49 protein-coding genes and 1 pseudogene are annotated in these 52,545 nt (G+C 62.6%); 24 read left to right on the forward strand and 26 right to left on the reverse strand.

The window, feature by feature from the left end:
- The coding region (locus JT360_RS27695; protein ID WP_214475749.1) for an oligopeptide/dipeptide ABC transporter ATP-binding protein at window positions 1–381 on the forward strand (381 nt) is incomplete at its 5' end.
- Window positions 382–445: 64 nt separating this feature from the next.
- On the opposite strand, the gene JT360_RS27700 is transcribed toward JT360_RS27695, so the two are convergent.
- Window positions 446–1,279, reverse strand: coding sequence for a methyltransferase domain-containing protein (locus tag JT360_RS27700; RefSeq protein WP_250889122.1), 834 nt, complete (start codon window positions 1,277–1,279; stop codon window positions 446–448).
- A gap of 215 nt (window positions 1,280–1,494) precedes the next feature.
- Window positions 1,495–1,908: a DOPA 4,5-dioxygenase family protein gene (locus tag JT360_RS27705; protein WP_214475866.1), complete on the reverse strand. Its 414-nt coding sequence runs from the start codon at window positions 1,906–1,908 to the stop codon at window positions 1,495–1,497.
- A 388-nt stretch (window positions 1,909–2,296) separates the two neighbouring features.
- Here JT360_RS27705 and JT360_RS27710 point away from each other — a divergent pair, with 388 nt between their 5' ends.
- The 3 genes from JT360_RS27710 (at window position 2,297) to gloA2 (ending at window position 5,969) form a co-directional block, all read left to right on the forward strand.
- Entirely contained in the window at window positions 2,297–4,228 is a 1,932-nt protein-coding gene (locus JT360_RS27710; protein ID WP_352128554.1) for a putative bifunctional diguanylate cyclase/phosphodiesterase, read from the forward strand.
- Window positions 4,229–4,317: 89 nt separating this feature from the next.
- Entirely contained in the window at window positions 4,318–5,277 is a 960-nt protein-coding gene (locus tag JT360_RS27715) for an ornithine cyclodeaminase family protein (RefSeq protein WP_214475754.1), read from the forward strand.
- A gap of 287 nt (window positions 5,278–5,564) precedes the next feature.
- Window positions 5,565–5,969 carry an SMU1112c/YaeR family gloxylase I-like metalloprotein gene (gene gloA2 / locus JT360_RS27720; RefSeq protein WP_214475757.1) on the forward strand — a complete coding sequence of 135 codons (405 nt, stop codon included), beginning with the start codon at window positions 5,565–5,567 and terminating at the stop codon, window positions 5,967–5,969.
- A 112-nt stretch (window positions 5,970–6,081) separates the two neighbouring features.
- Here the strand turns inward: gloA2 and JT360_RS27725 are convergent, their stop codons facing one another.
- Genes JT360_RS27725 through JT360_RS27740 form a run of 4 tightly spaced genes read right to left on the reverse strand, consistent with a single transcriptional unit; the run spans window position 6,082 to window position 10,351 of the window.
- Window positions 6,082–6,705, reverse strand: a complete 624-nt coding sequence (locus JT360_RS27725; RefSeq protein WP_250889123.1) for a flavodoxin — start codon at window positions 6,703–6,705, stop codon at window positions 6,082–6,084.
- The gene (locus JT360_RS27730) at window positions 6,702–7,856 is read right to left on the reverse strand and encodes an aldo/keto reductase (protein WP_214475760.1); all 1,155 of its coding nucleotides are present in this window, start codon (window positions 7,854–7,856) and stop codon (window positions 6,702–6,704) included. The genes JT360_RS27725 and JT360_RS27730 overlap by 4 nt, the downstream gene beginning before the upstream one ends.
- Before the next feature lie 48 nt (window positions 7,857–7,904).
- The gene (locus JT360_RS27735; protein ID WP_214475764.1) at window positions 7,905–8,897 is read right to left on the reverse strand and encodes an aldo/keto reductase; all 993 of its coding nucleotides are present in this window, start codon (window positions 8,895–8,897) and stop codon (window positions 7,905–7,907) included.
- 17 nt (window positions 8,898–8,914) lie between these two features.
- Window positions 8,915–10,351 (reverse strand): MFS transporter, encoded by a 1,437-nt coding sequence (locus JT360_RS27740; RefSeq protein ID WP_214475767.1) that lies wholly within the window; start codon window positions 10,349–10,351, stop codon window positions 8,915–8,917.
- 117 nt (window positions 10,352–10,468) lie between these two features.
- Here JT360_RS27740 and JT360_RS27745 point away from each other — a divergent pair, with 117 nt between their 5' ends.
- The gene (locus JT360_RS27745) at window positions 10,469–11,362 is read left to right on the forward strand and encodes a LysR family transcriptional regulator (protein WP_502845495.1); all 894 of its coding nucleotides are present in this window, start codon (window positions 10,469–10,471) and stop codon (window positions 11,360–11,362) included.
- A 134-nt stretch (window positions 11,363–11,496) separates the two neighbouring features.
- Here the strand turns inward: JT360_RS27745 and JT360_RS27750 are convergent, their stop codons facing one another.
- From JT360_RS27750 to JT360_RS27765, 4 genes are read right to left on the reverse strand one after another with little or no spacing between them, the layout of a single operon-like run.
- The gene (locus JT360_RS27750; RefSeq protein ID WP_019859698.1) at window positions 11,497–11,742 is read right to left on the reverse strand and encodes a MoaD/ThiS family protein; all 246 of its coding nucleotides are present in this window, start codon (window positions 11,740–11,742) and stop codon (window positions 11,497–11,499) included.
- Window positions 11,743–11,764: 22 nt separating this feature from the next.
- A complete protein-coding gene (locus tag JT360_RS27755; protein WP_214475773.1) occupies window positions 11,765–14,029 on the reverse strand; it encodes a xanthine dehydrogenase family protein molybdopterin-binding subunit in 2,265 nt (754 codons plus the stop codon).
- The gene (locus JT360_RS27760) at window positions 14,026–14,508 is read right to left on the reverse strand and encodes a (2Fe-2S)-binding protein (protein ID WP_214475776.1); all 483 of its coding nucleotides are present in this window, start codon (window positions 14,506–14,508) and stop codon (window positions 14,026–14,028) included. Before JT360_RS27760 ends, JT360_RS27755 begins: the two co-directional genes overlap by 4 nt.
- Window positions 14,508–15,368, reverse strand: a complete 861-nt coding sequence (locus JT360_RS27765; protein WP_214475778.1) for an FAD binding domain-containing protein — start codon at window positions 15,366–15,368, stop codon at window positions 14,508–14,510. The genes JT360_RS27760 and JT360_RS27765 overlap by 1 nt, the downstream gene beginning before the upstream one ends.
- 304 nt (window positions 15,369–15,672) lie before the next feature.
- On the opposite strand from JT360_RS27765, the gene JT360_RS27770 reads away from it, so the two are divergent.
- From JT360_RS27770 to JT360_RS27780, 3 genes are all read left to right on the forward strand, one after another.
- A complete protein-coding gene (locus JT360_RS27770; protein ID WP_214475781.1) occupies window positions 15,673–16,116 on the forward strand; it encodes an SRPBCC family protein in 444 nt (147 codons plus the stop codon).
- A 133-nt stretch (window positions 16,117–16,249) separates the two neighbouring features.
- Complete coding sequence (locus JT360_RS27775) at window positions 16,250–16,705, forward strand: hypothetical protein (RefSeq protein ID WP_214475784.1); 456 nt, start codon at window positions 16,250–16,252, stop codon at window positions 16,703–16,705.
- A gap of 44 nt (window positions 16,706–16,749) precedes the next feature.
- Complete coding sequence (locus tag JT360_RS27780; RefSeq protein ID WP_214475788.1) at window positions 16,750–17,898, forward strand: amidohydrolase; 1,149 nt, start codon at window positions 16,750–16,752, stop codon at window positions 17,896–17,898.
- A 71-nt stretch (window positions 17,899–17,969) separates the two neighbouring features.
- On the opposite strand, the gene JT360_RS27785 is transcribed toward JT360_RS27780, so the two are convergent.
- A complete protein-coding gene (locus JT360_RS27785) occupies window positions 17,970–19,964 on the reverse strand; it encodes a putative bifunctional diguanylate cyclase/phosphodiesterase (RefSeq protein ID WP_214475790.1) in 1,995 nt (664 codons plus the stop codon).
- A 280-nt stretch (window positions 19,965–20,244) separates the two neighbouring features.
- On the opposite strand from JT360_RS27785, the gene JT360_RS27790 reads away from it, so the two are divergent.
- The gene (locus tag JT360_RS27790) at window positions 20,245–21,285 is read left to right on the forward strand and encodes a class I SAM-dependent methyltransferase (RefSeq protein ID WP_250889124.1); all 1,041 of its coding nucleotides are present in this window, start codon (window positions 20,245–20,247) and stop codon (window positions 21,283–21,285) included.
- 102 nt (window positions 21,286–21,387) lie between these two features.
- Here the strand turns inward: JT360_RS27790 and JT360_RS27795 are convergent, their stop codons facing one another.
- The 3 genes from JT360_RS27795 to JT360_RS27805 form a co-directional block, all read right to left on the reverse strand.
- A complete protein-coding gene (locus JT360_RS27795) occupies window positions 21,388–22,389 on the reverse strand; it encodes an NADP-dependent oxidoreductase (RefSeq protein ID WP_214475796.1) in 1,002 nt (333 codons plus the stop codon).
- Between the two features lie 68 nt (window positions 22,390–22,457).
- Window positions 22,458–23,324, reverse strand: a complete 867-nt coding sequence (locus JT360_RS27800) for an alpha/beta fold hydrolase (protein ID WP_214475798.1) — start codon at window positions 23,322–23,324, stop codon at window positions 22,458–22,460.
- 86 nt (window positions 23,325–23,410) lie between these two features.
- Window positions 23,411–24,226, reverse strand: coding sequence for an oxidoreductase (locus JT360_RS27805; protein ID WP_214475801.1), 816 nt, complete (start codon window positions 24,224–24,226; stop codon window positions 23,411–23,413).
- 102 nt (window positions 24,227–24,328) lie between these two features.
- On the opposite strand from JT360_RS27805, the gene JT360_RS27810 reads away from it, so the two are divergent.
- Complete coding sequence (locus JT360_RS27810; RefSeq protein WP_214475804.1) at window positions 24,329–24,898, forward strand: TetR/AcrR family transcriptional regulator; 570 nt, start codon at window positions 24,329–24,331, stop codon at window positions 24,896–24,898.
- A 179-nt stretch (window positions 24,899–25,077) separates the two neighbouring features.
- On the opposite strand, the gene JT360_RS27815 is transcribed toward JT360_RS27810, so the two are convergent.
- A complete protein-coding gene (locus tag JT360_RS27815; RefSeq protein WP_214475807.1) occupies window positions 25,078–26,076 on the reverse strand; it encodes a LacI family DNA-binding transcriptional regulator in 999 nt (332 codons plus the stop codon).
- A 197-nt stretch (window positions 26,077–26,273) separates the two neighbouring features.
- Between JT360_RS27815 and JT360_RS27820 the strand changes: the two genes are divergently transcribed.
- From JT360_RS27820 to JT360_RS27850, 7 genes and pseudogenes are all read left to right on the forward strand, one after another.
- On the forward strand, window positions 26,274–27,314 hold the full coding sequence (locus JT360_RS27820; RefSeq protein WP_214475810.1) for an ABC transporter substrate-binding protein: 1,041 nt from the start codon (window positions 26,274–26,276) through the stop codon (window positions 27,312–27,314).
- A 36-nt stretch (window positions 27,315–27,350) separates the two neighbouring features.
- Entirely contained in the window at window positions 27,351–28,388 is a 1,038-nt protein-coding gene (locus JT360_RS27825; RefSeq protein WP_214475812.1) for an ABC transporter ATP-binding protein, read from the forward strand.
- A complete protein-coding gene (locus JT360_RS33785) occupies window positions 28,385–29,272 on the forward strand; it encodes an ABC transporter permease (RefSeq protein WP_214475815.1) in 888 nt (295 codons plus the stop codon). Before JT360_RS27825 ends, JT360_RS33785 begins: the two co-directional genes overlap by 4 nt.
- A complete protein-coding gene (locus JT360_RS27835; protein WP_214475818.1) occupies window positions 29,265–30,056 on the forward strand; it encodes an ABC transporter permease in 792 nt (263 codons plus the stop codon). Before JT360_RS33785 ends, JT360_RS27835 begins: the two co-directional genes overlap by 8 nt.
- A 59-nt stretch (window positions 30,057–30,115) precedes the next feature.
- The gene (locus tag JT360_RS27840) at window positions 30,116–30,991 is read left to right on the forward strand and encodes a phosphorylase family protein (RefSeq protein ID WP_250889125.1); all 876 of its coding nucleotides are present in this window, start codon (window positions 30,116–30,118) and stop codon (window positions 30,989–30,991) included.
- Window positions 30,992–31,127: 136 nt separating this feature from the next.
- A pseudogene (locus JT360_RS27845) lies at window positions 31,128–31,340 on the forward strand (DNA repair exonuclease); the annotation flags it as partial.
- A 193-nt stretch (window positions 31,341–31,533) separates the two neighbouring features.
- The gene (locus JT360_RS27850; RefSeq protein WP_214475820.1) at window positions 31,534–31,842 is read left to right on the forward strand and encodes a hypothetical protein; all 309 of its coding nucleotides are present in this window, start codon (window positions 31,534–31,536) and stop codon (window positions 31,840–31,842) included.
- Window positions 31,843–32,002: 160 nt separating this feature from the next.
- Here the strand turns inward: JT360_RS27850 and JT360_RS27855 are convergent, their stop codons facing one another.
- The gene (locus JT360_RS27855; protein WP_214475823.1) at window positions 32,003–32,203 is read right to left on the reverse strand and encodes a hypothetical protein; all 201 of its coding nucleotides are present in this window, start codon (window positions 32,201–32,203) and stop codon (window positions 32,003–32,005) included.
- A 568-nt stretch (window positions 32,204–32,771) separates the two neighbouring features.
- On the opposite strand from JT360_RS27855, the gene JT360_RS27860 reads away from it, so the two are divergent.
- Window positions 32,772–34,796 carry an amidase gene (locus tag JT360_RS27860; protein ID WP_214475825.1) on the forward strand — a complete coding sequence of 675 codons (2,025 nt, stop codon included), beginning with the start codon at window positions 32,772–32,774 and terminating at the stop codon, window positions 34,794–34,796.
- A 292-nt stretch (window positions 34,797–35,088) separates the two neighbouring features.
- On the opposite strand, the gene JT360_RS27865 is transcribed toward JT360_RS27860, so the two are convergent.
- Window positions 35,089–35,736 carry a ThuA domain-containing protein gene (locus JT360_RS27865; RefSeq protein ID WP_214475828.1) on the reverse strand — a complete coding sequence of 216 codons (648 nt, stop codon included), beginning with the start codon at window positions 35,734–35,736 and terminating at the stop codon, window positions 35,089–35,091.
- 49 nt (window positions 35,737–35,785) lie between these two features.
- Window positions 35,786–36,808 carry an LLM class flavin-dependent oxidoreductase gene (locus tag JT360_RS27870; RefSeq protein ID WP_214475831.1) on the reverse strand — a complete coding sequence of 341 codons (1,023 nt, stop codon included), beginning with the start codon at window positions 36,806–36,808 and terminating at the stop codon, window positions 35,786–35,788.
- A gap of 121 nt (window positions 36,809–36,929) precedes the next feature.
- Between JT360_RS27870 and JT360_RS27875 the strand changes: the two genes are divergently transcribed.
- A complete protein-coding gene (locus JT360_RS27875) occupies window positions 36,930–38,027 on the forward strand; it encodes a CaiB/BaiF CoA transferase family protein (protein ID WP_214475834.1) in 1,098 nt (365 codons plus the stop codon).
- Between the two features lie 24 nt (window positions 38,028–38,051).
- On the opposite strand, the gene JT360_RS27880 is transcribed toward JT360_RS27875, so the two are convergent.
- The 8 genes from JT360_RS27880 to JT360_RS27915 all read right to left on the reverse strand — a co-directional run bounded on the left by JT360_RS27880 (window position 38,052) and on the right by JT360_RS27915 (window position 46,571).
- Window positions 38,052–38,324: a hypothetical protein gene (locus JT360_RS27880; RefSeq protein ID WP_214475837.1), complete on the reverse strand. Its 273-nt coding sequence runs from the start codon at window positions 38,322–38,324 to the stop codon at window positions 38,052–38,054.
- Window positions 38,325–38,441: 117 nt separating this feature from the next.
- Window positions 38,442–39,938: an aldehyde dehydrogenase family protein gene (locus JT360_RS27885; RefSeq protein ID WP_214475840.1), complete on the reverse strand. Its 1,497-nt coding sequence runs from the start codon at window positions 39,936–39,938 to the stop codon at window positions 38,442–38,444.
- 83 nt (window positions 39,939–40,021) lie between these two features.
- Complete coding sequence (gene fghA / locus JT360_RS27890; protein WP_214475843.1) at window positions 40,022–40,870, reverse strand: S-formylglutathione hydrolase; 849 nt, start codon at window positions 40,868–40,870, stop codon at window positions 40,022–40,024.
- Window positions 40,871–41,094: 224 nt separating this feature from the next.
- Window positions 41,095–42,222, reverse strand: a complete 1,128-nt coding sequence (locus tag JT360_RS27895; RefSeq protein ID WP_214475845.1) for an S-(hydroxymethyl)glutathione dehydrogenase/class III alcohol dehydrogenase — start codon at window positions 42,220–42,222, stop codon at window positions 41,095–41,097.
- A gap of 56 nt (window positions 42,223–42,278) precedes the next feature.
- A complete protein-coding gene (locus tag JT360_RS27900; RefSeq protein ID WP_214475848.1) occupies window positions 42,279–42,929 on the reverse strand; it encodes a glutathione S-transferase family protein in 651 nt (216 codons plus the stop codon).
- A gap of 72 nt (window positions 42,930–43,001) precedes the next feature.
- On the reverse strand, window positions 43,002–44,768 hold the full coding sequence (locus JT360_RS27905; RefSeq protein WP_214475850.1) for a Rieske 2Fe-2S domain-containing protein: 1,767 nt from the start codon (window positions 44,766–44,768) through the stop codon (window positions 43,002–43,004).
- 22 nt (window positions 44,769–44,790) lie between these two features.
- Window positions 44,791–45,684: an aromatic ring-hydroxylating oxygenase subunit alpha gene (locus JT360_RS27910; RefSeq protein ID WP_214475853.1), complete on the reverse strand. Its 894-nt coding sequence runs from the start codon at window positions 45,682–45,684 to the stop codon at window positions 44,791–44,793.
- Between the two features lie 29 nt (window positions 45,685–45,713).
- A complete protein-coding gene (locus JT360_RS27915) occupies window positions 45,714–46,571 on the reverse strand; it encodes an aromatic ring-hydroxylating oxygenase subunit alpha (RefSeq protein ID WP_214475854.1) in 858 nt (285 codons plus the stop codon).
- Between the two features lie 250 nt (window positions 46,572–46,821).
- Here JT360_RS27915 and JT360_RS27920 point away from each other — a divergent pair, with 250 nt between their 5' ends.
- From JT360_RS27920 to JT360_RS27940, 5 genes are all read left to right on the forward strand, one after another.
- Window positions 46,822–47,658, forward strand: a complete 837-nt coding sequence (locus tag JT360_RS27920) for a GntR family transcriptional regulator (RefSeq protein ID WP_214475856.1) — start codon at window positions 46,822–46,824, stop codon at window positions 47,656–47,658.
- Window positions 47,655–48,749: a BMP family ABC transporter substrate-binding protein gene (locus tag JT360_RS27925; RefSeq protein ID WP_214475858.1), complete on the forward strand. Its 1,095-nt coding sequence runs from the start codon at window positions 47,655–47,657 to the stop codon at window positions 48,747–48,749. The genes JT360_RS27920 and JT360_RS27925 overlap by 4 nt, the downstream gene beginning before the upstream one ends.
- A gap of 92 nt (window positions 48,750–48,841) precedes the next feature.
- Entirely contained in the window at window positions 48,842–50,389 is a 1,548-nt protein-coding gene (locus JT360_RS27930) for an ABC transporter ATP-binding protein (RefSeq protein ID WP_214475860.1), read from the forward strand.
- Entirely contained in the window at window positions 50,373–51,464 is a 1,092-nt protein-coding gene (locus JT360_RS27935; RefSeq protein ID WP_214475862.1) for an ABC transporter permease, read from the forward strand. Before JT360_RS27930 ends, JT360_RS27935 begins: the two co-directional genes overlap by 17 nt.
- Entirely contained in the window at window positions 51,464–52,384 is a 921-nt protein-coding gene (locus JT360_RS27940) for an ABC transporter permease (RefSeq protein ID WP_214475864.1), read from the forward strand. The genes JT360_RS27935 and JT360_RS27940 overlap by 1 nt, the downstream gene beginning before the upstream one ends.
- Window positions 52,385–52,545: the final 161 nt, after the last annotated feature.

Consider the following 52,545-nt stretch of genomic DNA (forward strand, 5'->3'; position numbering starts at 1 on the left):
ACCGTGCTCAACCTGCTCAACGATCTGCAGCGCGGCCGAGACACTGCGTACCTCTTCATCAGCCATGACCTCAGGGTGGTGCGCTACATGGCCGACCGCATCGGCGTGCTCTATCGCGGCCGCCTGGTCGAGACCGGCTCATCCGACCAGATCTTCGCCGGCCCCAACCATCCCTACACGCAGATGCTGCTGGCGGCGGCCTCCAATGACGGGCAGCCCGTCGCCACGTCAGAGGCGCAAGCCACCATCGAAGCCGGCCCCGGCGGCTGCGCCTTCGCCGGCCGCTGCCCTCTTGCCGACGCCGGCTGCCGCGAGGCGGAGCCCGTGTCCAGGGAGATTGAACCTGGCCATGTCATCGCCTGCTGGAAACGCGGCGGCTGAGTTCGGGCCTACCTGCCGAGACAAAGCCGGTGCACCGGCGACCTGGGCCCCTTCATGCCGAGCGCTAGGTCCGGCAGACCGCCATGACGAAGAACTCGCGGTAGCAGAAGTCAGGATCGTCGAGCAGGCGATCCGGCCGTTGCTTCAGCTCCTGCCAATAGGCCTGGTCGGCGTCAGGCAGGGCGTAGCCCGGCGCGACGCTGGCAAAATAGGCCAGCAGGTCGCGGACATAGTCACGCGTGAAGCGCGGCGCGGGCGCCCAGCGCTCGACCAGCCAGCCCTTGCGGCTGACGACCTCCAGCCCCGCCTGCCGCAGGCGCGCCGGAAGCGTCGAACCGCAATCGGTGCCGAGCACACCCCGGTCGCGAAATCCTTGCAGCCTGGCTGCCATGAAGCGCGCCAGCAGCGCCCGGTCCATGGGCAGGATCTGCAGGATGGTCGAATCGAAATCCTTGACGGCGAAGATGCCGCCCGGCTTCAGCACACGCCTGGCCTCGCCGACGGCAAGCTCGAACTCGGCCGGCGTCAGATATTGCATGACATTGCCCGACCAGACGCAATCGAACGAGGCGTCGGCGAATGGCAGCGACAGGATGCTGCCGACATGCGTGGCAATTTCCGGCGGCTCGGACAGCCTGCCCGCGAGCGCCTCGACGCGCGCGATGTTTTCGGGCGCGAGGTCGAGCGCGGCGATGAAGCCGGAGGGGCCGACGGCCCTGGCAATGAGCGGCAGGAAGCCGCCGCTGCCGCAACCGGCATCGAGCACGCGCCAGCCCGGGCGGATGCCGGCGTCGAGCAAGGCCGCTTCGTATTCAGGGCGCGACGATTCGAAATGAAGGTCGAGCCAGCCGGCCTCGCTCGCTTCGTGACCGGTGGACGTTTGGTTCCTGGCAGACAAATGATGACCCCTATGGCGGCAGGGATAGAAGCGCACCCAACGGCATCACGCAATGCCCTGCGAACCTGACTGGAACTGGCGCCGGCGATTGCCCTCGTGTTTGAAGGCTGGATGGACAGGAAGCGCCGCAGATCGGCCGTGGAGTTCCACTTTGCGGTTTGCTCGAAGCAGACGCTCCGGCGCCACGCTGGAGGTCGCGGCCGCGCTGGGAACGGCTATGCCGGCAGCGACGGCTCGGTGTTGGGCTCCAGCGCCGCTTCCGCCTCATGATCGTCCGGAAGCGGATCGGCGTTCACCGCCAGCGGCCTGCCGATCCAGATCGGATCGACCAGATGGTCGCGCCGGGGGTTGGTCGTGTTCGGGTGGATGAGAATGCTCAAGCCCCGATGGTTCAGCATCAGCCACGGAACGAGCGAAGCAAAAACCTCGTTGGCGAACGAGACCTGGAACATCGCCTGCTCATGCGGGCCGACTTTCTGGTCATGCCAGGCGCCGAGGCGCACGCGAAAGCGTTCGCCAATGCGAAGACGCAGCCATTCGGCCCGCTGCCGCTCGGCCTGCCCGTCATAGTAGATGTGGGCGTGGTAGCTGGCGATCTCCGCGAGCGGCCTTGGACTGGATTCGTTCACCTCGATGTCCTCCCTTCGATGGTTGTCGCTCCCGACGGAAGTGTAGCCGAAGCAGGGAGGCTTTGTCTGCAGACGGTGCAATGCGGTGCCGGAGAACGACCGCATGACCAGCGCTATCGGCAGGAAGCAGTCACCCTCGCCGCCCTGGCCGACAAGGATGCGGTCCTCGTCGGCCAATAAGGACGCGGGGTCACGGGTTGCTGCTTGCGATCCTCCGAAACGGCCCGTCGCCTGCCTTTACCCGTCACCTGCCCTTATTTGAGAGATATGCCGTAAACCGCTGAAATCCTTAACACGATTTTCATTCCACTATCCTAATCACGATGCCATGGCAGGGCATTTCAAGCGCTTGTTTGCTGGCCCCCCTCTTCTGGGGCAGAGCGAAGCTGTGGCAACAGGGATCCTGCGCGATCAGTTCGCTGATCTGAGGAAGGGGATCTTCATTTCCATGCCTATCGGCATGGTGCTGTCGGCGCTGATCCTGGCCGTGCAGATGCTTTCGCACGGCGGCGTTGCCGCGGTTCTCTGGTTTGCGGCGATCAGCATCATCAACGGCGCGCGCCTGACGCTTGCCGTCGCCCAGCCAAACATGTCTGACAGCGGCCCGAAACCGGTCTGCGCCCGGCTCTCCGTTTACGGCGCATTGGCCCTGGCGTCCGGAATAGCCTGGTCTTTCCTCGCCGTGCTGGCGGACGGATACACCACGGCACAGGCGCCGCTCTATCTGATCGTGCTCGCGGGCCTGTCGGCCGGCTCGGTCACCTACTCGGCCTCATACGCGCCGGCCGCTCTCAATTTCATGACGCTGCCGCTTCTGGTCGCCGCTGGATGCGTGGTGGCCAAGGGCGGTATCGAGAATTACGTCCTGGCCTTCACCATCCTGCTTTTCCTGGGCGGAATGGTCAGAAGCTCGCTGGTCGGCGAGGCCAGCTTCCGCGAGACCAGCCGCCTCAAATACGAGGCGAGGGAGTTCGCCGCCGAGATGGACCGCAATTCCAGGCGCGATCCGCTGACGAATTTGCTCAACAGGTACGGGCTCGAGCAGGCGATCCGCCTGCTGGGGCCTTCCGATGGCCCGTTCGTGACCATGCTGATCGACCTAGACGGCTTCAAGTCCGTCAACGACACCTATGGCCACAACATCGGCGACGACCTGCTGGTCAAGGTCGCGCGCAGGGTCGAAAACCATGCGCCGCAGGGCGCGACGATCGCGCGCATCGGCGGTGACGAGTTCGTGCTGCTCTTTCCCGCCGCGAGATCCGCGCATTCGGCCGGCTCGCTCGCCAGCGCGCTCATCGCGGCAATCTCGCAACCGGATCCGGAGCTGAACTCGGTGCGTGTCGGCGCCTCGATCGGCATCTACGTCTCGGACAAACCGCGACTGACGGAAATGCTGCTGCGGGCCGATTTCGCGCTTTATGCGGCCAAGCGCAAGGGCAGGAACGAATACTGTCTCTTCGATGCCGGGCTCGACCAGGCACTGGAGCGCAAGCACTGCATCGAGCGCGACCTGCGCGGCGCCAGCGAAGCCGGCGCGCTGTGCTCATGGTTCCAGCCGCTGGTGCGCCTGGACACCAACGCGGTGGTCGGTTTCGAGGCGCTGCTGCGCTGGCAACATCCGCTCCATGGGGCGATCTCCCCGCCCGAGATCGTCAACGCGGCGCGCGAGACCGGGCTGCTTCCGCTGCTGACCGAAACGGTGTTCCGCAATTGCTGCGCCATGATCGAGGCGCTTGTGAGGAACGGCCGCGGCGATGTCCGGGTCGCCATGAACCTGTCGCCGCGCGAGCTTGAGGCGGGCAATGTCGACGACATGATCCTGGACATGCTGAAGGCCAGGAACCTGCCCGCGGCGATGCTGGAGATCGAGATCACCGAGGAAGCGCCGGTCGACCGCGACCGGGTCGACGAAAAGGTCGGCCGCCTGGCCGACGCGGGCATATCGATCGTGCTCGACGATTTCGGCACCGGCTTCTCGACCCTGGTTGCGCTGAAGGACAGCCGGATCCGCAAGATCAAGATCGACAAGCATTTCGTGCGCGACCTGGCCAAATCCGTGGAGGATCAGGCGCTGGTCAAGACGGTCATCGATCTCGGCCGCACGCTCGGGATAGAGGTCATAGCCGAGGGGGTCGAGACGGACGCCGACCGCCTGATCCTGCGATCGCTCGACTGCGTGGTCGCGCAAGGCTTTCTCTTCTCGCCCGCCCTCCCCGCGCCCGAGGCGCTTGCCTACGAAGCAGCCCATTCCAGCCAGACAATCACGGCGGAAACGCTCTTCGACCCGGCCACAAGGCGTCAAAGCGGCAGCGCCGCCTGACCATGCATCCCGTCATGCCGCTCGCGGCGCGAGGCTTTCCGGCGCGGCCACCTCGTGTAGTCTGACGGTCTCTTCGGGAAAGAGACAAGATGAACACCGCCGAAACCCTGCCCTATCTGTCGTCGGCGATTCTCGATCGCCTGGCGATCTCCACCCCTGACGTGGTCGACGAGATCGAACGCCAGATCGTCGGCCTGAGACGGGGCGAAGTCTGGTGCGCGCCGAAGGCGGCGGTGTGGCCGGGCGACGACCGTTACTTCATGGCGACGCTCGGCGTCGCCTCCGTGCCGCCCGTGCTGGCCACCAAGTCGCTGGTGGTGAACCCGCGCAACGCCGCGCGCGGACTGGCCACGATCAATTCGCTGATCACCCTGCTCGACGCCGAGACGGGCCTGCCGCTGGCCCTGGTCGACGGCAATTGGGTGACGGCCAGGCGCACGGCGGGCCTCAGCGCCGTCGCCGCCCGGCGCATGGCGAACGACGATGCATCGTCCGTCGCCTTCATCGGCTGCGGCGTGCAAGCGCGCGGCCACCTCGAAGCATTCGCCGACCTCTTTCCACTGAGCGAAATCCGCGCCTTCGGTCGCGGCAAAAGCAATCGCGACGCGCTTTGCGAGATGGCCCGGTCGCGGGGCCTCAAAGCCATCCCCAGCGACACGGCAAGGGCCGCGGTCGAGGGCGCCCACATGGTGGTGACGACAGTAACCCTGGTGCCCGAACCCGAACCGTTCCTCGACGCGAACTGGCTGAAGCCGGGAAGCTTCACCGCCATCACCGATCTCGCTCTGCCCTGGCTGCCCGCAACCATGCGCCGCTTCGACCGCATCGTCGTCGACGATTTGGATCAGGAGAAGACGATGCCCAAACCCATGGTCGACCCCACGCTGGTCGCCGGCGACCTGACGGGCCTCGTCTGCGGCGATTTCGTGGGGCGACTGAGCCCAGGCGAGGCCACGGCATTCGTGTTCCGGGGCATGGCCGTGGGCGACCTCGCGGTGGCCGGGCTGGCGTATATGCGCGCGCAGGCGGCGGGGATGCTTGGGGCGTAGGGAACGCGGGAACGGGCGTGAGGTCGGCGCGCTGAAAGGCGATCACGGCTGCGTTGCGCGAGAGGTAGGCCTTTTTGTAGCGAGGTTGGGGACCGACAACCAAGATGCGGAAGCGTAGGAATGGCTGCTTCGCGCCTCACAGCGGTCGTACAAACTAACTTCATCGTTTCTCGAAAGCCGACACTACTTGGGCGACGTTTAAGAGGTTGGCTCATGTCGGCGGCAAGAAGCCAACTCAGAACTTGGCGACCTTGGCCTCAAATCACAGGTTGGCTAGAGTCGGTACCATGCTAAATGCTATTCACCACGTTGCGCTCATCTGCACCGACTACGACCGGTCGCGACGCTTCTACGTCGAACTCCTCGGCCTTGAGCTGATCCGGGAGGTCTATCGGGAAGAGCGGCAGTCATGGAAGGCGGATCTGCGGATCGGCTCCGTCCAGCTGGAATTGTTCTCCTTCCTTGCACCAGTGATGCGGCCGTCCCATCCAGAGGCGACAGGCCTGAGACATCTGGCATTTGCCGTGGAGAATCTTGATCCCGTAATCATGCGCCTGGAAGCCGCCGGCGTTGCCGTTGAGCCAATCCGGATCGACCCATATACAGACCAACGGTTTACCTTTTTCAGAGACCCGGATGGATTGCCGCTGGAACTGTACGAAGTCCCTGCAAGGAACAGGTCGCTTTCGTGACGACGTCATCGACGCGGGAATGGCGGTGACGTGGGAACGGCAGTCGAGCCAACCGTTCGCGACGCTATTGAAAGCCGTGAGGCGGGGCCGTTTTCGCGCCGTCTGCCTGGTCTTACCGAGCCAGGTCCGACTTGGTCAGCCAGTCGCGCACCTGCTCGGTGGTCCGCCGCTCCTGAAGGCCCTCCATGACGAACCCTGGGGCAAAACTCGCCTGTGGCGCCGCCTTTGCTATAATTTCGCGGCTGTTCCCAAGGCCGTAGCCTCCGTGCAGATTGAACGGAATTATGGTCTTCTCGGAGAAATCCTGATTGGCCAGGAATGAACGAACAATCGGTGGCGCCGAAGCGCCCCAAATTGGAAAACCGAGGAACACCGTTTTATAAGAACTGAGATTACTGACGCCCGCTTTGAGTGGCGGCAAGAAATTTCTCTCGCGTTCGTGCGTCGCCTGGTCAACCGTCGCGAAATAGTCGGCGGGATAGGGCGTGGCCGGCTCTATCTCGAACAGGTCGCCGTCGAGGTCACGGCTGAGAAGGGCGGCAATGGTGCGGGTGTTGCCGCTGCGCGTAAAATAGGCGACCAGTGGCTTGCCGCCTGCGCCAGATTCGGCGTTAGCCGATGCAGCGGACATGGCGCTGACGGCGGCCAGCGGAAAAAGCAGCGAAGACACAAGCATCTCTCGTCGAGTCTTTTTTGCGGTGTTGGGCATGATTGTGCTCGGCTTGGTACGCATCATGATCTCGGCGCCGCTTCCACGCCTGAATAGGCCAGCACGGCATCAGGCAGCCTCTGACCTTGCACCTCAATCGCCGCAACCGCCGCATTGAGCTCCGCAACCTCTGACGGCGAAAATTCAATCGAGGCTGCTCCTGTGTTCTCGAGCATGTGGGCCATTTGTGTGGTGCCGGAGATGGGGACAATCCACGGCTTCTGCGCCATCAGCCATGCAAGGGCGATCTGGCCGGGCGTCGCGTTCTTGCGCTTTCCCCACTCCTTGACAAGGGCAACAAGCGCGAGATTATTCGTCAGGTTATCCGGCGAAAAGCGGGTCTCAACGGCGCGGATATCGCCGGGGGCAAAACGCGTAGCCTCGTCAATCGCCCCGGTCAGGAAACCAACCCCCAGCGGGCTCCAAGGCACGAAGCCGATGCCGAGTTCCTCGCAAGTCGCAAGGACCGATTCCTCCGGTCCGCGCCACAGCATCGAGTATTCGCTCTGCACCGCCGTCACGGGCCGTTCGGCATGGGCGCGCCGAAGCGTATTGAGACCCATTTCGCTGAGGCCCCAATGGAGGACCTTGCCCTCTGCCATGAGATCTCCGACGGCGCCGGCAACGTCCTCGATCGGCACCCGCGGATCGACGCGGTGCTGATAGAGCAGGTCGATGCGGTCGGTCCTGAGTCGCTTCAGCATGCCTTCCACCGCGAGCTTTATATGGTCCGGCTTGCTGTTGAGCCCGGGGAGCCGTTTGCCGGTCTCCAGATCGATGTTCCAACCAAATTTCGAGGTGATGGCTACCTTGTCGCGGAAACCTTCGATACCCTCGCCCAGGATCCGCTCGACCTCATGGGGGCCATAGGCTTCGGCCGCGTCGAAGAAGGTTACGCCGTGATCAAAGGCGGCCCGGATGATGTTGTGCATCTCGGTTCGTGTAGGGACCGTCATCTGATAAGTGCGGCTCATATTCTGGACACCAAGCCCGACGGCTGAGACTTCAAGCGAGCCCAATTTCCGGCGCTTTGACACTCCTGCCTGCGGCGCATTTGCGATAATTGGGGAAGCGCCATTCGACTGAGCGTAGGCATCGCTTGCGAGAGGTGCGGCCGCCAGGACGCCTGCCGCTGCAAGCAGGCTGCGACGGCTTACTCGGGTGATTTCTGATCGCATTGCTTATTCCTTCCTTCTCAGTTCATCCAACGCGAGCGATGCGCGTTCTCAGAGCCCTGTCATCTTCAGGACCGCCTCCGGCAACCGCTCGCCTTGCACTTCGATTCTGGACAGACCGACGCGGATCTCGGAAAGGTCGGCCTCGGTCAGCTCGACATCGGCACCGCCGACGTTCTCTTCGACGCGTGAAAGCTTTTTCGTGCCGGGGATCGGCACGATCCAAGGCTTCTGCGCGAGCAGCCAGGCGAGTGCGACCTGGGCGGGCGTTGCGCCCTTGCGACTGGCAACTGCCTTGACCACGTCAACCAGCGCCATATTAGCCTTGCGCGCCTCAGGCGAGAACCGCGGTACCGAATTGCGGAAGTCACCCGCCTCGAACTTAGTGTTCTCGTCAATCTTGCCGGCGAGGAATCCCGCGCCGAGCGGGCTGAACGGCACAAAGCCGATCCCAAGCTCCTCGAGCACCGGCAGCAGCTCGGCTTCCGGGCCACGCCAGAACAGGGAATACTCGCTCTGAACCGCCGTGAGCGGGTGCACGGCGTGGGCGCGGCGAATGGTGCCGACACCCGCTTCGGAGAGCCCGTAGTGTCTCACCTTACCTTCGGCGATGAGATCCTTCAGGGCGCCGGCGACGTCCTCGATCGCCACGTTCGGGTCGACACGGTGCTGATAGAACAGGTCGATATGGTCGGTACGCAAGCGTTTGAGAGCGGCCTCTGCAACCGCCTTGATATGCTCCGGGCGGCTGTTCGTCCCGCCGTTCCGCTTGCCGGTCGCAAGGTCGATATCAAAGCCGAATTTGGTGGCGATGACGACCTTGTCCCGAATCGGCTGAAGAGCTTCGCCGACCAGTTCCTCATTGGTGAAGGGCCCGTAGGCCTCGGCGGTGTCGAAAAGGGTGACGCCCAGATCGAAGGCGCCACGAATGATGTCAATCGACTCTCGATGGCCACCCGTCTCACCATATGTCGACGCGAAGCTCATGCAACCAAGGCCCATGGCCGAGACTTCCAGGTCTTTTCCAAGTGTGCGCTTTTTCATGGGTTTTCTCCTTGTCGTTAGTCTGTTTGAGGCAACAGGCCGGAAGCCGGCAGCGCGGCGCCGTTGCTCCTGCTGGCCGGCAGGATGAAAGCGGCCGCCAAGGCGATCGCGACGATGTTCATGACGGCCGCGCCCAGCATGGCGGCACTGATTTGGTGACCGATCGCCGCAGCTCCCAACGCCGCAGGCTTGGCCGCTGAAGCGAAGACCACGATTAGGACGCTGAGGCCGATCGATCCGCCGAGCTGATGAGCAACGTTGACCATCCCTGAGGCTGCACCCTGGTCGCGAAGTTCGACGCCGTGGACGCCGGCAGCGGTTAACGGCGCCATGGCGGTGCCGTTGCCGATACCGATGAGGATCATCGGAAGCGCCAGCTGCCAATATGTGGCGGTCGCTCCGGCTTGGGCCAACCAGACCAAGCCGACCGCCATGGACGCCAGTGCGCCGATGAGAAGCACGGGCCCACCCACGACACGGGTCAGTCGTGGGATCGTCACCGCCGAGCCGAAGGTCAGAACCGTCATCGGCAGGAAGCCCAGCCCGGCCTGCAGTGCTGTGTAACCCAGCACCTGCTGCATGAACTGCGTGGTGAAGAAGAAGAACGACACCATTGAGCCGATATAGAGCATGCGTCCGGCATAGGCGGCCGACCGCTCCCGGCTGGCGAAGAGGCGCAGGGGCAGTACCGGAAAGGGGGCACGCCTTTCGAACCAGAGGAAGAAAGCCAGGACGACTGCGGCTGCACCAAGGGAAAGCAACGTGACAGGGGTTTGCCAGCCCTGAGCGGCCGAATTGACCAGACCGTAGACCAGTAGGCCCATGCCAAGCGTCGAGGCGACAGCGCCAATAATATCGAAGCGGCCTTGCATGCGTTCGCCGTTCGGAATGATGCGGTTGATCGCGAAGAGGAGGCCGATGCCGATCGGAAGGTTGACGAGGAACCCAATACGCCACGACAACAGGCCCGCAAAAACACCGCCCAGGACCATGCCAAGGCTTGCACCGGCGCCGGCGACGACCGAGTACCATGACAGGGCACGGGTGCGTTCGCTGCCTTCGGCGAAGGTGGTGGAGATCACCGCCAGCACGCTCGGCGCCAGGATGGATGCTGCCAGACCCTGTACGGCGCGCGCCGCGATCAGCTCGTACGACGACTGCGAGATGCCGATCACCAGCGAAGCCAGCGTGAACAGGATGACGCCCAGCTGCAGCGTCCGCTTCCGGCCGAAGGTGTCACCGAGGCGAGCCGACAGAAGCAGAAAGCCGCCGAAAAACAGCAGATAAGCGTTTTGCACACACGTCTGCATGATCGGGCTCATGGCCATGGTGCGGCCGATTTCCGGCATGCCTGTGTAGACGATGGAAAGATCCAGCAGAATCATGAGGTACACGGTCAGCACGGTGGCGAGAACCGTGTTGGGATTCGCTACTTGCCCAGGTTGTACAGTCATTAGCTTCGCTTTCCTTGCCGGCGGCACGACCGCCCATCTCGTGACGTTTACCTAGGCCCGTTTCATTCATTCGATTAGATGCTAATATCGGCAAGGACCAATAAGTGGAGTTAATGAATCCGACGGGAGGACATGACTGACCTGCTCGCGCTCGTGGCCGTCGCCAGGGAGCGCAGCTTCACCCGGGCGGCCGCCCAGATGGGAGTTTCCCAGTCTGCGCTGAGCCAAACCATACGCGGGCTTGAGGATCGGCTCGGGATCAGGCTTTTGACGCGCACCACCCGCAGTGTCTCCACCACGGAAGCCGGCGAGAGGCTGATCAGGGCGGCTGCGCCACGACTGGAAGAAATCGAATCGGAATTGGCGGCATTAAGCGACTTGCGGGACAAGCCCGCCGGCACAGTGCGTATCACCTGCAGCGAAAACGCAGCCGATACGGTCGTGTGGCCGAAACTGGCCGCGGGTCTCGCCGGGTTTCCGGACATCAAGGTTGAGCTGTACATCGATCATGGCTTCACAGACATTGCTGCGGAGCGCTTTGATGCCGGTGTGCGTCTGGGAGAGAGCCTGGAAAAGGACATGATTGCCGTGCGCATCGGGCCTGACGTACGGCTCGTGACGGTAGGATCCGCCGGCTATTTCTCACGAACCCCCCGGCCAGAGACTCCGCAAGACCTCATCCGGCACAATTGCATCAATCTGCGCCTGGCCACGTTAGGCGGTCTTTACGCCTGGGAATTTGAGAAGGACAGCCGTGCCCAGCGCGTTCGCGTCGATGGGCAACTGACCTTCAACACCATCAGGTCCCTGGTGACGGCTGCAGTCGCCGGCTACGGCATTGCTTTCGTTCCCGAGGACAGCGTTTCCGAGCACCTGGCCCATGGCACACTAATAGAGGTACTCAGCGAGTGGTGTCCGCCCACGTCTGGTTTTCACCTCTACTATCCAAGCCGGCGACAGAACTCGCCGGCGTTCCAGACCGTCGTCGAACTGCTGCGCCACCGAAAGTGATGCATCAGTTTTGGAGCCATCGTCCAAAAGGACTGATTTCGAAAATGTCCTACCTGTTAGCCGCCAGTCCGCTCTCGGCCCTACCAAGACGTTCGAGACCTGACGCAAGCCCATGGTAGCGAGCCGCCCGCCCCTCACCCCCCAGCCAACCGCGGCAACAAAAAAATCTCCGCCCCCTCCGGCAGCTTCTTCGACCACGTATCCCTGTAAATCGTCCCGTCGATCGCCACAGCAATCCCGCGGTCGATCCACGGCTCAAAGCCGGGATACTGTTCAGCCAGTTTCCTGAACAGCTCCCTGATGTCCTTGGCTTCGACCTCGACCTTGCTCTTGCCGCCGGCGAGCTGGCCGAGGGCGCCCCAGAGGGTGACTTCGACCATTGCCGCTCCGACCTCTCTCTCTCTAGCCTTCCCGTTCCGCCTCGATCGCCGCCAGGATGCGTGGCGGCGACATCGGGATGTGGGTCATGCGCACGCCGGCGGCGTTCGACACCGCATTGGCGATCGCCGCCAGCGGCGGCACGATCGAGGTTTCGCCGACGCCGCGCACGCCATAGGGGTGGTTGGGGTTGGGGATTTCCAGGATCTGCGTGTCGATCATCGGCAGGTCGGAGCAGACCGGGATGCGGTAGTCGAGGAAGCCGGGGTTCTGCAGCCGCCCGTCCTTGCCGTAAATATACTCCTCGTTGAGCGCCCAGCCGATGCCTTGCGCGGCACCGCCCTGGTATTGGCCCTCGACATAGGTCGGGTGCACCGCCTTGCCGGCGTCCTGCACCACGGTATACCGCAGCACCCGGGTCGAGCCGGTTTCGGGATCGACCTCGATGTCGCAGATATGGGTGGCGAAGGAGACGCCGGCGCCGTCGGCGACCAGCTCGCTATGCCCGGCGATCGGCCCGCCGGTCTTGCCGGATTGGGCGGCGATCTCCTTCAGCGACAGTTTGCCGAGATTGCCGTGCTTCTCGCCCTTGGCGACCGCATGGCCCTGTTCCCAGGCGACGTCGTCGACCGAGATATCCCACATCTGCGCGGCGCGCTCGCGCAGGATCTTTATCGCGTTGCGGGCGGCCGAGATCGTCGCCATCGACGACGAGAAAGTGCCGCGGCTGCCATCGGTCATGTCGTTGTAGCCGAGGCTCGACGTGTCGGCGACGATGGCCTTGACCTGCGAATAATCGATGCCGAGCTCCTCCGCCGCCACCAGCGACAGCGAGGCGCGCGAACCGCCGACATCGACCGTGCCGACGGCAAGCGAAACCGAGCCATCCATGCCGATGTTCAAGTCGGTGCAGGTCTGGCCGCCGAAATTGAACCAGAAGCCGCAGGCCATGCCGCGGCCCTGGTTCTTGCCGAGCGGCGCCTTCATGTGCGGATGGTTCTTCACCGCCTCCAGCGTCGGGCCGATACCGATCGGTCCATAGACCGGGCCGTAGGACGACCTCGTGCCTTCCTGCGCGGCGTTCCTGATGCGGAACTCGACCGGATCCATGCCGATCTCCTTGGCGAGCTCATCGACGGCACTTTCCACCGCGAACGCCGCCATGGGTGCGGAGGGCGCGCGATAGGCCGCGGTCTTCGGCCGGTTGACCAGCACTTCGTAGCCGACGGTCTTGACGTTCTCGAGCTTGTAGCAGGCGAACGCCGTCATGGCGCCGATCTCGGCCCACATGCCGGCATAGGGGCCGCAGCTATAGCGCAGCGTCGCTTCGGCCGCGGTGATCGTGCCGTCCTTGCGGGCGCCAATTTTGACGTCGATCGAGGTGGCGCTGGTCGGGCCTGAGGCGCGGAACACTTCGTCGCGGGTCATCACCAGCTTGACCGGCCGTCCGGCCTTGCGCGACAGAGCGAGTGCCACCGGCTCGGCCCAAACATGGGTCTTGCCGCCAAAACCGCCACCGATCTCGGACGAGGTGACGCGCAGCTTCGAGGCTTCCATGCCAAGCAGCTGGGCGCAATGCTGGCGGTAGACGAAATGCCCCTGCGTGCAGACCCACAGGTCCGCGGTGCCGTCGGAGCTGACGCTCGCGACGCAGGCATGCGGCTCGATATAGCCCTGGTGCGTCTGCTCGGTCTTGAAGGAGCGTTCGACGACGAAATCGGCGTGGCCGAACCCCTCATGGACGTCGCCATGGCCATACTGCGTGCGCTTGGTGACGTTGGACGGTTTGACCGGCTTTTCCTCGAGACCCTCGGTGAAGATCGTGTCGTTGATCAGCGGCGCCGAGTGCTTCATCGCCTCGTCGACATCGGTGACATGCGGCAGTATCTCGTAGTCGACCTCGATCAGCTTCAGCGCTTGCCGCGCCGTGCGCGCGTCGACCGCGGCGACAGCGGCCACCGCATGGCCGTCATAGAGCGCCTTGGTGCGCGCCATGCAGTTGTCGAGGATATCGTACATGGCGGCATCGCCATCGGTGAGATCAGGCAGGTCTTTCGCCGTGATCACCGCCTTCACGCCGGGAAGCTTCTCCGCCTTCGAGGTGTCGATCTTCCTGATTTTGGCGTGCGCGTGCGGGCTGCGCAGGATGCGCCCGACCAGCTGGCCGGCCATGTTGAAGTCGGCGCCGTAGCGGGCGCGGCCCGTCACCTTGTCGACGCCGTCGGGACGGATGGGACGCGTGCCGACGGATGTGAAACTGCGACCGGAGTAGCGCGGATCGAAATTCATCTTGAGGCTCCCTTCATCACGCCGGCGGCGTCCTGGACGGCGCGCACGATCTTGTCATAGCCGGTGCAGCGGCAGAGGTTCCCGGCCAGGCCGAAGCGGATTTCCTCCTCGGTCGGGTCGGGGTTCTTGGCCAGCAGGTCCTTGGCCGCGATCAGGAAACCCGGCGTGCAGATGCCGCATTGCAGCGCCGCGTGCTCCAGGAACTTCTGCTGCAGCGGATGCAGCTGGTCGCCATGCGCCATGCCCTCGACAGTCTCGATGCGCCGGCCCTCGGCTTCCGCGCCCAGCACCAGGCACGAGCAGACCAGCCGGTCGTCGATGATGACGCTGCAGGCGCCGCAATCGCCGGTGCCGCAGCCTTCCTTGGCGCCGGTCAGTCCCAGCCGGTCGCGCAGCACGTCGAGCAGCGTCTCGTCAGGCTGGCAAAGATACTCGACGCTGTCGCCGTTGATAACAGTTGAAACCGCTACACCAGCCATTATTTGCCTCCTGCACGTGCATAGGCGGTCATCGCGGCCCGCTTGGCCAGCACGCCCGCAACCTTCCGTCTGAACTCGATGGTGCCCCGCTTGTCGTCGATGGGGCGGCAGGCTCCGGCGCAGACCTTGGCCAGCCGCTCGAGTGCCGCTTCGTCCAGCTTCCTGCCGATAAGGGCCTCGGCGGCTTCTTCGACCAGAAGCACCGTCGGTGCGGCGGCGCCCAGCGCCACGCGGGCCGCCTTGACGACGCCTTGCTCATCGATGGTCAGGTTCACGCCGGCGCTGACCACGGCGATGTCCATCTCGGTGCGCGGAATGAAACGCAGATACGCATCGCCCGAGCGCGGCGCTTGGCTGTCGAGCAGGATCGCCTCGATGATCTCGCCCTTGGCGAGCGACGTCTTGCCCGGCCCGGTCGGCACCGCCTCGACGGCAATCGTGCGCTTGCCTCCCGGCCCGGCAATCAGCGCCCTGGCGCCGGCCGCGACCAGCGCCGGCACGCTGTCGGCCGCCGGCGAGGCGTTGCACAGATTGCCCGTTATGGTGCAGCGTCCCTGCACCTGCTTGGAGCCGATCAGCTTCGCCGCCTCGACGACGCCTGGCCATGCCTTCTTGAGCGCCGCGTTTTCGCCCAGCACGGCGCAGGGGACGGCGGCACCAATGCTGAAGCCGTCAGCCGTTTCCCTGATCTCGCCCAAGGACGCGATCGCCTTGATGTCGACGATCAGGTCGGGTTCGACAAAACCGCCCTTCATCCTCACCAGGAGGTCGCTGCCTCCGGCGAGAATGGCTGATGTGCCGGCCGATCCGGCCAGCTGGCCGACGGCATCTTCTATTGAAAGCGGACGTATGTAACGCATCGTCTCCCCTTGGTCATGGCTATCTCAGCGACCGTTATAAACACTCTCCTCATAATGGCTATCCGGTTCCTCGTTTTCGGCGATTGGGCCAGGCGCCGCAAAATCGAGTCCCAAATCAACCGGAATTGCCTTAGGCGTCATGCATGTCGTCCAAAACTGCGCTGCGCTTTTGGGATAACGACATACACTAGGACTAAGACAGGCTTGCGGCCGAAGCTTCAAAAAAATCCGGGCGCCTGTGTCGGACCGGCCAGGCCCCCTTCGTCCTTGGGGCATCGAGCAGGCATTATGAAAGGATATGGATATGCCCGGCACCGTACGTTTGCATCGCGTTCTGACGACCAGCCCTGAGAAGGTCTATCGCGCCTTCATCGAAGCCGACGCGCTGGCGAAGTGGCTTCCGCCAAACGGCTTCACCTGCACGGTCCATCACTTCGAGGCAAAGGTCGGCGGCACGTTCAAGATGTCCTTCCGCAACTTCACCACAGGTGGAAGCCATGCCTTCGGCGGCGAGTATCTCGAACTCATCCCGGGCGAGCGCCTGCGCTACACCGACAGGTTCGACGATCCCAATTTGCCCGGCGAGATCCAGGTGACGGTGATCTTGAAAAAAGTCTCGGTCGGCACCGAAATCGACATCACCCAGGCCGGCATTCCGGACGTCATCCCGGTCGAGGCCTGCTATCTCGGCTGGCAGGAGTCGCTCCGGAACCTGGCAAAGCTCGTCGAACCCGAGATCAATCAATAGGGCAATTCCAGGAAAAGCACGCAGCGCCGCTGTCGATGACATGCTCATCGGCGGCGGCGAACGCTGTTGCATTGAGGGCCTTGACCGGGCGATCGCGCGCGGGAATTCTTTCCGGGCACAGGGAGGAGTTTCCATGCGGCATCTGTTGGTTGTGCTGTTCGCCTTGATCCCGGCGACAGCAGCGCAAGCGAGTACAATTTACTACGGCAACAAGGTGGGAATGGATCTCACCATCGTCAAAAAGACAGGCATCGGCTCCACGCACGCCAGCATCCTCGCCAAACACAGCAGGAAGAACGCGATTGTCTACTGCCGCGACTATGGCCACGATTTCTCAGAGGATTGCATTGCCGCGGAAATGAAGGCGCCCCTGCACTTCGAGATCACCGCCAACTGCAAGACCGGCAAATTCACCACCTTCTATGGCGCCAACATGCTGTTCCAGGGCCGCAACAAGGGCACGGATGTGACCACCGACTACCTGATTTCAGATACGGATGAGAACGTCGTGCTCGATGGCTCCGGCGCCTCGTCATACGATGTTACGCTGGACCAGTTCAAAGCGCTCTGCCCCAATCGAGTGCGATAGCGGCGTTTGCGACACTGATCGGAGCAAAACGGAGGCGGAAAAGCATGACCCTGACCAATCGAGACATTGTCGAGCTGACCGAGTGGCGGCGCAAGCTGCACCGGCAGCCGGAAATCTCGAACGAGGAGGAGAAGACGGCAAAAGAGGTGGTTTCCTTCCTCGCCGACACAGGACCGGACAGGGTGCTGACCGGCCTCGGCGGGCACGGCGTCGCGGCCATCTACGACAGCGGCAAAAACGGACCGACCGTCCTGTTTCGTTCGGAACTCGACGCGCTGCCGATCGAGGAACTGTCAGGCGTGCCGCATGCCTCGCAAGTGCCAGGAAAATCGCATATGTGCGGCCATGACGGGCACACCGCGATCCTGGCCGCCCTTGGCCGCCAGCTTGGGCGCGAGCGGCCGGCAAGCGGCCGCGTCGTGCTGATGTTCCAGCCGGCGGAAGAGACCGGCAACGGCGCGGCCGGCGTCGTCGCCGACCCGCGCTTCGGCGAGATCGCGCCGGATTTCGCCTTCTCGCTGCACAATCTGCCCGGCGTGCCGTTCGGCGAAGTCAGGCTCAAGCCCGGCGTGGTCAACTGCGCCTCGCGCGGCATGCGCATCGTGCTGGAGGGCAAGACCGCGCATTCCTCGATGCCCGAGACCGGTGTCTCGCCGATGCTGGCGATCAGCGAATTGATGCCGGCTTTGCCCGCGCTCGGCCGCGCCACCTTCGCCGACGATGATTTCGCCATGGTCACCGTCACCCATGCCGAGATGGGCGAAGCCGTGTTCGGCATCGCGCCCGCGCATGCCGAGGTCTGGGCGACGCTGCGCACCCGCCGCGACGAGCGCATGGCGGATCTCTGCGCCGCAGCGGAAGCGCTGGCCACCGGAATCGCCGGCCTGCATCGGCTGTCCTCCCGCTGGGATTATCATGAGATCTTCGTCGCCAGCGTCAACGCGCCGGACGCGGTGGAACACCTGCAGCGCGCGCTCGACGAAGAGGGCGTCGTGCATGGCGAGGAAGCCCTGCCGATGCGCGCCTCGGAAGATTTCGGCCTGTTCGGCCACAGTGCCAAGTCGGCGATGTTCTTCCTGGGTGCCGGCGAGCGGCACCCTGCCCTGCACAATCCGGACTATGATTTTCCGGATGACCTGATCCCCATCGGCTCGAAGATCTTCATGCGCACGGCACGCAATCTGCTGGGGTGAGTTTGCTGGGGTGAGTTCGCCCGCCGGCGGACGCTGGCCTCGATCTCAAGAACCGCGTTCGCCCGCGCCTGTCATGCGGATTTGAGGAATGGGCGCTTGTGAATGGCCTTCTTGGCCTGGAAACTCGCGGCGGGAACGGGACGGCCGACGCGAAAGCCCTGGATCTTGTCGATGCCGAACTCGCGCATAAGCGCGATCTGCTCGTCGGTTTCCACCCCTTCGACCAGGATTTTGTGGCCGCGATTGCGAACCAGGGCAATGATGTCCTGGAGCATTGCCATGCCCTTCGGCGTGCCGCAGTCGTGAAGGAACGAGCGGTCGATCTTCACCGTGTCGAAATCGATCAGGCGAAGCCATGAAAGGCCGGCAAAGCCGGTGCCGAAATCATCGAGCCAGATCCTGATTCCGAGCAGCTTCAGGTCGCTGATGCAGCGCAGAATGTCCGAGTGCATCTCCATCTCGAGCCCTTCGGTGATTTCGAAGGCCAGCCTGTTGCCGGTGACGCCGGTCTCTCCCAGAATGGTCGCGACGGAAGCCGCGAAGCCAGGTGTCTTGAGCTGGATCGGCGAGACGTTGACACTGACGACACGCACGTGATCGTCCGCCAGCAGCTCGGCGCAGACCGTCCTTATTGCCCAGCGCCCCAGCTCCAGGATCGCGCCGGTTCGTTCGGCGACGGGAATGAACAGGCTTGGCGGCACCAAGGTCCCGTCCAGCATTTTGAGACGCATCAGCGCCTCAACGGCTTCGACCCGACCCGACGCGACATGCTGGATGGGCTGATAGACGAGTGAAACCAGGCCCTGGCCGATCGCGATCTTCAGCAAGGCCGCGAGGTTCTCGCTTTCGTCGCTGCTCTGCGGATCGGTCGGATCGAACAGCCGGGCACAATTGCGGCCGCCGGCTTTTGCCAGATAGAGCGCACGATCGGCCTCGTGGATGATCTTTTCCAGCTTGGCGCCGGCCTGCGTCCTGGTGAACGCGGCGCCGACACTTGCCGTCACGATCGAGATGCCGTCCCGCCTCAGCTCGTGGGTAAGCGCCAGGCTCTCCACCGTATGGCAAATGGCTTCCGCGAGCTCCGTGACCTGGTCCTTCTTGTCCATGCGGGCGAGCACGATGAATTCTTCACCGCCATAGCGGCCGATCGAGCCATTGTAGTTCCTGATCAGATCGCTGAGCGCGTTGGCGACGTGGATCAGGCAGCGGTCGCCTTCCTGGTGGCCGTAGCAGTCGTTGAACTTCTTGAAGAAGTCGACGTCGATGAGGATCGCCGCGAAACCGCTGCCAAGCTTCTGCCAGTCGCTCCAATAATCCCGCAGCTTCTCATCGATCGCCCGCCGGTTCTCCAGACCTGTGAGCGGATCCGTCCGCGACAGTCTCAGCAGGGCCTTGCCGCGTTCGGTGGCTTCCTTGTGCTGGATCTTGGCTTCCAGGGCGTTCAGGAAGACGTTGTAGCGCTCTTCATTCAGCTTCCAGTTCACATAGGACGTGAATGTGAAGCAGGAGACATAGAAAGTCCCGAATACCAGTTTGTATGTCAGCGTAGCCGGCAAAAAGTAATTCACCACATACAATATACACAATATTATTGTCGAGGTTATGATGGAAACTTTGAAGCTGAACGTGAAGAAAAGATTGGCACTCATCATGAAAATGGTGCCGAAGACCATGTAATAGGCGACGCTTTCCCTGTCCGCGCTTAGGGATGCTGGGCCCAGCCAGCCGATATAGCCAAAAATGATGGCCGCGGCGCAAGTCACGTCGAGCCATTCCGTCGCGGACCCCCGGCGAAGCTGTGTTTCCAGCACCAACAGCGCCGTCAGCCCGACCGCGAAGCGCGCCACGATCGTATAGGCCGCCACATCCGGTATCAGCAGCAGGTCTGATGCCGAGAACAACACATAGATGACGACGGCGATCCAAAGCCCCGGCCTGGCGTCCGTTCTTCGCTTCGCCAGGGCTTCCCTCCGGTAAAGAATGCGCAGCTCGGCCGCCCCCAGTTCCTGGCGCGGATCGTACGGTTCCACATCATCGGCCAATCCGGACGACGCGCGTTCGTTCACGATAAACCCCAGCTGCAGGGAACCTTGCGCTCCAAATTCTTTTCCAGCTCCTGCCCCCACGCGGGCCGACTCCTTGGGCGCGACACGATCTGCCGCGCGATCAAATGCAATGACGCAAGACAAGTTTGCGTTAACTCGAACCGGGAATCCGCCCCTCAAAAAAACTAAAGAACTGATATGGTTAGCGGGAAATTAATCATACCGATAAAATGCACCCGAGCCGCCGTTGGCAAATCGAGCATTCTACGCAATAAGTTAACTCACTGTTAACTATGGAGTGATGCGGGTGCAAACTGTGTTCGATGGCCAAAGTCTGATTACTGCCGAGATCATCGCCGGCAGTCTGCGTCGAGGTAAGCTTGAGGATCACGGCGAAGCGTTCGAGACAGCTCGCGCCGAGCTGGCGCTCATCCTCCATGCGACACAGCAGCAGGTCGAGCAGCACAAGCACCCCGCCGAGATCGTCGGCCGCCTGCTGTCGCATCTCAACGCGCTGCGCGCCAAGGTCCATGCCGACGTTTGGCAGGCCTTGATACCGGTGGCGCAGAACCACCCGGTCCTGGAGTATTTTCTCGAGGATCCGCTGACGCACTGGTCCTTCACCAAGCCCAGGGGTTATTCCGGCGACGCGCAGTTGCTCGACTACATCTATTGCGACCCGCACGTGGCCGAGAGCGTGGCGAACGCCTCGGAGATCGGCAAGGCGCTTTACAGCCATACCCAGAACGTGCCGTCATGCGTCGCCGCACGCGAACGGCGCGATCTCCTGACCCGATATGTCGATGAAGCCGCGACCAAACACGGGCCCGAAACCGAGGTCCTGGCGATCGCGGCCGGCCATTTGCGGGAAGCCAACCGTTCCGTCGCCCTGGCTGAAGGCCGTCTCAAGCGCTGGGTCGCGCTCGACCAGGATCCTCAGAGCGTTGGACTGATCGCGCGCGACTTCCAGGGCACCGCGGTCGAGGCCATCGACGGCTCGGTGCGAACGGTGCTCACCAGAGGCCACAAAATGGGCAAGTTCGACTTCATCTATGCCTCCGGCCTTTACGACTACCTCCAACACAACGTCGCCGTGAAGCTCACCAAGACCTGCCTGCAGATGCTGAAGCCGAACGGGACATTCCTGTTTGCGAACTACGCCGAGGGCACCCCTGACGCCGGCTACCGGGAAACGTTCATGGACTGGGTGCTGCTGCTGCGGTCGGAAGTCGACATGTGGAACATCGTCAATGCCAGCGTCGACCGCAACGCCGTCGAGGCGCAGGTGTATTTTGGTGAGAACCGCAACGTGCTGTACGCCGTCATCGAAAAGCGCGGATAAACAGCCGGCTGCATCTTGGTCTAACGCTCGGGCCGCCCCAGGCCCGAGATGACCGGGGCGGACACCGCCCTAAGCGTCTGTCGAAGATGCGGGCAAGCCACGCTATCTGATCTTGATGACCACCTTGCCCTTGGCACGCCCTGTTTCGACATAAGCCAGGGCTTCGTTGGTCGCTTCAAAGGGAAAGACCCGATCCACAACCGGGCGGATCGCTCCGGATTCGATGAGGGCGGCGATCTTGCTGAGCTGATCGCCCTGCGCCCACATGAAAAGGAACGAGAACGTCACGCCAAGGCGCCTGGCCTTGGCTCGAACAGACCGGCTTAGAAGGCGCAGAACCATTCTCAATATCAGGTTCAGCCCCTGCTTCCTGCCGAATTCCGGGTCGGGCGGACCGGAGATGGAGATGAGCTTCCCGCCCGGTTTCAGCACGTTCAGCGATTTTTCAAGCGTCTTGGCATCCTGGCTGTTCAAGACGGCGTCGTAGCCCGACAGGACTTTCTCGAAATCATCCTTCCGGTAGTCGACGACGACGTCGGCGCCGAGACCCTTGACCAGAGCGGTGCTTGCAGCACTCGCCGTTGTCGCCACGGTCGCGCCGAGATGCTTTGCCAGCTGGATCGCGAATGTCCCGACGCCGCCGGAGCCGGCCTGGATGAAGACCTTCTGGCCCTTCTTCAGGTTTGCCCTTTCGACCAGCGCCTGCCAGGCGGTCAGCCCGACCAGCGGGATCGAGGCCGCCTCCTCCATCGTGAGATTTTCAGGCTTCAAGGCAACGTCGGCTTCATCCATGGCGATGAATTCGGCGAATGTCCCGATGCGGCCATCGCGCGGCCGCGCATAGACGTTGTCGCCGACTTTGAACTTGCGGACTTTCGGCCCCACGCGCACAACCGTCCCGGCCACGTCGTGGCCGAGGATAAAGGGCCGGCGGTAGGGCAGGATGAGCTTGAACTCTCCGGTTCTGATCTTGGAATCGAGCAGGTTCACCGCAGCGGCATGGACCTCGACCAGGACATCATTGTCCCGGACCTCCGGCTCCGGCATCTCGGCCAGGCGGAGCGTACCCTTCTTGTTATATTTATCGACGACGAATGCCTTCATGGCAGTGACTTTCTAAAAAATGTTTCTTGATGTTCCGGGCCAGTCAAGCCGCCCCGGCGAGAGGGACGTCAGGCCTCGAGGAAGGACAGGGCCTTCGGAACGAAATCGGCGTGGTTCTGGAATATCCCGCCATGCCCGGCATCCCTGTAGATCACCAGTTGCGCCCCCGGGATGCGCCGGGCGAGATCGAACGTATTGCTGCTCGGCACCATCCTGTCGTGATCGCCGTTCGCGACCAGGGCAGGAATGCGGATGGCGCTCAGGTCCTGCGACGCCTGCAGCCCGTAAGCCTTGATCGCCTTGAGCTGCGCCCCGAAGGCGCCCAGCGATATCGGCTTGTCGCGGTCCACATGGCGCTCCGTCAGCCGTTGCAGGAAGGCTTTGGCGGCGCGGCGCCCATTGGGCGTCGTCGTGAAGAAGAGGTAGTATTTCGGATCGCGAAACGTCAGCGCGCCCTTGATCATGTCCACGATCGTCAGCGGCGTCACCTTGTCGATGCCTTCGCCACCGGCCGGCCCGGTGCCGGCAAGGATCAGTTTGCGCACAAGCCCGGGCTCGGTCAGCACGATCTCCTGTGCCACGAAGCCGCCGAGCGAAAAGCCGAAGAGATCGACCTCCTCGAACCCCATCGCCCTGATGAAGGCGACGGCATCCCGCGCCATCCCGGCAATGGTCGACGGCGTTTTGCCACCCGAAGCACCAATGCCCCTGTTGTCGAAGGCGATCACCCGCCGGCTCGCCGCCAGGCCATCGACGATGCGCGGATCAAAATTGTCCAGCTGGGCAGCGAGATGGTTGAGCAGGATCACGGGCACGCCCGCCTTGGGCCCGACTTCCCGGTAGACAAATGGCGTGCCGCCGACATCGACGGAGCGCGTTGGCGTGTCCTGGAACAATGCCGGTGAGTGTGGCGACCGATTGAATGCATGTGCCATGCTCGGCACCTCCGTTCTGTGGGGCCTGGCCAATTGTGTCGTGGTTGCTAGTCGCATGTGCGTGAAATCCTCTACCTCGCCGTTGTTCAGGCCGGTAACCGGAACTGTTTGCGCAAGCTCTTGTCGAATATCCCGGCGGGGGCAAAGCGGCGCAGGAGGCTGACCTGCCGCGCGGCCTTGCCCGCGGTGTAGCGTCGTCGCGGATGGGCATCGGTCGCCGCCTTGACGACCACCTCCGCCACCACCTCCGGCCGATCGGCTTTCGGCATCACATCGCCCAACAGCGCCTTGAACCCGGCTCGAGCCCGATCGTATTCCTTCAACAGAGAATCCGGCTCGATGCCGTTCTGGTCGAAGACGGTACGCACGAATGCGGGCTCGATGACCGAGACGCGAATATTGAAGGCACGAACCTCGTGATCGAGCGATTCCGAATAGCCCTCGAGCGCGTGCTTGACCGCCGAATAGTGCGCTGAATACGGTGCGGGTACGATGCCCAACACCGAGCCGATGTTGACGATGCGCCCTTCGCCACGCCGCCGCATCGACGGCAACACAGCATTGGTCATGCGGATGACACCAAACAAATTGACGTCGAACAGGGCCTGCACCTGGGCAACCGAGGATTCCTCGGCGCCGCCAAGCAGACCGACGCCGGCATTGTTAACCAGCAGATCGATCCGGCCGGTCTGCGAGAGCACCGTTGAAACGAGCGCGGCGACCGCCTCGCCGTCGGTCACGTCGCAAACCAGCATGATCACCCCGTCCGGGCCGTTGCCGACAGGGCGGCGGCTTGTCCCAAAGACGGTAAATCCCGCCCGTGCCAGTGCCTCGGCGCTGGCGCGGCCAATGCCCGAGGAGGCTCCGGTCACAATGGCGGTCTTGCCGGAATTCGTGTTCATTTCGTGCTCCAAATCGTGAGGGCTAGCTTTCTGTCGCCAATTGAATTACACTCATAATATCACATTACAGTCATAATGCAATAGCAGAAAGGAAACGCAGCCATGCGTTACGAAAAGGGCCGGAAGGACGCCTCGCGCAGCCGGATCATGGAAGTCGCCGCCGAACGCTTTCGGGATGACGGCATAGCTGGGTCGGGGCTCGCAAAAATTATGAGCGACGCCGGGCTGACGAACGGAGCCTTCTATCCCCACTTTCAATCCAAGGCGGCACTTGTCCGCGAAACAGTGGCGTCGGCTCTCGAGGATCAATCGGAGCAGATACGGGAAGCATTGGCCTCCGGCGGTCTGGCGACGGCAATAGAAACATATCTTTCGGCGGCGCACCGGGACAATCCAGGGAAGGGCTGTGCTTCGTCCGCATTACTTCCGGAAATCGCGCGTGAGCCGGTGGAAACGCGTCAGCTCTATACCGAGCGTTTGCTGACCTTGGTGCGCCAGGTGCCGGCGTATCTACCGCCGCAAACCTCTGATCCGGACAGCGTTGCGTTCGGCATATTTGCGACGCTCATCGGCACGCTTCAATTGGCCCGCGCCGTGGAAGGAACGGAGCTGTCGGATCGCATACTCGTGGCGGGCAAGGATGCGGCGCGGACCTTGATCCAGTCGCGTTAGACAAGCGTCCTCCTGAGGACAGAGTAGGGCCATATCTGCGGAACGGCAAAGGTTCCGCATCATTGGCAGACAGCAACTGTCAGGAAACCCGGCACGAAACCGAGATAGTTGTCGGGAAACACGAATGTCTGCTTTCCCTTTTTTGAGGGCTAACGTGGTCCGACCTCTTTTTGGCCCGACTATTCGCCAGGGTCGAATTCACCTTTGAACAAGATCGTCTCCACCGGCCCAAGTGGATTAGTGATCCGCCTCTCCAGTACTTCGACAAGTGTACGCCCAACCCCTGCCATGTCGACAGAATGAACGCCAATTTTGGCGGGTAGGAAGCGTGCCAGCCGCGTGCTGTCACGAGTGACGATGTGGACGTCGCTCCCCGGCGCAAGACCTCTTTTGCCAAGAACGTGTAACGCCCCTAGAAGGCCCAATTCGTTGGCGCACGCCAAGCCCGTCGGCGGATCTGGCGACCCCAGTAAGCGATCGAACCAGGCGGCGCTCGATTCCATGGTGAACATGCCATGGCCGATCAGGGACTGGTCGATCGGAATACGGGCCTCGACCAGGGCCCTTTGATACCCGGAAAGGCGCATGGCACTCGCCTGATCCTCCGGCACAAGAAGTTGCAGAGCAATGCGTCGACAGCCGCTGTCCGCAAGCCGTCGGGTCGCCTCATAGGCAATCTGTTCGTTGTCTACATCGACATACGGATAAGGGGTATCCAAGTTGGTTCTTCCAAATGTGACGAATGGCATGCCTGCATCCAGCAGCAGCTTGACGCGCGGATCGCCCGACACCATGCGCGTGATGATCAGTCCGTCTGAGCTGCGCGCTTGAAGCTGTCGCTGCACACTCTCGACAGGATCGTCATCGGGAGTGGTGGAATAGATGGACAGACTATAACCGGCTTGCCGCGCCGCCAGCGTCATGCCCTCGATCAAGGGAAGCTTCAACAGATCGGACAGGTGGTCTTGTGTCTCCATCGGGTATACTGCCGTTATCGTCAGCGTTCGGCCGGTTTTGAGCGCGAAGCCATGCTGATTTGGCAGATAACCGACCCGTTTCGCCGCGTCCTTTACGCGTGCAATGGTCGAGGGATGGACTTCTGGTCCGTCCTTCAGAGCGCGGGAGACCGTCGTCACCGAAAGGGAAAGTTCCGCCGCGAGCTGTTTTAGATTGGCCATTGTCGCCCGCCTTCATTGCTAAATCGCCGGCTGAATTTCCCGCTGGAGCGTCGTGACGTTACCGGATTCGACACGGCGGTCAATCCAAGCTTCCGCTAATAGCAGCTTGACTCTGGTTTAGATTGAGTGCAATCGTAACGTTACGATTACACAAAAATCGCTCTTTCGAGCAACATCAACCATGGGGAGGAGAACCTATGTCCTGGCTACGTGTGTCCTTAACAGCGTTTGCAATCTCGGCTGCCTTGCCTGTCCATGCTCAAACGGTCACCATCACGACTGCTGGTGGCGACTACGGCAACGCCATGAAGGAAGCCATGTGGGGGCCTGCTGCAAAAGAGCTTGGATACGATATCCACGAAGAGACCCTAAGCGACGGCCTGGCCGCCCTGAAGATGCAGGTCACGTCGGGGAGTGTTTCGACCGACATTATCCACCTCGGCTCGCCGGAAGGCGCGCAGGCGGCTGCACAGTCGCTTCTGGAGCCGCTCGACTACAAGATCATCGATCCGAAATCCGTGCCGGCCGGCGCAAAATCGGACTACTGCTATCCGTTCGACTCCTATGGCACGGTCATGTCGTGGAGCACCAAGACCTACGGTGAGAACCCGCCGAAGACCTGGGCGGAGTTTTGGGACGTTGCCAAATTCCCGGGCCGTCGCGCGCTGCGCGCCAATGCTCAAGACTCGATCGAGATCGCGCTGCTCTCCGACGGCGTGGCGCCGGCGGACATCTATCCCGTGCTCAGCACGCCGGAGGGTTTGGATCGCGCCATCAAGCGACTCGAAGCAATCAAGCCAAATGTCTCGGTGTGGTGGACCTCGGGCGCTCAGTCGGCGCAGTTGCTGAAAGACGGTGAGGCGGATTTGGTCATCACCTGGAACGGACGGGCAGAGACTGTGAAAAAAGACGGCGGCGCCGCTGATTACACGTTCAAGGGTTCCGTCATTGGCACCGACTGTCTCGGAGTGCCGAAGGGGGCGCCGAACAAGGAAGCGGCCATGAAGCTGATCGCGGCGATGACGCAGCCCGCGCGCGTGGCGAAGCTGACCGATTTCATTGCCTATGGCCCGGTCAATCCTGCCGCATATGAGGGTGGCCTCATCCCGCAAGACCGTCTGAAGACCTTGGCGACCGCACCCGAAAATGCTGGCACTTCGGTGTTTTCGAAAGCAGACTGGTGGGTCAAGAACGGCGAGGCCGCCCAAAAGGCCTTCGATGAAATGATGAGCCGCTAGGTCTCGAATACATCAGCTCTAAGGCTGGAGCACACGATGAAGTCGCTCGCGATCACCATCGAAAGCGTGCGCAAGGCGTATGGGTCCTACGTCGCGCTGGACGATGTTTCGCTCGATATTCAAGCTGGCGAATTCCTCACGCTGCTAGGCCCATCGGGGTCGGGCAAGACCACGTTGCTCATGGCTCTGGCCGGTTTTGTCCGGCCAGATGCCGGCAAACTCTTGTTGGGAGACCGGGACATCACCCGTTTGCCGCCCAACAAACGGGACATCGGCATAGTATTCCAGAATTACGCTTTGTTTCCCCACATGAACGTCCTGGCGAATGTCGCGTATCCGCTGTTTTTGCGCAAGATGCCGAGAGCGGAGGCGCGCCAGCGGGCGCTTGACACCTTGGCCCGCGTGCAGTTGGACGGTCTGGCGGAGCGTAATATTGCCGCGCTATCCGGCGGCCAGCGCCAACGGGTAGCGCTGGCCCGGGCGATCGTCTTCGAACCGCGCGTGATGTTGATGGACGAGCCGCTGTCGGCACTCGACAAGAACCTGCGCGAGACCATGCAGTATGAGATCCGGCGTCTGCACGATGATCTGGGGATCACCACAATCTATGTGACCCATGACCAGCGTGAAGCGTTGATTATGTCCGACAGGATCGCGGTGATGAATTGTGGCCGCATCCAGCAGATAGATACGCCGCAGCGAATTTATGATCGTCCATCGACCCGCTTCGTTGCGGAGTTCATGGGCGAGGCCAACATTGTGGCCCCAGGTTCAGTTCGCAGAATCGATAGCGCCGAAGCGTCAGGCGAGACCCTGATGGTTCGTGCGGAAAGCTTCCACCTTGATGCGAAGCTCGTCGGACGAGACGGAATAGTGCTCGAAGGAACACTGCGCGCCAAGGCGTTTCGCGGCGAGAACTGGCTTTTGACCCTGACGCTTGACGGCGGGCAAGACGTTCTTGTCTGCATTCCCGCAGCGCTGGCCGGCGGCTGCGCCGGGCTTGCAACCGGTCAGCGGGTGACCGCCTACGCACCAGCAACGAAAGTTCACCCGCTGCCGGGAGCTAGCGCGTGACCGTCATCGCGGATCCCTCGCTAGCAGCAGACGCGCGACGTGAGCGGCGGTTCTTCCTCTCACTTTCGCTGCCGGCGCTGTTCATTGTTGGACTGGCGGCGATACTGCCCATCCTATGGATCATCCGGCAATCCTTCCTGACCACGGGGGGCGAGTACACCGTCAGCAATTACCAGAAGGTGCTTTCGAGCGGGCTGACATGGTCGGCACTCGTCACAACCCTTGAATTGTCCCTTGGCACACTGGTGGCCTGCATTCTTCTCGGCACCCCCCTGGCGCTCGCTCTGGCAAGCGTCAGACCAAGGATGGCCAACATGCTGATGGTTTTCGTCATGCTGCCGCTGTGGACTTCTATTCTGGTCCGTACCTATGGCTGGCTCGTGCTTTTGCGACGCGATGGCCTGATCAACGCGGCTTTGACAGGTTCAGGCCTGACAGCTGAGCCATTACCGCTGGTCTACAACTTCACGGGAACGCTCATCGGCATGGTTCACTACATGCTGCCGCTCTTTCTGCTGCCCGTTTATGCCGCGATGCGCGATATCGATGCCAACCTTATTCGTGCGGCCGCGAGTATGGGAGCCACTCTCAGGCAAGTCGTCCGTACAGTCATTTTGCCTCTTTCGGCTGGCGGCATCTTCTCGGGGTCCATCATCGTCCTTATTTACACAATTGGTTTCTTCATCACGCCCGCGGTGCTTGGCGGCGGCAAGGTAAATCCTCTCTCTACCCGGATCGAGCGTACGCTTTCGACCTTCCAGGATTGGGGGTCGGCGAGCGTCCTGGGCATTCTGCTTCTCGTTGTCATGGCGCTGATCGGGGTGATGTTGCTGGCAGCACGCCGCCTGGTCGCCATGAGCACGGTGAAGGCCTCCCATGCTTGAAGCCTATCCGCAAAACAGGCTCGCCCGCCTTCTCCTCTGGAGCTTTGCCGCCCTTGTCTTGGCATTTCTGATGTTGCCGACGCTCGTGGTGGTGCCGATTTCCTTTTCGGCGTCGAATCTCCTCGAGTTTCCTCCGCACGCCTACTCATTGCGCTGGTACGAAAACTTCTTCGGCTCGCCAACGTGGATGGCTGCGCTCAGAACGAGCCTGATCCTTGGGACATTGACAGTGTTGATCGCGGTGCCTTTTGCGCTGCTCGCGTGCATCTCAATGAATCGGCTGGGCGGAAAGACCGCTACGGCTATCCAGAGCGTCCTGCTCACCCCTTCGATCACTCCAGGAATCCTGCTCGCGATCGGTCTGTTCTTTGTGCTCGCGGCACAACATCTGGTCGGAACGCTGTTTGGCGTACTGGTCGGACATGTCGTGCTGGCTATTCCGGTCGCCTGCATTGTGTTGTTGCCCGCCCTGGCTCGCTTTGATTGGAACCAGGTCCAGGCAGCGCGCAGCCTGGGCGCAGGCTGGGCCAGGGCTATTGGCGGAATAATTGTACCACAACTTCAGATCAGCCTGATGTCGGCGACATTGATGACCTTCCTGACTTCGCTCGACGAGTCTGTGATTTCGATCTTCATCGCAAGCGGTCGCAACAGCACGATGCCGAAGCTCATGTTTCTGTCTCTGCGCGACCAGATCGATCCGACGATTGCGGCGATCTCGACATTATGGACCGCCATCGTCGTGGTCGTCGTGTTGATTGTGACCCTGCGCCGGAAATCCTGACCGAGACTGGAAACATGCCTACAAATCATCACCCAGCCAGTGCTCCGGCGGATCATTCAATGGACATACCTCAGGTCGGGCTGGCCATTATCACCGGGTCGGCAAACTGGGGGCTTGCCTTCCCGGAAGATGTCGAATTCGACGGTGTGCGCACCTTGCGACGCGATATGAGTTTTGAAACACCTTTCGGTCGTACCGACAACTGGAAGCTGCTCGAGTTTGATGGGTCGATTACAGCCGAAGGGCAAGCAAAGCGCGCATTGTGCATGTATTCGCACGGCAATCCCCGCGACCACATCGACCACTCGTGTCATCGTCGCGCGTTCTGGGTATTGATGCAGGCGGGTGTACGGCAAGTTCTCGCCTGCTCGACTGTAGGCGCCGTCAACAAGGCGATCCAGCCCGGCGACATGGTGGTGACCGCCGATGTCATCGAACTGACGCAGACTCCCTTTTCACTGCTTCCCGACCGCCAGAGCTTTGATTGTTCGGGCAAACAAATCGTGTGTCCAAGATGTGCGGCGGTTCTGGCCGAAACGGCCCGCCGTCATTGGCCAACCGAATGCCGCGTTCATGGCATCGAACAGCAGTTGGTGGCTGCCCATTGTTATGGGCCCCGACTGACAACACCAGCCGAAGCCTTGGCGTATCGGGGCATGGGCGCGGATGTCCTCAACCATTCGATCGCCCCTGAGGCTACCTTGTCGCGCGAGATCGGCGCGTGTTTCGTGCCTCTTGCGTTCGTAACGGCAGGTTTCAACGACTATATGGACCGCAACCGCCAGGAATTGCTGCAGGAGGACGTGTTGCCGAACCTCTCCATGACAGCCTCGCGCGTCGCGCTGGCAACTGCTGCGCGACTTCCGGCCAATCCGGAATGCTCTTGCCAAGGTCTGAAGTCGCCCCAACCGGCTGAGCGTTCTACCCGGTTCTGAGCAGCGAGCGAACCTGGATTGGTCACTCACGACGAGCTGCGCCGAAATGAGAGTCCGGTTCTAAAAATTGACTTAAACCTCCAGTCCGGTTCTGGCGTCATTTCGGTCAGTATTATACTCGCCGCGATGGGCACCTTTGGCGCGATATGACATTCGCAATGCACGCCTGCACTTTGACGACCGCAGCCTCCGAAACCGCGAGCTTGCCAATCTCGTCGGCGATGCCAGCCGTCATGCATCTGTCGCCATCGTGGATCTCTGCCTTGCGGAGCGTGTCGATGCGCTGGTCATTGCCGGCGATCTTTACGATGGCAACCAGACGGCGATGAAAACGGCGCGATTTCTGGCATAGCAGATGACGAACCTAGACCAGTCCGGCGGCGTGGTGGGAGAGGTTCGCTCTAAACGTCCGTGGGGTCAATAAGGGTCGGTTCGTAGCCATTCCAGATCGTGCGATTCACACGAACAAGCACTCCGCGAATTTTAGTGGAACCTAATATGACCTCGGAAGTTAGGGGGCGTTGAAACTGGGAGGGCATGCCGTGCAAAATTCTGAAATCCGAACTGTTTCCAATTGGGCAAGATTGTCGGCGAATGATCTGCTGATCGCAGCTGACATAGCCGACCAGCTGTCCCTGGTCGCCGCCGACAATGACAACGTCCCGGAGACCGGCAGGATGCAATCAGCCGGCGCCAGGGACCCGCAGGCCCCCGAGGTCAACGGCATCACGGTCAATAGCATCACGGTGCCAGGTCGCGGTGGCGAGCGAATGGTCGCGCTTTTCATCGCGATCTATATGTCACCTGTTTTTGCCGTCGCCTTGCTTCTGCTGGCCGTCAGCGCGCGCTGATGCATGTCGCCCAAAAATGACCTAGGTTTTTGGAAAACGACATGCATGGAACAAAGAACCAAAGCGCGTCGCCTCGGAACGGATTCCTGCGACGCGCTTAGCTGTCATTTTTGATGCATGTGGTTCTTGCAAAACCGAGGTCACTCTTGAGAGGCATGCACTAGACGTCGAGCGCGACTGTCATGCCGCGCACCTCGGCCATTTCCAGCAGCATGTCCTGCAGGTTTTCGACGGCCAGCGCCGCACCGGTTCGTGCCAGCAGCTCCGCGATGCTCTCTCTCATGGAAATGACCGCGACTCCGGTTTTTTCGGCAAGCAGCCGTCCAATGGCCGCGCGGATATGGGCATTCTGGTCAGCCATGATTCCCCTTTCATGCTGGGATGTCGGCACAGTTTTTTTCAATGATATGCCTTTGACGCAACTTCTGCGAGCTTTAGCTCAGGCTTGCAAGTCATCTTATCGATCTTCTGTTCGGCAGCCGCTCAGCACGGAAAGTGACGGCAACACCTCCGTCCTGACGGTGCTTATCGCGGCAAGCAGGGCCGGCGGCACTTCGTGCCAGCAGAGCCAATGGATGTCTTGCCTCCCACCGTTACCGGCAATTCCGTGGATCTGTCGAAAATGGAACGTGCCTGCTGGCTCGTTCAGGAAACGGTCCAATGCAATCCTCCCCTCCGGGAGCCTCTAACGCATGGCACCCATCAGGGGTTGCATTGGAGAGTTGCTTTTTTTGCCGCCCGTGGTCAGCCAACCGCGACCTGGCACTGATGGCTGAGATCATCGAGCGCATTCACGAGAGCGCTGGAGACGCCTGAGCGTCGCGAACGCGGCAGGAACAACACGTTCCGACAAAGATCGCTGATTGGCTCTTGCCGAAGCCCGCGGCCTCGCTCATCCATGGCGTACAAACAACTGCCTGGGACCCATGATGATCGATGCCAGCCTTCATCTCGTCGAAGCGACGATCGCAGAATTGCGCCGCGCGCTCGATGACGGCACGGTGACCAGCGTCGAACTGGTCGGCGCCTACCTCCGGCGCATCGCGCATTTCGACCGGCATGGCATTGCCCTCAATGCCGTCCCCGTGCTCAATCCAGCGATGTTCGAGGAGGCTGCCGCTTCCGACCGGCGGCGGCGCGACGGCGTCCTGCGCGGACCGCTCGACGGCATCCCCTACACCGCCAAGGACAGCTACAAGGTATCAGGCCTGACGGTCGCCGCCGGCTCGCCGGCCTTCGAACATCTCGTCGCCAATGAGGACGCATTCACCATCACCCAGCTGAGGGCTGGCGGCGCCGTGCTGATCGGCCTCACCAACATGCCGCCAATGGCCAATGGCGGCATGCAGCGCGGCGTCTATGGCCGCGCCGAAAGCCCCTACAATGCCGACTACCTGACCGCCGCCTTCGCGTCGGGTTCGTCCAACGGCTCGGGCACCGCGACGGCGGCCAGCTTCTGCGCCTTCGGGCTCGGCGAGGAAACCTGGTCGTCCGGCCGCGCGCCGGCCACCAACAACGCGCTGGTCGCCTACACGCCGTCGCGCGGGGTGATTTCGGTGCGCGGCAACTGGCCATTGGTGCCGACCATGGATGTCGTGGTGCCTCACACGCGCAGCGTGCCCGACATGCTCCAACTGCTCGATGTCATTGTCGCCGAAGATCCGGAAACGCGAGGCGATTTCTGGCGCGCGCAGCCTTGGGTCAGGCTGCCGAAAAGCTCCGAGGTGCGGCCGCCGCGCTATACCGATCTCACGCTTGCGGGATCGCTGAAAGGCGTGCGGCTTGGCGTGCCCCGCATGTATATCGGCCGCGACGGCGAGGCCGACCGGCCGATCGAAACCCGCACCTCGGTGCTGGCCTTGTGGGAGCAGGCGGCGGCCGATCTCGAGCGGCTTGGCGCCGAGGTGGTCGAGGTCGATTTTCCCGTCGTCTCCAATTATGAGCGCGACCGTCCCGGCACACGCACCATGGTCGAGCGCGGGCTGGTGCCGCCGGACTTCGCCGACCGCGAAATCTGGGACCTCTGCATCTGGGGCTGGGACGATTTCCTGCGCGCCAATGCCGACCCTGATATCCCCGATCTTGCCTCGGTCGACGGCCCGAAAATCTTCCCGCAGCCGCCAGGCACGCTGCCTGATCGCTATGAGGGCGGCTTCGACATCGCGGATTATGTCGAGCGGGCCAAATCCGGCGTCACGCCCTTCAAGGATATCCCGACGATGGAGGACGGGCTCAAAGGGCTGGAGGCGACGAGGCGGATCGATTTCGAGGACTGGCTCGATGCGCAAGGCATCGACGCCGTGGTGCTGCCGGCCGCCGCCGATGTCGGCCCGGCCGATGCCGATGTCAACGAAGCGTCCGCCGACCTTGCCTGGCGCAACGGCACCTGGGTCGCCAACGGCAATCAGGTCTGGCGCCATCTCGGCATCCCGACCGTCACCGTGCCGATGGGCACCATGGCCGATATCGGCATGCCGGTCGGCCTGACCTTCGCCGGCAAGGCCTATGACGATGAAAGGCTGCTGCGCATGGCCGGCGATTTCGAACGCGCTACGCAACGCCGCACGCGCCCGCCACGCACACCTGAACTGGCCGACGATGCATTTTCGCGCCAGCTCATCCAGGACAGCAATCGTAAGGCGCCACCACTCGCCATCGCGCTTGCCGCAAATACGCAGGCTTCCGGCGATCAGCATGAGATCACCGTCACACTCGACCTGCCCGGAGACGCCGAGGCGGGAAACGCCAGCATCAAGGTGCATGTCAACGGAGAACCCGTCGCGATACAGGGGAGCGGCGCGCGCTTCAGCGGAAGCATCCTCGTTCCCGCTGCCGAGCATAGACGGTTCCACAGCGTCTGGCGCGACTCGTACGGCTCGATCGTGACCGCAGTAGTGCGGCTGGACGATGGGCGCAGCGCTGGCGCCTATGTGGTTACGGGCGGGATTGGGTGAGCGGCCCTCCCCGAATTCGTCATCCTAGGGCGTAGCGAGGAGCGAAGCGACGCGGCGCAGACCCTAGGATCCATGCCGGGACTCTTGAGCCGTGCGACAGTGCAGAAGTTTCATTCGCAGTCGCTGCATCTGGGAATGTACGTTGACCTCGCTGGTGATCGTTCGGCCAGATTGTTCTGGACCGATGCATTCTTTGGTCACAGTCACGGCATGGATCCCAGGGTCTGCGCGACGGAGCTTCGCTCCTGATCCGCCCTAGGATGACGACCGTGTAGGTAAAACGCGCTCGCAGCTATCCCCGCGCCGCCCAGAGCAACCCTCTCTCCACAATCAGCGCCATCTCCGGCACGGCGAACTCGTCTGCCGTGTGCCCAAGCGCGCTGTAGAACACCCTCCCCAGGCCATACCTTCGCTTCCAGACCACCGGCATCACAACCCCGCCGATGCCCGGGAAATGCGCGTCGGTGAAGGTGGTGGTCGCCAGCACCTCGTTGCTCGGGTCGACATGCATGTAATACTGCTCCGACCGGTATGCGAAATCGCTGATACCTCTGGTGATCGGATCGTCAGGCCGGGTGATGACCACGCGGTAGTCGATGATGTCGCCGGGATGCGCGACCCATTGGCCGCCGGTCATAAACTGATAGTCCGGCTCATTGCGGAAACTGTCGCCCATCGTGCCGTGAAAGCCGCCGAGCCCGGTTCCCTGGCGAACGGTCTGCGTCAGGTTCTGCAGCTCGGTCTTTTCGATCTTCGACATGGTGATGACCGGCACGATGAGATCGAATGAAGCAAGCTCAGGATCGGCGAACATCGCCGTGCCCTCGCCGAGCGTGACGGCGAAACCGTTGCGCTCGAGCAGGGCGCGGATGACGTTGGCGCTGCGCTCGGGCGTGTGGCCTTCCCAACCACCCCAGGCAATCAAGGCCTTCTTCGGCATGCTGTGAACCTCCCTCTCCTTCGTGCCCGATGGTCTCCCGGTGCTCCCGTCAGCGCCAGCCTAGCGCCGGCGCGACATGGGTCAGGATCGCCTCGATGACATGGGCGTTGTAATCGACGCCGAGCTGGTTGGGCACGGTGAGCAGCAGCGTGTCGGCCTCGGCGATCGCCTCGTCCTGCGCCAGTTCCTTGATCAGCACGTCCGGCTCGGCGGCATAGCTGCGGCCGAAGATCGCCCTCGTATTCTCCTCGATGAAGCCGATCTGGTCGCGGCTCTCATTGCCGCGCCCAAAATAGGCCCGGTCGCGGTCGTCGACCAGCGCGAAGATGCTGCGGCTGACCGAGACGCGCGGTTCGCGCTCGTGGCCTGCCGCCTTCCAGGCCTCGCGATAGACGCGGATCTGCTCGGCCTGCTGGATATGGAACGGCTTGCCGGTTTCGTCGAATTTGAGCGTCGAACTCTGCAAATTCATGCCGAGCTTGGCCGCCCATTCCGAGGTGGCGTTGGTGGCCGCACCCCACCAGATGCGCTCGCGCAGGCCTTCCGAATGCGGCTCGAGCCTGAGCAGGCCGGGCGGATTGGGGAACATCGGCCGCGGATTGGGCTGGGCGAAGCCCACCCCGCGCAGCGTGTCAAGGAAGACCTCCGCGTGGTGCCGCGCCATGTCGGCGTCACTTTTGCCTTCCTGCGGCGTATAGCCGAAATAGCGCCAGCCATCGATGACCTGCTCGGGCGAACCGCGGCTGATACCGAGCTGCAGCCGCCCGCCGGCGATGATGTCGGCCGCACCCGCATCCTCGGCCATGTAGAGCGGGTTCTCGTAGCGCATGTCGATGACCGCCGTGCCGATCTCGATGCGGCTGGTCTTGGCGCCGACGGCCGCCAGCAGCGGAAACGGCGAGGCGAGCTGGCGGGCGAAATGATGGACGCGGAAATAGGCGCCATCGGCGCCCAACTGCTCGGCGGCAACGGCAAGGTCGATGGATTGGAGCAGCGCGTCCGATGCTGAGCGCACCTGCGATTGCGACGAGGGCGTCCAGTGCCCGAATGACAGGAATCCGATTTTTTTCATGGTCCTGAAGTATATGCCGGCGGCACGTGCTTCAATGCCAAATAAGCAGGGTTACACACCGTCGCCTTGCACCATGCCAAAAGTGCGCCAGACCGAAAGATTGATCGCCATGGAGGGTGGGATGCTCAGGGGAATCCGCATCGTCGAGATCGAGGCGCTCGGGCCGGCGCCCTTCGCCGGCATGCTCTTCGCAGATCTCGGCGCCGATGTCATCGTCGTCCACCGCAAGCAGGCATCGATGCCGGGAGCGCCTGACCGCTCGCTGCTCGACCGCGGCAAACGCTCCATCGCGCTCGACCTGAAGGATGCCGACGACGTCGCCGTGCTGATGCGTCTCGTTGCCACCGCCGACGGTCTGATCGAGGGTTTCCGGCCGGGCATCATGGAGCGTCTCGGGCTCGGCCCCGAGACCTGCCTCGCGGCCAACAAGCGGCTGGTCTATGGCCGCATGACCGGATGGGGCCAGGACGGACCGCTGGCCCATACCGCCGGCCATGACCTCAACTATATCGGCGTGTCCGGCGCTCTCTGGTACGGCTCCTTGCCGGGAGAGCCGCCAATGGCGCCACCGACGCTGGTCGGCGATATTGGCGGTGGCGCGCTCTATCTGGTGATCGGCATGCTCGCCGCCATCATGAACGCGCGCGCCAGTGGCGCGGGCACCGTGGTCGACGCGGCGATCGTCGACGGCTCAGCCCACATGATGAACCTGTTGATGTCGCTCGCCCAATCCGGCGCACTCGCCGCCGAACGCGGCCGCAGCCTTCTCGACGGACCGCATTGGTGCCGCGTCTACCGCGCATCGGATGGCGGCTTCATCGGCGTCCAGTGCATCGAGCCGAAATTTTATGTGCTGTTCCTCGACCGGCTCGGCCTTGCCACCGATCCGCAATTCGCCAACCAGTTCGATCGCGACCTCTGGCCGGATCTCGGCAACCGGCTGGCGGCGATCTTTGCCGCAAAACCGCGAGACGAATGGATAGGGCTGTTCGAGGGCTCGGACGCCTGCGTCGCCCCGGTGCTCAGCCCGCATGAAGCGGCACTGCACCCGCATATGGCCCAGCGCGGCTCATGGCTGACCGTGGACGGCGCCCTGCAGGCAGCCGCCGCTCCACGCTTTTCCGGATGGGCGCAAAAGACGCCGGCGAAAAGCCCCGCGCGCGGCGAACATGGCGCCGAGATTCGCGCCGAACTGGCGAATCCCGACGCAAGTCGTTGAAATCGAGTAGCTTTCGGCTGTCGGCTACTTCCCGCAATGGTGATCGTTGATCTTGTTCAGCGCATTCGCGTCCGGCGCCACCCGGTGGTAGGAACAGGCGCCGGCGGCGGTGGTGAACAGCTGCTGGTCATAGTAGCGCGGACCGCCGAACAGGAAGTCGATGAGATCGTCATCGGCGGGAACGTAGCGTTCCGGCTCGGGGTGATAATGGCGATACCTGGCTCCGGCCAAAGCGGATGAAGACATGCCGCAGGCCATCGCCAAGGCAAAGGCACAGATCGCAAAGCGTTTCGTCATCGGCAATACCCTCTTGGCCTTTCCGGTTGATCTTATATCCAAAATCGCCAGATGACGAAAAGTTCCTGGCGGAGCACCGGAAGCGCAGACCGCCGCCATTCGCCGGCCGGCTGAACATCAGTCGGTCTGGATCCAGATCGACTTCGTCTCCAGATATTCATGCAGATGCTCGACGCCGCCCTCGCGGCCATAGCCCGACATCTTCATGCCGCCGAACGGCACCGCCGGGTCGATGGCATGGTACATGTTGACCCAGACCGAGCCGGCCTTGATGCGGCGCGCAAGCTTGTGCGCGGTGCCGAGATGGGTGGTGAAGATGCCGGCGGCCAGGCCATAGGGCGTCGCATTGGCGCGCGCCACCGCTTCATCCAGCGTGTCGAAGGGCATGGCGGAAATGACCGGCCCAAAAATCTCTTCGCGCGCGATGGTCATCTTGTCCGACACGGCGCCGAAGACGGTCGGCGCGATGAAGTTGCCGCCGTCATAAAGCTCGCCCGTCAGCCGCGAGCCGCCGGCGACCAGTTTCGCGCCCTCGTCGCTGCCGGCCTTGATGTAGCTCTCCACCTTGCCGGCCTGCCTTGCGTTGATGAGCGGCCCGATTTCCGTCTCCGCCTCGATGCCGTGGCCGACGCGCAGCCCGCCGGCGAACTCGGCGATCCGGCGCACGAATTCGTCATGGATTTCGCGCGCCACGAATAGCCGCGAGCCGGCAATGCAGATCTGGCCCGAATGCACGAACACCGCCATTGCCGCGATGGGAACAGCCTTGTCGATGTCGGCGTCGCGACAGACGATGATCGGCGACTTGCCGCCGAGTTCCAGCGAAACGCGCTTGAGGTTGGCCACACCGGCCCGGGCGATCGCTTGTCCAGTAAGCGTCGAGCCGGTGAAGACGATCTTGTTGACGTCGGGATGTTCGGCGAGCCGCGCGCCGGCCTCGGCCCCGGTGCCGGTGACGACGTTGACGACGCCGTCGGGCACGCCGGCTTCCTGCATCAGCCGCGCGATCAGCAGCGGCGTCAGCGATGCATCCTCCGAAGGTTTCAGCACGATGGTGCAGCCGGTCGCCAGCGCCGGCGCGATCTTCCAGATCGACGCGGCGGTCGGCGCATTCCAGGGGATGATCGCACCGACGACGCCGACCGGCTCGCGCCGGGTGAAGGAGACGATCTCGCCGGGAATGGAATTGTCGATCGCCTCGCCATGCAGTGCGGTTGCCATGCCGGCATAGAAGCGCAGCATGCCGATGACCCGGCGCCGGTTGGCCAGCGTGCGCGTGATCGGCAGCCCCATGTCGAGCGTGTCGGAAACGCTGAGCTCTTCCCAATGCGTCTCGAACAGATCCGCGATGCGCAACAGCACGCATTGCCGTTCATAGGGCGAGAATTTGGACCATGGCCCTTCGAAAGCCGTCCGCGCGGCCTTGACCGCCGCATCGACATCGGCGGCCGAACCGCGCGGCAAGGTGGCCAGCACCTCGCCTGTCGCCGGATTGAGCGCCTGCATCTCCTGGCCGGACTGCGCCGCGACCCATTTGCCGCCGATGAACATCGGCCGGAATTCGCCATGGTAGAGCGTCGTGGCCTTCGCCCTTGGGTCGAAATTCAGCGTCATCTCTTCCTCCTCGCAATTCCGTGGCGAGTATTACTCCCAGCGCGGTCGACCTCAAACTTGCTCGGGGCGCCGTCGGCTGGGACTCATACGGAAAGCCGTTCCGCATGCCATCTCAGATGGTCGTTCATGAAGGTGGAAATGAAGAAATACGAGTGGTCGTATCCGTCCTGCATGCGCAAATTCAGGGGAATGCCGGCCTTCACGCAGGCCGCCGCCAGCAGCGACGGTCTCAGCCCGTCGTTCAGAAATCCATCGGAGCTGCCCTGGTCGACGAGGAACTCGGGGAAACGATGTCCATCCTCGATCAGCAGAGTTGCGTCGTAGGCCCGCCACGAGGCCTCATCCGCTCCAAGATATTTCTCGAAAGCCGGCCTTGACCAGCCGGCCGTGCTTGGCTGCACGATCGGCGCAAATGCCGAGCAACTCCTGAACCGCCGCGGGTTTTTCAAGGCAATCGTCAGCGCGCCGTGTCCGCCCATCGAATGGCCTGTAATGCCCTGACGTGACATGTCTGCCGGAAAGTTCGCGGCGATCAGGACCGGCAGTTCCTCGGCGATATAGGAATACATGCGGTAGTTCTTCGCATAAGGCTCCTGCGTCGCATCGAGATAAAAACCGGCGCCGCAGCCAAACTGCCAATTGTCCTTCTCGTCGGGAATATCGGCGCCGCGCGGACTGGTGTCCGGACAAACGACGATCAGGCCAAGTTCGGCGGCCATCCGCCTGTACTCACCTTTGTCCATCACATTGGCATGGGTGCAGGTCAGACCGGAGAGATACCATACAACGGGGCAAGGCTTTTCAAGGGCCTGGGGCGGCACGAAGACTGCGAAATTCATGTCGCAGGAGCAGGCATCCGAAGCGTGGGAATAGACGCCTTGCACGCCGCCATGCGACTTGGCGGAGGAGATGGTTTTCATCTGGTCTGACATCTTGTTTCTTCTCCGCCATCGGCAAACGTCATTCACGGCCGCTGTCTACGGCATCGGTCGGGATCGCGGCAACCCTGGGGACCATGACCTTGGGCGATATGCATTGGATCGACCGGCGGCGCGGGCGGAAATGCCTGTCGCGCCGCCGGTCTCACGCCGATGCTGGGGAAGCACGGTAGTTTTGGGAACACAGAGCTTTCAGCGCGGCGTATGGCTTGAACCGATCAGTAGACCACCACGCTGCGAATGCTCTTGCCCTCATGCATGAGGTCGAAACCCCTATTGATGTCTTCCAGCTTCAGCGTGTGGGTGATCATCGGGTCGATCTCGATCTTGCCGTCCATGTACCAGTCGACGATTTTTGGCACGTCGGTGCGGCCGCGTGCGCCGCCGAAGGCGGTGCCCATCCAGCTCCGCCCGGTGACCAGCTGGAACGGCCGGGTCGAGATCTCCTGGCCGGCGCCGGCGACGCCGATGACCACCGACTTGCCCCAGCCGCGATGCGAGGCCTCCAGCGCCTGGCGCATCACCTTGGTGTTGCCGGTGCAGTCGAATGTGTAGTCGGCGCCGCCGATCTGGTCGGCACCGCGCTTGGTCATGTTGACGAGGTGAGGCACAATGTCGCCGTCGATCTCCTTCGGATTGACGAAATGCGTCATGCCGAAGCGCTCGCCCCATTCTTTCTTGTCGTTGTTCAGGTCGACGCCGATGATCATGTCGGCGCCGGCCAGCTTCAGCCCCTGGATGACATTGAGGCCAATGCCGCCGAGGCCGAAGACGACCGCTGTCGCACCTTGCTCGACCTTGGCGGTGTTGATCACCGCACCGATGCCGGTCGTCACCCCGCAGCCGATGTAGCAGATCTTGTCGAAGGGCGCGTCCGGATTGACTTTGGCGACGGCGATCTCCGGCAAGACCGTAAAGTTGGAGAAGGTCGAGCAGCCCATATAGTGAAAGATCTTGTCCTTGCCGATCGAGAAGCGCGACGAGCCGTCCGGCATCAGCCCTTGCCCCTGGGTGGCGCGGATCGCGGTGCACAGGTTGGTCTTGCGCGACAGGCAGGACGGGCACTGGCGGCATTCCGGCGTATAGAGCGGGATGACATGGTCGCCCCGCTTGACCGAGGTGACGCCCTTGCCGACATCGACGACCACGTTGGCACCCTCATGGCCGAGGATCGCCGGAAACAGGCCTTCCGGATCGGCGCCCGACAGGGTGAATTCGTCGGTGTGGCAGATGCCGGTCGCCTTGATCTCGACCAGCACCTCGCCCTCGCGCGGCCCGTCGAGGTCGACCTCCATGATCTCCAGCGGCTTTCCGGCGGCGACGGCGACTGCGGCGCGGGTTTTCATTTTTTCTCTCCCAAAATTATCTTTGCCGAGCCGTGGCCCGTCTCTTGCCAACCAGGCTACGCGGCGAGCTTGCCGGGACCGGCCGGGAAGACGCCCGACATCACCGTAAATCCCCTGATGCGCTTCACACGATCGCACCAGCGCCGGATCGCCGGATAGTCCTGGCGCGGAATGCCTCCCTCCTCCGACAGCATGACGTAAGGGAAACAGGCGATATCGGCGATGGTCGGCTGCGCGGCCGAACAGATCCAGTTGCGGCCCTGCTGCTCGCCGAACCACAGATGCTCATCAAGGATGCGGAACAGCCGGTGCGCGCCTGAGCGGGCGGCATCGATGTCGAAATTGTAGAACAGCCCATCGTGCAGGCGCGCGGCCGACGCGGTCGAGGTTATCCCGTCGGCGAAGGCGAGCCATTGGCTGATCTCGCCGAGCAGGGCCGGATTGTCCCTCGGATACCACGTGCCCGACGGATCGTATTTCGACGCCAGATAGACCAGGATCGCCTGCGCGTCGCGCAGGATCAGCCCGTCATCCTCGATGACCGGCAGCTGGCCGAGCGGGTTGAGCTTCAGGAACCATTCCGACTTGTGCTCGCGTCCCGGATAGAAGTCGACCGGCACGGTCTTGTGGTCGATGCCGAGAAAGCTCATCAGCAGCCGCAGCTTGTAGCAATTGCCGGACAGTTCGTAGTCGTAAAGCGTGATCATCGGCAGCTCCTAAAGCAATTCCAGGAAAAGTGTGCAACGGTTTTCCGTCCGGAATTGCGTAAAAACAAATAGTTAGATGTCGAGCACGAGGCGTGCCGACTTGGCGCGCGAAACGCAGGTCATGATCTTGGTGCCGGCCTTCCGTTCGGCATCGTTGAGATAGACGTCCTGATGGTCGGGCTCGCCCTCGATCACTGTCGCAACACAGGTGCCGCAGGCGCCCTGCTCGCAGGACGACGGCACGTCGATGCCGTTCTCGCGCATCACCTGCATGATCGTCTTGCCGGCCGGCACCTGCAGCGTGACGCAGGACCGCGCCAGCGCCACCTCGAAGCTCGAACTGTCGTCGATCTTGTTGGTGTTCTTGAAATACTCGAAATGGACCGCGGTATCCGGCCAGCCCTGATCGGCCGCGATCTTGCGCGCGGCTTCCAGCATCGGTCCCGGGCCGCAGATGTAGAGATGCATGCCGTTGCGGTAACCGGCGAGAATCTGTCGAAGCTCGGCCCCGGTCGCGTCGGGCGAGAGCCCGAGATGCGGCTTCAGCGCATCGCCGAGATGCCTCAGCCGATCGGCAAAGGCGAGGTGCTCTTCACCCTGCGCGAAATAGTGCAGTTCGTGCGCAAGCTCCTGGTTCTTCAGCGTCTGCGCCATGGCGAGCAGCGGCGTGATGCCGATGCCGCCGGCGACGAACAGCGTCTTGATCGCGTCGCGGCGCAGCGGGAAATTGTTGCGCGGTTCGGAAATCGCCAGCACGTCGCCCTCGCGCACGGTCTCGTGCATGCATTTGGAGCCGCCCTTCGAATCCCGCTCCAGCTTGACGCCGATGACGAAGCTGTCGGTTTCGCCAGGACCGTTGGTGATCGAATACTGCCTGATCTCGCCATTGGGCATATGGACGTCGATATGGGCTCCAGGCTGGAACGTCGGCAGGATGCCCTTGATCGGGCGAAGCTCGAAGCCCGCAATGCCGTCGGCCGCCTGCCATTTCCTGGCCACGCTGACACGCAGCGCCGCCTTGCGGCCATGCGTGGTCACCTCGGGCATTTCGGCAAGCTCGGCCGAGACCCGTTCGTAGACCGGCTCGATCGGCGCCGGCGCCGGTGCGTTCGCCACGTCGCGTTCGACCTCGTCGCGCAGCCTGGAAAGCCGTTCATTGTGGTGACGCAGGATGGCGATGCGCGCGGCCCCTTCGGCCTCCTGATCGACCACGCCGCGGATCACCGAACGGTTGGAATCGACCGGCTGCACGAAGAACACGCCGTGCGTCTCGGCACCGCCGGCGCGCGAGCGAAGCGCGACCGCGAAATCCTGCGCGGCTTCGATGACAATGTCGGCGCCCTCGCCGTCGATCGCTCCGTTGGGCTGAAAGCGATAGGCTTTCAGCCTTTCGACGACCTTGTCGGCCGGTGCGTTGACCGCGATGCCGCGCAAGGCGAGCAGCTTGCCTTCGGCCAGTCCGGCAACTTCAGGCACCTCCCCGCGCGGCTCTTCCGAAGACCAGACCAGGCCGTAGCGCTCGACCGCCGGGAAGGTGCGATTGGTGATGGTGCGGGCCGGTGCGTCGGCCGGATGCGCCGGAATATAGGTGCAGCCGGCGGTGCGGTTCGAATAACGCCAGCCATGATACTGGCATTTCAGTTCGCGCCCGTCATTGATGCCGATCGACAGCCTGACGCCGCGATGCAGACAGCGGTTCTCCCAGATATTGACGTAACCGTCATCGGCCCGCCACACGGCGAATTCCCGGCCGAGCAACTGGCCGTGGAAAACGTGGCGGAACGGCAAATCATGGGCAGCGGCGATCGGATGCCACCGGCTTCTGGCTTCTTCCAACATCAATCGTCTCCAAAAATGTCTGTCAGGCTGCAGCCGGGATGACCCCGTAGGTCACGCCCTTCTGGCTGAGCCAGCGCCGGTAGGCGATGGCCGACTTGTCGGCGCGGATCGGCGTCTCGGCGCGCGGATCGAGCGGCAAGCGCTTCGGCACCTGGTTTTCCAGGATCGGCTTGTCCTGGCCGAAGATCGTCTGCTGGAAGCGCTTGATCACCTTGTCTTCACTGTCTTCGTCGAGCACGCAAAGCAGCAAGTGGGCGCGCACATGCTCCTGGTCGACCGGCTGCAGGAAGACGGCGATGACATCGTGCCGGGCCTCGTCGACCGGGCTCGATTTGTAGAGCACCGAGCAATAGGGATGCGGCACGCGATAGACGTAATCGACGTCGGCACCGCCATCGGACGCGGTCGAAGCCATCGGCTGGAAGAAGCGGCAGCGCGTCGCCAGGATCTCATCGCGATCGACGGAGATCTCAACGTCGTATTCCTTGACTTCGGTGTGCGGCTCGACGCCGAGGATGTCGGTATGCACATAGGGGAAGTGGCCCATGTCGAGAAAGTTCTCGATGGCGCGCGGCGCTGAAACATTGACGCCGAACGTTGCCGCATTGAGCTTGCGGCGGTCCGGCTCTTCATATTCGGGGATCGGGAACAGCTCGGCCGGCGGCGACCCGAGCGAGGTCCAGACATAGCCGTAGGCGCTTCTTGCCGGCAGCCTGTCGGCAGGCGGAACGTGGTCAGCCCCTTGCACATCGGAACGCGAGCGCCAGACGACGGGCTCGCCATCCGCATTGACCGCAAAGCTGAGGCGCTCCTCGAGCAGAACGGTTTCCCGGACGGCGCCGGGAGCAGCCTCCGCGATCGCCCCTACCGGGTGCCAGAGATTGAGGATCACGGGATCAGTGCATTTTGTCATCATCTTATCCCTTCAAATACCCTCATACATCATCAGATCTGTGCCGGTATCGCACCATAGGTGACCGACCGATCACGCAGCCAGCGCCGATAGGAAACCGAAACGGCATCGGCGCGGATCGGTGTCTCGGCGCGCGGATCGAGCGGCAGGCGCTTGGGGACCTGATTTTCCAGGATCGGCTTGTCCTGGGCAAAGATCAATTGCATGAAACTGCGCACCGTCGCCGCATCCATGCCCTCCTTGAGATAGCAGAGATACGGGTGCGCGACGCAGTTCTCCTCGTCGACCGGCTGCACGAACAGAGTGATGACATCCAGCCTGTCCTTCTGGATCGGATTGCTCTTGTAAAGCGCCACCGTATAGGGCCGGATCACCTTGTAGATGTAGTCGACGACAAAGCCTTCCTTGGCGGTCGGTGACGCGATGGGCTGGTAGAATTTGCATTCGGTCGCCAGCACCTCGTCCTGGGGCGTGATTTCCACCTTGTAAGGCGCGACCTCGGTATGCGGCTCCTCGCCGAGCCAACCGGTGTGGATGAAGGGGAAATGCCCCATGTCGAGAAAACTCTCGACGGCGCGAAGGCCCGACACCTTGACCGCGATCGAGCCGCCGTTGACCAGATGTCGGTCCGCCTCATTGGCTTCCGGGATGTAGATGATGTCGCGCCAGGGTTTGTCCAGACAGGTCCAGACGAAGCCATAGCGCTCGGCGCTTTTCAGCACGGCGCCCGTGTCGCTGCGAACGACTTCGATCTTGTTTGAATGTCTGCGAATGGCGAGATCGACCCCAAGCAGGCGCGTTGGAAAGGGCGTATCCTGGCTAAGCGAATCCTGGTCAGCGACGATATGCCAGTCGTTCAGAAGCTCGCGGTCGACGCAACGGGTTGCCATCGGCTTCCCTCCCAACTCGGCTAGCCCTTCACCATGAACCTAGCCCGACGTTTCGAGATAACGAAATCACAAGATTGGATACCAATCAATGATTTTTTGTCAGCCAAAATCATTTTTTGTGTTGACAGACTATGATGATTGAATTCCGATATGGAAAACCTGAACCTGGGATATGGCACATCCCGAAGCGTCATGTCTTCACCATGGAAAGCTTGCTGATCATGTCGTCGCAAAGGCGGAGAACCGTGTCTTGAGCAGCCGCTCCCAGACGATCGCGGACACGCTGACCCGCGCCATCATCGACCATCGGCTGGTGCCCGGCTGCAAGCTCGGCGAGCGCGAGCTTGCCGAGATATTCGATGTCAGCCGCATCGTGGTGCGCCAGGCGTTGATACGGCTCGCCGATGACGGGCTGGCGCAGATCGAGCGCAACCGCGGCGCCTTCGTCGCCAGGCCGAGCATGCAGGAGGCGATGGAGATTTACGATGCGCTGACCCTTGTTGAACAGGGCGTGGCAGCCCAGCTCAGCGATCGCCTGGGCCCCGCCGGATGGGCCGAGCTGCGCCAGCACGTCGAACGCCAGCGCCAGGCAGTCGCTGCCGGCAACGATGCGCTGGCCGACGTGCTCGGCCAGGAATTCCATACAGTGTTCGTGCGCCTCAGCCGCAATAAGGTGATGCAGGAAATCCATGCCCAGCTCGTGCGCCGCACGACGCTGCTGCGCTCGCTCATCACCGCCGATTTCGACTATTGCAACCTGCTCGACGACCATTCACGGGTCGTCGACCTCCTGGAAAAGGGCCGCCTGAAGCAGGCCATGGACCTGATCGACACGCACCATCGCACCGTGGTGCGCGGCTATATCATGGACCGCGAAGTGTTTCCGGAGATGACGCCCGCGGAAGCGCTCGCACCCTATCTCGACGGCAAGGCCGACGCAGCGACGACATCGGCCGGGTTGAGGCAGGCAAAACCATCCGGGAATGGCGACGGCGCGGCGCACGCGCACGTCCATCTCCCCAACGAAGACCGGGCACCGACAAGCCGGGCATCAACCAAAAAAACCAACAGAGGGTTACCGACATGAACGACCTGACAAGACGCGGATTCCTGAAATACAGCGGAGCGCTGGGTGCTGCGCTCGGCGCTGGAGGACTGAGCACGATCGCCAGAGCCCAGGAGGTGCTCAAGATCGGTGCCGTCTATGTCTCGCCGGTCGCCGAGATCGGCTGGACCAAGCAGCACAGCCTCGGTGTCGACGCCATCAAGGCCGCTTTCGGCGACAAGGTCGAGCTCACCGTCATTGACAACATCTTCATGCCGCAAGATGCGGAGCGCATTTTTCGCGAGCTGGCCAGCGCCGGCAACAAATTGATCTTCGGCACCAGTTTCTCGCATGGCACGCCGATGCAGAAGGTGGCGCCGCGCTTCCCCAAGGTGGCGTTCGAACATTGCTCAGGCATCGTCCATCTCGCCAATCTCGGAACCTTCGAAGCCAAATATTACGAAGGAACCTTCGTCGCCGGTGCGGCCGGCGGCCACATGTCGAAATCCGGCAAGATCGGTTTCATCGGCGGTTTCCCCATCCCTGATATCGTCGGCCCGGCCAACGCGCTGCTGCTCGGCGCGCAAAGCGTCAACCCGAACGCCACCTGCAACGCCATCTTCCTCAATTCCTGGTTCGATCCGGGCAAGGAGAAGGAGGCCGCCAAGACGCTGCTTTCGCAAGGCTGCGATGTCATCTGCTCGATGACCGACACGGCGACGGGCGTCCAGGTCGCCGGCGAAGGCGGCGCCTGGTCGATCGGCTATGCCAGCGACATGGCGAAGTTCGCCTCAGGCAAACAACTGACGTCGTTTGTCCTCGACTGGACCAGCGACTATGTCGGCGCGGCCAAGGCCGTCGCCGCCGGCACGTGGAAGCCGGAAGTGCGCTGGGACGGACTGGCTGCCGGTGTCGTGAAGATGGCGCCCTATAATGACGGCATCCCGGCCGACACGAAGGCCAAGCTCAAGCAGCTCGAAGCCGACATCGGCAGCGGCAAGGTTCACCCCTATGCCGGCGAGTTGAAGGACCAGGACGGCAAGGTCAAGGTCGCAGCGGGCGCGGTGCTCAGCGACGACGACATCCGGGGCATGAACTGGTTCGTCAAGGGGATGATCGGCAAGCTGAGCTGATCGTCGTCAAGAAACAAGGGAGACGCTGAAGCCCGATCTTGGGCGTCTCCCTGCCTGGTTCCCGTCCAACCTCGCCCACGGCAGGACCCGCCATGCATCCGCGTCTAGAACTGCGAAACATCTGCAAGCGTTATCCCGGCGTCGTCGCCAATGACGACGTCTCGCTGGCCATCCAGCCTGGCGAAATCCATGCCGTGCTGGGCGAAAACGGGGCCGGCAAATCGACCCTGATGAAGATCATCTATGGCGCCGCGCAGGCCGATTCCGGCGAGATCTTCTGCGACGGCAATCCGGTCGCGGCACATAATCCGGCGACGTCGCGTGCGCTCGGCATCGAGATGGTCTACCAGCACTTCGCGCTGTTCGAATCCGTTTCCGTGGTCGAGAACATCGCGCTCTCGGCGAGCAGCGCCTTCCATCTGCCCTCGCTGGCGGAAAAAATCCGCGAACTTTCGCTGCGCTACGGCATGCCGATCGATCCGCATCGCCAGGTGCATGACCTCTCAGTCGGCGAGCGCCAGCGTGTCGAGATCGTGCGCTGTCTGCTGCGGACGCCCAAGCTTTTGATCCTCGACGAGCCGACTTCCGTGCTGACGCCGCAGGCCGTGGTCAAGCTGTTCGAGACGCTCCGGCAACTCGCCGCCGAAGGCTGCAGCATCGTCTATATCAGCCATAAGCTGGACGAGGTGCAGGAGCTCTGCGACACCGCCACCGTGCTGCGCAACGGCAAGGTCACCGGCACGGCTCGGCCGAAAGAGACGACCTCGCTCGAGCTTGCCCGCATGATGGTCGGCTCGAAGCTGCCGGAAATGCATGTCAGTCCGCCGGTCCCGAGCGAGAAACCGGTGCTCGAGGTCACCAATCTGTCGGTCAAGGCGCGCGACCATTTCGGCGTCGATCTCAAGGACGTGTCGTTCGACGTGCGCGGCGGCGAAATCGTTGGCCTGGCCGGCGTCTCCGGCAACGGCCAGGCCGAGCTCATCGCCTTGCTCAGCGGCGAGCGCACGCATGGGCGGAGCGACGCGATCAGGATCTCGGGCACACCGGCGGCCGGCCTGCGCGCCGACGAACGCCGCAAGCTCGGCCTCGCCTTCGTCCCCGAGGAGCGGCTTGGACGAGGCGCCGTGCCGTCGCACACGCTGTGGGAGAACACGGTGCTGACGGCCCATCGCTCCGGCACCGTCCGCAACGGCCTGGTCGACCGCCGCAAGGCCAGCGCCTTCGCCGCGGGCATTATCGACAGGTTCAAGGTCAAGGCCAACGGTCCAGCTTCGACGGCGCAAAGCCTGTCGGGCGGCAATCTGCAGAAATTCATCGTCGGCCGCGAGATCGCGCTTCAGCCGAAGCTGCTGCTTGTCTCCCAGCCGACCTGGGGTGTCGACGTCGGCGCCAGCGCCTTCATCCGCCAGACCATCGTCGACCTCAGCCGCGCCGGTGCGGCGGTGCTCGTCGTCTCCGAAGAACTCGACGAGCTGTTCGAGATCTGCGACCGGCTGCTGGTGATCTGCCAGGGACGCGTGTCGCCGCCGCTGGTGCGCAAGACGACCGACCGCGAAGAGGTAGGGCTGCTGATGACCGGCAGGACGATGAGCAAGGACCAGATGGCAAGCGGGAGTGGCGACGTTGCGCTTCAGGATTGAACAAAGGCCGGAGCCTTCGGCTGCGATGCGCGTCGCGGCACCGGTCGTGGCGTCGCTTCTGACGCTGATCGTCGGCTCGATCTTTTTCGCCTCGCTCGGGCATGACCCGCTGCCGACGCTCTACGCCTTCTTCATCGAGCCATTGAACTCCCTTAACGGATTGTCGGAATGGCTGCTCAAAGCCTCGCCGTTGATCCTCATCGCTTGCGGCCTGGCGGTCGGCTTCCGCGCCAATGTCTGGAACATCGGCGCCGAGGGCCAATTCACCATGGGCGCGATCGCGGCGAGCGGCGTCGGGCTGTTCTGGCCGAACCCGGACAGCGTGCTGCTTCTCCCCTTGATGTTCATTGCCGGCATGGGCGCCGGCATGGCATGGGCGGCAATCCCCGCCTTCCTGCGCGCCCGCATGAACACCAACGAGATCCTGGTCACGCTGATGATGACCTACATCGCCACGCTGTTCCTGTCCTATCTGGTGCATGGGCCGTGGCGCGATCCGGCCGGTTTCAACTACCCGCAGACGGCACTTTTGCCGACAGCCGCCCTGTTCGCATCCTTCGACCCGGCCTATCGGCTCAACCCTTCGATCTTCATCACCGTGGTTGCCGTTCTGCTGATGTGGCTGTTCACCGACCGCAGCTTTCTCGGTTACAAGATGTCGGTCAGCGGCGCGGCGCCCTTGGCGGCCCGCTATGCCGGCTTTCGCGAATCGGCCGCGGTCTGGATCGGACTGCTGGCGGGAGGTGCCGCGGCCGGCATCGCCGGCATGGCGGAGGCCGCCGGGCCGCTCGGTCAGCTTTCGCCGCAGATTTCGCCAGGCTACGGTTTCGCGGCCATCATCGTCGCTTTCATCGGACGGCTGAACGCCTTCGGCATCGTGCTTGGCGGGCTGTTGATGTCGCTGCTTTTCCTCGGCGGCGAAGGCGTGCAGATGACGCTGGGCTTGCCCTCGGCGCTGACCCGCATCTTCCAGGGCATACTGCTGTTTTTCCTGCTCGCCGCCGACTTCTTCATTTTCTATCGCATTCGCCTGATACGGCCGGCCCGAGACACGCATGCGCTGGAGACAGCCTGATGGATTTGTTCATTGCCATCTTCACCGGCACCATCATCGCCGCCACGCCGCTGATATTCGCAGCGCTTGGCGAACTCGTGGTCGAGAAGTCCGGCGTGCTCAACCTCGGCATCGAAGGCATGATGCTGATGGGCGCCGCGCTGGCCTTTTGGGCCGTCACCGCGGGCTACTCGATGCCTGCCGCGATCCTTGCCGGCGCGCTGGCGGGTGCCGCCGCCTCGCTGCTGTTCGGGGTTCTGGCGCTGACCTTCCTCACCAATCAATATGCGGCCGGCCTGGCGCTGGCCATCTTCGGCTCCGGCGTGTCGGCCTTCCTCGGTCGCGGCTTCGGCAGCGAGCCGATCGAGGCGCTGCACGGCGTCGACTTCCCCGTCCTGTCCGGTCTGCCGCTGATCGGCCCGCTGTTGTTCCGCTTCGACCCGATGGTCTACCTGGCTCTGGCGATGTTCGTCGCCATCAGCTGGTTTCTCTACCGCACGAAAGCCGGCCTGGTCCTGCGCACGATCGGCGAGTCGCCGCAGACATCGCATGCGATCGGCTACCCGGTGATCCGGATCCGCTACATGGCCGTGCTGTTCGGCGGCGCGATGGCGGGCCTGGCTGGCGCCTATCTCTCGGTCGCCTATACGCCGCTCTGGGTCGAGAACATGACCGCCGGCAAGGGCTGGATCGCGCTGGCGCTGGTGGTGTTCGCCACCTGGCGGCCGCTGCGCATCCTGCTCGGTGCTTGGCTGTTCGGCGGCATGACGATCCTGCAGTTGCAGGGACAGGCGCTCGGACTGGAAGTGCCCTCCGAACTGCTTTCGGCCCTGCCCTATCTTGCCACCATCATCGTGCTCGTGCTGATCTCACGAAACCGGCAAATGCTGGCGCTGCATTTCCCGGCATCGCTGGCAAAGCCTTTCCGTCCGGCAAGCTGAGTGACGGCCTATTCCCCTGGCGTGGCCCGGCCACACGGGCCTACTCCACCGTCACCGATTTCGCCAGATTGCGCGGCTGGTCGACATCGGTGCCCAGGAACACGGCGGCGAAATAGGCCAGCATCTGGATCGGCAGCGCATAGATGATCGGCGAGATGATC

Origin of the sequence: Mesorhizobium sp. dw_380 (assembly GCF_018588885.1) — a bacterium.
Classification (GTDB): Bacteria; Pseudomonadota; Alphaproteobacteria; order Rhizobiales; family Rhizobiaceae; genus Mesorhizobium.

Coding starts and splice junctions, on each gene's coding strand:
- JT360_RS27715 (WP_214475754.1), top strand. CDS start 4,318: ATGAACACCGCCGAAACCCTGCCCTATCTGTCGTCGGCGATTCTCGAT.
- gloA2 (WP_214475757.1), top strand. CDS start 5,565: ATGCTAAATGCTATTCACCACGTTGCGCTCATCTGCACCGACTACGAC.
- JT360_RS27725 (WP_250889123.1), bottom strand. CDS start 6,705: ATGATGCGTACCAAGCCGAGCACAATCATGCCCAACACCGCAAAAAAG.
- JT360_RS27730 (WP_214475760.1), bottom strand. CDS start 7,856: ATGCGATCAGAAATCACCCGAGTAAGCCGTCGCAGCCTGCTTGCAGCG.
- JT360_RS27735 (WP_214475764.1), bottom strand. CDS start 8,897: ATGAAAAAGCGCACACTTGGAAAAGACCTGGAAGTCTCGGCCATGGGC.
- JT360_RS27740 (WP_214475767.1), bottom strand. CDS start 10,351: ATGACTGTACAACCTGGGCAAGTAGCGAATCCCAACACGGTTCTCGCC.
- JT360_RS27750 (WP_019859698.1), bottom strand. CDS start 11,742: ATGGTCGAAGTCACCCTCTGGGGCGCCCTCGGCCAGCTCGCCGGCGGC.
- JT360_RS27755 (WP_214475773.1), bottom strand. CDS start 14,029: ATGAATTTCGATCCGCGCTACTCCGGTCGCAGTTTCACATCCGTCGGC.
- JT360_RS27760 (WP_214475776.1), bottom strand. CDS start 14,508: ATGGCTGGTGTAGCGGTTTCAACTGTTATCAACGGCGACAGCGTCGAG.
- JT360_RS27765 (WP_214475778.1), bottom strand. CDS start 15,368: ATGCGTTACATACGTCCGCTTTCAATAGAAGATGCCGTCGGCCAGCTG.
- JT360_RS27770 (WP_214475781.1), top strand. CDS start 15,673: ATGCCCGGCACCGTACGTTTGCATCGCGTTCTGACGACCAGCCCTGAG.
- JT360_RS27775 (WP_214475784.1), top strand. CDS start 16,250: ATGCGGCATCTGTTGGTTGTGCTGTTCGCCTTGATCCCGGCGACAGCA.
- JT360_RS27780 (WP_214475788.1), top strand. CDS start 16,750: ATGACCCTGACCAATCGAGACATTGTCGAGCTGACCGAGTGGCGGCGC.
- JT360_RS27790 (WP_250889124.1), top strand. CDS start 20,245: ATGCGGGTGCAAACTGTGTTCGATGGCCAAAGTCTGATTACTGCCGAG.
- JT360_RS27795 (WP_214475796.1), bottom strand. CDS start 22,389: ATGAAGGCATTCGTCGTCGATAAATATAACAAGAAGGGTACGCTCCGC.
- JT360_RS27800 (WP_214475798.1), bottom strand. CDS start 23,324: ATGGCACATGCATTCAATCGGTCGCCACACTCACCGGCATTGTTCCAG.
- JT360_RS27805 (WP_214475801.1), bottom strand. CDS start 24,226: ATGAACACGAATTCCGGCAAGACCGCCATTGTGACCGGAGCCTCCTCG.
- JT360_RS27810 (WP_214475804.1), top strand. CDS start 24,329: ATGCGTTACGAAAAGGGCCGGAAGGACGCCTCGCGCAGCCGGATCATG.
- JT360_RS27815 (WP_214475807.1), bottom strand. CDS start 26,076: ATGGCCAATCTAAAACAGCTCGCGGCGGAACTTTCCCTTTCGGTGACG.
- JT360_RS27820 (WP_214475810.1), top strand. CDS start 26,274: ATGTCCTGGCTACGTGTGTCCTTAACAGCGTTTGCAATCTCGGCTGCC.
- JT360_RS27825 (WP_214475812.1), top strand. CDS start 27,351: ATGAAGTCGCTCGCGATCACCATCGAAAGCGTGCGCAAGGCGTATGGG.
- JT360_RS27835 (WP_214475818.1), top strand. CDS start 29,265: ATGCTTGAAGCCTATCCGCAAAACAGGCTCGCCCGCCTTCTCCTCTGG.
- JT360_RS27840 (WP_250889125.1), top strand. CDS start 30,116: ATGGACATACCTCAGGTCGGGCTGGCCATTATCACCGGGTCGGCAAAC.
- JT360_RS27855 (WP_214475823.1), bottom strand. CDS start 32,203: ATGGCTGACCAGAATGCCCATATCCGCGCGGCCATTGGACGGCTGCTT.
- JT360_RS27860 (WP_214475825.1), top strand. CDS start 32,772: ATGATCGATGCCAGCCTTCATCTCGTCGAAGCGACGATCGCAGAATTG.
- JT360_RS27865 (WP_214475828.1), bottom strand. CDS start 35,736: ATGCCGAAGAAGGCCTTGATTGCCTGGGGTGGTTGGGAAGGCCACACG.
- JT360_RS27870 (WP_214475831.1), bottom strand. CDS start 36,808: ATGAAAAAAATCGGATTCCTGTCATTCGGGCACTGGACGCCCTCGTCG.
- JT360_RS27875 (WP_214475834.1), top strand. CDS start 36,930: ATGCTCAGGGGAATCCGCATCGTCGAGATCGAGGCGCTCGGGCCGGCG.
- JT360_RS27880 (WP_214475837.1), bottom strand. CDS start 38,324: ATGACGAAACGCTTTGCGATCTGTGCCTTTGCCTTGGCGATGGCCTGC.
- JT360_RS27885 (WP_214475840.1), bottom strand. CDS start 39,938: ATGACGCTGAATTTCGACCCAAGGGCGAAGGCCACGACGCTCTACCAT.
- fghA (WP_214475843.1), bottom strand. CDS start 40,870: ATGTCAGACCAGATGAAAACCATCTCCTCCGCCAAGTCGCATGGCGGC.
- JT360_RS27895 (WP_214475845.1), bottom strand. CDS start 42,222: ATGAAAACCCGCGCCGCAGTCGCCGTCGCCGCCGGAAAGCCGCTGGAG.
- JT360_RS27900 (WP_214475848.1), bottom strand. CDS start 42,929: ATGATCACGCTTTACGACTACGAACTGTCCGGCAATTGCTACAAGCTG.
- JT360_RS27905 (WP_214475850.1), bottom strand. CDS start 44,768: ATGTTGGAAGAAGCCAGAAGCCGGTGGCATCCGATCGCCGCTGCCCAT.
- JT360_RS27910 (WP_214475853.1), bottom strand. CDS start 45,684: ATGATGACAAAATGCACTGATCCCGTGATCCTCAATCTCTGGCACCCG.
- JT360_RS27915 (WP_214475854.1), bottom strand. CDS start 46,571: ATGGCAACCCGTTGCGTCGACCGCGAGCTTCTGAACGACTGGCATATC.
- JT360_RS27925 (WP_214475858.1), top strand. CDS start 47,655: ATGAACGACCTGACAAGACGCGGATTCCTGAAATACAGCGGAGCGCTG.
- JT360_RS27930 (WP_214475860.1), top strand. CDS start 48,842: ATGCATCCGCGTCTAGAACTGCGAAACATCTGCAAGCGTTATCCCGGC.
- JT360_RS27940 (WP_214475864.1), top strand. CDS start 51,464: ATGGATTTGTTCATTGCCATCTTCACCGGCACCATCATCGCCGCCACG.